Source organism: Janthinobacterium sp. BJB304 (genome assembly GCF_002735765.1).
Classification (GTDB): domain Bacteria; phylum Pseudomonadota; class Gammaproteobacteria; order Burkholderiales; family Burkholderiaceae_D; genus Janthinobacterium.
Map to the genome: position 1 here is coordinate 57,672 of NZ_PDZN01000013.1, position 57,671 is coordinate 115,342.

The 57,671-nt window shown below is 61.9% G+C and carries 46 protein-coding genes (2 of these 46 cut by a window edge); 21 read left to right on the top strand and 25 right to left on the bottom strand.

The features are described 5' to 3' along the window. Nucleotides 1-292, top strand: the end of a protein-coding gene (locus tag CSQ95_RS16435; RefSeq protein WP_180279076.1) for a TonB-dependent receptor. Its footprint begins 2,447 nt before the window's first position; only the last 292 of its 2,739 coding nucleotides appear in the window; its start codon lies beyond the left edge, outside the window; the stop codon is at nucleotides 290-292. 75 nt (nucleotides 293-367) lie between these two features. Here the strand turns inward: CSQ95_RS16435 and aroG are convergent, their stop codons facing one another. Beyond that, the gene (gene aroG / locus CSQ95_RS16440) at nucleotides 368-1,432 is read right to left on the bottom strand and encodes a 3-deoxy-7-phosphoheptulonate synthase AroG (protein WP_099410350.1); all 1,065 of its coding nucleotides are present in this window, start codon (nucleotides 1,430-1,432) and stop codon (nucleotides 368-370) included. 203 nt (nucleotides 1,433-1,635) lie between these two features. Between aroG and CSQ95_RS29180 the strand changes: the two genes are divergently transcribed. Together CSQ95_RS29180 and CSQ95_RS16445 are read left to right on the top strand one after the other, a co-directional pair. Then, a complete protein-coding gene (locus CSQ95_RS29180) occupies nucleotides 1,636-1,821 on the top strand; it encodes a hypothetical protein (RefSeq protein WP_143449991.1) in 186 nt (61 codons plus the stop codon). A gap of 108 nt (nucleotides 1,822-1,929) precedes the next feature. Then, entirely contained in the window at nucleotides 1,930-4,770 is a 2,841-nt protein-coding gene (locus tag CSQ95_RS16445) for a TonB-dependent receptor (protein ID WP_099410276.1), read from the top strand. A 199-nt stretch (nucleotides 4,771-4,969) separates the two neighbouring features. Here CSQ95_RS16445 and tldD read toward each other — a convergent pair whose 3' ends face one another. Genes tldD through CSQ95_RS16460 form a run of 3 tightly spaced genes read right to left on the bottom strand, consistent with a single transcriptional unit; the run spans nucleotide 4,970 to nucleotide 11,467 of the window. After that, entirely contained in the window at nucleotides 4,970-6,430 is a 1,461-nt protein-coding gene (tldD, locus tag CSQ95_RS16450) for a metalloprotease TldD (protein ID WP_099410277.1), read from the bottom strand. 24 nt (nucleotides 6,431-6,454) lie between these two features. Next, the gene (locus CSQ95_RS16455; RefSeq protein ID WP_099410278.1) at nucleotides 6,455-7,255 is read right to left on the bottom strand and encodes a carbon-nitrogen hydrolase family protein; all 801 of its coding nucleotides are present in this window, start codon (nucleotides 7,253-7,255) and stop codon (nucleotides 6,455-6,457) included. Nucleotides 7,256-7,291: 36 nt separating this feature from the next. Next, nucleotides 7,292-11,467: a YhdP family protein gene (locus CSQ95_RS16460; RefSeq protein WP_306532529.1), complete on the bottom strand. Its 4,176-nt coding sequence runs from the start codon at nucleotides 11,465-11,467 to the stop codon at nucleotides 7,292-7,294. Nucleotides 11,468-11,726: 259 nt separating this feature from the next. Between CSQ95_RS16460 and glnE the strand changes: the two genes are divergently transcribed. From glnE to CSQ95_RS16475, 3 genes are all read left to right on the top strand, one after another. Then, complete coding sequence (gene glnE / locus CSQ95_RS16465; protein WP_373632178.1) at nucleotides 11,727-14,483, top strand: bifunctional [glutamate--ammonia ligase]-adenylyl-L-tyrosine phosphorylase/[glutamate--ammonia-ligase] adenylyltransferase; 2,757 nt, start codon at nucleotides 11,727-11,729, stop codon at nucleotides 14,481-14,483. A gap of 96 nt (nucleotides 14,484-14,579) precedes the next feature. Further along, on the top strand, nucleotides 14,580-15,071 hold the full coding sequence (locus CSQ95_RS16470; protein WP_083287269.1) for a cache domain-containing protein: 492 nt from the start codon (nucleotides 14,580-14,582) through the stop codon (nucleotides 15,069-15,071). Between the two features lie 27 nt (nucleotides 15,072-15,098). Further along, nucleotides 15,099-15,863 carry a YoaK family protein gene (locus CSQ95_RS16475; protein WP_099410280.1) on the top strand — a complete coding sequence of 255 codons (765 nt, stop codon included), beginning with the start codon at nucleotides 15,099-15,101 and terminating at the stop codon, nucleotides 15,861-15,863. A 196-nt stretch (nucleotides 15,864-16,059) separates the two neighbouring features. Here CSQ95_RS16475 and gap read toward each other — a convergent pair whose 3' ends face one another. From gap to CSQ95_RS16490, 3 genes are all read right to left on the bottom strand, one after another. Then, nucleotides 16,060-17,070, bottom strand: coding sequence for a type I glyceraldehyde-3-phosphate dehydrogenase (gene gap, locus CSQ95_RS16480; RefSeq protein WP_010395244.1), 1,011 nt, complete (start codon nucleotides 17,068-17,070; stop codon nucleotides 16,060-16,062). A 76-nt stretch (nucleotides 17,071-17,146) separates the two neighbouring features. Next, nucleotides 17,147-19,144, bottom strand: coding sequence for a transketolase (gene tkt, locus CSQ95_RS16485; RefSeq protein WP_099410281.1), 1,998 nt, complete (start codon nucleotides 19,142-19,144; stop codon nucleotides 17,147-17,149). Between the two features lie 243 nt (nucleotides 19,145-19,387). Continuing rightward, on the bottom strand, nucleotides 19,388-22,126 hold the full coding sequence (locus CSQ95_RS16490) for a TonB-dependent receptor (RefSeq protein ID WP_070219250.1): 2,739 nt from the start codon (nucleotides 22,124-22,126) through the stop codon (nucleotides 19,388-19,390). Between the two features lie 527 nt (nucleotides 22,127-22,653). On the opposite strand from CSQ95_RS16490, the gene CSQ95_RS16495 reads away from it, so the two are divergent. The 3 genes from CSQ95_RS16495 (at nucleotide 22,654) to CSQ95_RS16505 (ending at nucleotide 28,788) form a co-directional block, all read left to right on the top strand. After that, nucleotides 22,654-23,379 (top strand): 16S rRNA (uracil(1498)-N(3))-methyltransferase, encoded by a 726-nt coding sequence (locus CSQ95_RS16495; protein WP_099410282.1) that lies wholly within the window; start codon nucleotides 22,654-22,656, stop codon nucleotides 23,377-23,379. Between the two features lie 855 nt (nucleotides 23,380-24,234). Further along, nucleotides 24,235-26,931, top strand: coding sequence for a TonB-dependent receptor (locus tag CSQ95_RS16500; protein WP_257218079.1), 2,697 nt, complete (start codon nucleotides 24,235-24,237; stop codon nucleotides 26,929-26,931). A gap of 228 nt (nucleotides 26,932-27,159) precedes the next feature. Further along, a complete protein-coding gene (locus CSQ95_RS16505; protein ID WP_099410284.1) occupies nucleotides 27,160-28,788 on the top strand; it encodes an NAD(P)/FAD-dependent oxidoreductase in 1,629 nt (542 codons plus the stop codon). 7 nt (nucleotides 28,789-28,795) lie between these two features. Here CSQ95_RS16505 and CSQ95_RS16510 read toward each other — a convergent pair whose 3' ends face one another. The 6 genes from CSQ95_RS16510 to glnA all read right to left on the bottom strand — a co-directional run bounded on the left by CSQ95_RS16510 (nucleotide 28,796) and on the right by glnA (nucleotide 36,112). Next, complete coding sequence (locus CSQ95_RS16510) at nucleotides 28,796-30,169, bottom strand: ATP-binding protein (RefSeq protein ID WP_099410285.1); 1,374 nt, start codon at nucleotides 30,167-30,169, stop codon at nucleotides 28,796-28,798. A gap of 134 nt (nucleotides 30,170-30,303) precedes the next feature. After that, nucleotides 30,304-31,269, bottom strand: a complete 966-nt coding sequence (gene corA, locus CSQ95_RS16515; RefSeq protein WP_034760218.1) for a magnesium/cobalt transporter CorA — start codon at nucleotides 31,267-31,269, stop codon at nucleotides 30,304-30,306. A gap of 138 nt (nucleotides 31,270-31,407) precedes the next feature. Further along, on the bottom strand, nucleotides 31,408-32,898 hold the full coding sequence (gene ntrC, locus CSQ95_RS16520; protein ID WP_099410286.1) for a nitrogen regulation protein NR(I): 1,491 nt from the start codon (nucleotides 32,896-32,898) through the stop codon (nucleotides 31,408-31,410). Between the two features lie 48 nt (nucleotides 32,899-32,946). Then, the gene (glnL, locus tag CSQ95_RS16525) at nucleotides 32,947-34,035 is read right to left on the bottom strand and encodes a nitrogen regulation protein NR(II) (RefSeq protein WP_099410287.1); all 1,089 of its coding nucleotides are present in this window, start codon (nucleotides 34,033-34,035) and stop codon (nucleotides 32,947-32,949) included. Between the two features lie 5 nt (nucleotides 34,036-34,040). Continuing rightward, nucleotides 34,041-34,532, bottom strand: a complete 492-nt coding sequence (locus tag CSQ95_RS16530; protein ID WP_180279080.1) for a DUF4124 domain-containing protein — start codon at nucleotides 34,530-34,532, stop codon at nucleotides 34,041-34,043. Nucleotides 34,533-34,696: 164 nt separating this feature from the next. Then, nucleotides 34,697-36,112 (bottom strand): type I glutamate--ammonia ligase, encoded by a 1,416-nt coding sequence (gene glnA, locus CSQ95_RS16535; RefSeq protein WP_070219258.1) that lies wholly within the window; start codon nucleotides 36,110-36,112, stop codon nucleotides 34,697-34,699. A 386-nt stretch (nucleotides 36,113-36,498) separates the two neighbouring features. Between glnA and CSQ95_RS16540 the strand changes: the two genes are divergently transcribed. The 3 genes from CSQ95_RS16540 to CSQ95_RS16550 all read left to right on the top strand — a co-directional run bounded on the left by CSQ95_RS16540 (nucleotide 36,499) and on the right by CSQ95_RS16550 (nucleotide 37,749). Beyond that, nucleotides 36,499-36,960, top strand: coding sequence for a rhodanese-like domain-containing protein (locus tag CSQ95_RS16540; RefSeq protein WP_099410353.1), 462 nt, complete (start codon nucleotides 36,499-36,501; stop codon nucleotides 36,958-36,960). A 157-nt stretch (nucleotides 36,961-37,117) separates the two neighbouring features. Further along, nucleotides 37,118-37,468: a type II toxin-antitoxin system RelE/ParE family toxin gene (locus CSQ95_RS16545; RefSeq protein WP_099410288.1), complete on the top strand. Its 351-nt coding sequence runs from the start codon at nucleotides 37,118-37,120 to the stop codon at nucleotides 37,466-37,468. Beyond that, a complete protein-coding gene (locus tag CSQ95_RS16550; protein WP_099410289.1) occupies nucleotides 37,465-37,749 on the top strand; it encodes an XRE family transcriptional regulator in 285 nt (94 codons plus the stop codon). The genes CSQ95_RS16545 and CSQ95_RS16550 overlap by 4 nt, the downstream gene beginning before the upstream one ends. A gap of 13 nt (nucleotides 37,750-37,762) precedes the next feature. On the opposite strand, the gene CSQ95_RS16555 is transcribed toward CSQ95_RS16550, so the two are convergent. Next, complete coding sequence (locus CSQ95_RS16555) at nucleotides 37,763-39,109, bottom strand: TAXI family TRAP transporter solute-binding subunit (RefSeq protein WP_099410354.1); 1,347 nt, start codon at nucleotides 39,107-39,109, stop codon at nucleotides 37,763-37,765. Between the two features lie 131 nt (nucleotides 39,110-39,240). On the opposite strand from CSQ95_RS16555, the gene CSQ95_RS16560 reads away from it, so the two are divergent. After that, a complete protein-coding gene (locus tag CSQ95_RS16560) occupies nucleotides 39,241-39,846 on the top strand; it encodes a glutathione S-transferase family protein (protein WP_099410290.1) in 606 nt (201 codons plus the stop codon). Here CSQ95_RS16560 and CSQ95_RS16565 read toward each other — a convergent pair. The 7 genes from CSQ95_RS16565 to CSQ95_RS16595 all read right to left on the bottom strand — a co-directional run bounded on the left by CSQ95_RS16565 (nucleotide 39,843) and on the right by CSQ95_RS16595 (nucleotide 48,266). After that, nucleotides 39,843-40,223 carry a hypothetical protein gene (locus CSQ95_RS16565; RefSeq protein ID WP_143449992.1) on the bottom strand — a complete coding sequence of 127 codons (381 nt, stop codon included), beginning with the start codon at nucleotides 40,221-40,223 and terminating at the stop codon, nucleotides 39,843-39,845. The two genes, CSQ95_RS16560 and CSQ95_RS16565, sit on opposite strands and share 4 nt — an antisense overlap. Before the next feature lie 61 nt (nucleotides 40,224-40,284). Beyond that, a complete protein-coding gene (locus CSQ95_RS16570) occupies nucleotides 40,285-43,401 on the bottom strand; it encodes a transglycosylase domain-containing protein (RefSeq protein WP_099410292.1) in 3,117 nt (1,038 codons plus the stop codon). 364 nt (nucleotides 43,402-43,765) lie between these two features. Continuing rightward, complete coding sequence (locus CSQ95_RS16575; protein WP_099410293.1) at nucleotides 43,766-44,551, bottom strand: molybdopterin-binding protein; 786 nt, start codon at nucleotides 44,549-44,551, stop codon at nucleotides 43,766-43,768. Between the two features lie 31 nt (nucleotides 44,552-44,582). Then, entirely contained in the window at nucleotides 44,583-45,410 is an 828-nt protein-coding gene (locus CSQ95_RS16580; protein WP_070291135.1) for an EI24 domain-containing protein, read from the bottom strand. Then, entirely contained in the window at nucleotides 45,410-46,450 is a 1,041-nt protein-coding gene (locus CSQ95_RS16585) for a sterol desaturase family protein (protein ID WP_373632189.1), read from the bottom strand. Before CSQ95_RS16585 ends, CSQ95_RS16580 begins: the two co-directional genes overlap by 1 nt. Continuing rightward, nucleotides 46,447-47,283 (bottom strand): polysaccharide deacetylase family protein, encoded by an 837-nt coding sequence (locus CSQ95_RS16590; RefSeq protein WP_257218080.1) that lies wholly within the window; start codon nucleotides 47,281-47,283, stop codon nucleotides 46,447-46,449. The genes CSQ95_RS16585 and CSQ95_RS16590 overlap by 4 nt, the downstream gene beginning before the upstream one ends. 11 nt (nucleotides 47,284-47,294) lie before the next feature. Further along, the gene (locus tag CSQ95_RS16595) at nucleotides 47,295-48,266 is read right to left on the bottom strand and encodes a cytochrome D1 domain-containing protein (protein WP_070291134.1); all 972 of its coding nucleotides are present in this window, start codon (nucleotides 48,264-48,266) and stop codon (nucleotides 47,295-47,297) included. Between the two features lie 197 nt (nucleotides 48,267-48,463). Here CSQ95_RS16595 and CSQ95_RS16600 point away from each other — a divergent pair, with 197 nt between their 5' ends. From CSQ95_RS16600 to CSQ95_RS16610, 3 genes are all read left to right on the top strand, one after another. Then, nucleotides 48,464-48,820: an FKBP-type peptidyl-prolyl cis-trans isomerase gene (locus CSQ95_RS16600; protein ID WP_034760263.1), complete on the top strand. Its 357-nt coding sequence runs from the start codon at nucleotides 48,464-48,466 to the stop codon at nucleotides 48,818-48,820. Between the two features lie 200 nt (nucleotides 48,821-49,020). After that, nucleotides 49,021-49,275: an acyl-CoA-binding protein gene (locus CSQ95_RS16605; RefSeq protein WP_070219266.1), complete on the top strand. Its 255-nt coding sequence runs from the start codon at nucleotides 49,021-49,023 to the stop codon at nucleotides 49,273-49,275. 47 nt (nucleotides 49,276-49,322) lie between these two features. Next, entirely contained in the window at nucleotides 49,323-49,784 is a 462-nt protein-coding gene (locus CSQ95_RS16610; RefSeq protein WP_099410294.1) for a GNAT family N-acetyltransferase, read from the top strand. Between the two features lie 91 nt (nucleotides 49,785-49,875). Here CSQ95_RS16610 and proX read toward each other — a convergent pair whose 3' ends face one another. The 3 genes from proX to proV are packed head-to-tail and all read right to left on the bottom strand — an operon-like array spanning nucleotide 49,876 to nucleotide 53,279. Next, on the bottom strand, nucleotides 49,876-50,934 hold the full coding sequence (gene proX / locus CSQ95_RS16615) for a glycine betaine/L-proline ABC transporter substrate-binding protein ProX (RefSeq protein WP_099410295.1): 1,059 nt from the start codon (nucleotides 50,932-50,934) through the stop codon (nucleotides 49,876-49,878). A gap of 12 nt (nucleotides 50,935-50,946) precedes the next feature. After that, entirely contained in the window at nucleotides 50,947-52,050 is a 1,104-nt protein-coding gene (gene proW / locus CSQ95_RS16620) for a glycine betaine/L-proline ABC transporter permease ProW (RefSeq protein ID WP_070219269.1), read from the bottom strand. Then, the gene (proV, locus tag CSQ95_RS16625) at nucleotides 52,047-53,279 is read right to left on the bottom strand and encodes a glycine betaine/L-proline ABC transporter ATP-binding protein ProV (RefSeq protein WP_070219346.1); all 1,233 of its coding nucleotides are present in this window, start codon (nucleotides 53,277-53,279) and stop codon (nucleotides 52,047-52,049) included. Before proV ends, proW begins: the two co-directional genes overlap by 4 nt. A 255-nt stretch (nucleotides 53,280-53,534) precedes the next feature. Between proV and CSQ95_RS29685 the strand changes: the two genes are divergently transcribed. Then, nucleotides 53,535-53,687 (top strand): hypothetical protein, encoded by a 153-nt coding sequence (locus CSQ95_RS29685; RefSeq protein ID WP_180279078.1) that lies wholly within the window; start codon nucleotides 53,535-53,537, stop codon nucleotides 53,685-53,687. 178 nt (nucleotides 53,688-53,865) lie between these two features. Here CSQ95_RS29685 and CSQ95_RS16630 read toward each other — a convergent pair whose 3' ends face one another. Continuing rightward, entirely contained in the window at nucleotides 53,866-54,150 is a 285-nt protein-coding gene (locus CSQ95_RS16630; RefSeq protein WP_034760280.1) for a polyhydroxyalkanoic acid system family protein, read from the bottom strand. Between the two features lie 199 nt (nucleotides 54,151-54,349). Here CSQ95_RS16630 and CSQ95_RS16635 point away from each other — a divergent pair, with 199 nt between their 5' ends. The 4 genes from CSQ95_RS16635 to CSQ95_RS16650 all read left to right on the top strand — a co-directional run. After that, nucleotides 54,350-55,747, top strand: coding sequence for a hypothetical protein (locus CSQ95_RS16635; protein ID WP_099410296.1), 1,398 nt, complete (start codon nucleotides 54,350-54,352; stop codon nucleotides 55,745-55,747). Between the two features lie 103 nt (nucleotides 55,748-55,850). After that, nucleotides 55,851-56,138, top strand: a complete 288-nt coding sequence (locus CSQ95_RS16640; protein WP_099410297.1) for a protealysin inhibitor emfourin — start codon at nucleotides 55,851-55,853, stop codon at nucleotides 56,136-56,138. Nucleotides 56,139-56,469: 331 nt separating this feature from the next. Then, nucleotides 56,470-56,793, top strand: coding sequence for a ferredoxin FdxA (gene fdxA, locus CSQ95_RS16645; protein WP_010395176.1), 324 nt, complete (start codon nucleotides 56,470-56,472; stop codon nucleotides 56,791-56,793). Between the two features lie 278 nt (nucleotides 56,794-57,071). After that, nucleotides 57,072-57,671 carry the 5' portion of a polyhydroxyalkanoate depolymerase gene (locus CSQ95_RS16650; RefSeq protein ID WP_099410298.1) on the top strand. Its footprint extends 621 nt past the window's final position, so the window shows 600 of its 1,221 coding nt (coding positions 1-600); its start codon is at nucleotides 57,072-57,074; the stop codon falls past the right edge of the window.

Sequence of the window (57,671 nt, forward strand, 5' to 3'; positions counted from 1 at the left end):
CGGCTATACGGACAAGGAACAGACGGCTGACGATTGCGCCGTGATCGTGGCCGGCAGCCCTGGCGAATGCTATGGCATCCAGCTGGAAGTGCCGAGCTACACCACCTTCGACTTCCAGACGGCTTACCGTCCGCTGAAGAACGTGGAAATCACGGGCGGCATCCTGAACCTGTTCGACCGCAATCCGCCGTTCACCCTGCGTAACACGGGTTCGCATCAAGTAGGCTACAACCCATCGTACTCGAGCGCCCTGGGCCGCCAGTTCTACCTGAGCGGTTCCTACAAGTTCTAAGCTTCCTGTCAGCTGAAAACTGAAAAAGCCCGGAAAGCTTAGCTTTCCGGGCTTTTTTTCATGCTGCGCGCCATGTTATTCCGCGTCGCCCTGCAAGCGGCGCTGCTTCACGGCCGCCGCCAGGTTTTCCAGCACGGCCACGCTGGCGCTCCAGTCGATGCAGCCGTCCGTGACGGACTGGCCATAGATCAATTCCTTGCCGGGAATCAAATCCTGACGCCCCGCCACCAGATGCGATTCCACCATCACGCCGACGATGCGGCCATCGCCGCCCGCCACCTGGCTGGCGATGTCGGCGCACACGGGGATCTGGTTTTCCGGTTTTTTCGAGCTGTTCGCATGCGAGGCGTCGATCATCAGGCGCGCCGCCAGCCCTTGCGCGGCGATGGCCTTGCACGCCTCGTCCACGCTGGCCGCGTCATAGTTCGGGGTTTTTCCGCCGCGCAAGATGATATGGCAATCCTCGTTGCCGTTGGTCGAGACGATGGCCGAGTGGCCGCCCTTCGTGACGGAAAGAAAATGGTGCGGCTGCGAGGCGGCCTTGATGGCTTCCACGGCGATCTTCACATTGCCGTCCGTGCCATTCTTGAAGCCAACGGGACAGGACAATCCCGACGCCAACTCGCGGTGCACCTGCGACTCCGTCGTGCGCGCGCCTATGGCGCCCCAGCTGATCAGGTCGGCGATGTATTGCGGGCTGATGACGTCGAGGAACTCGGTACCGGCAGGCAAGCCAAGCTCATTGATATCGCGCAACAGTTCGCGCGCCATGCGCAAGCCGTCGTTGATGCGGAAGCTGTTGTCCATGTACGGGTCGTTGATCAGGCCCTTCCAGCCCACCGTGGTGCGCGGTTTCTCGAAGTAGACGCGCATGACGATTTCCAGTTCGCCCGCGAAACGCGCGCGCTCCTTGACCAGCAGGCGCGCATATTCCATCGCCGCCTTGGTATCGTGGATGGAGCAAGGCCCGATCACCACCATCAGGCGGTCGTCCTGGCCGTGCAGGATACGGTGCAGGGCAATGCGGGCGCTGGCGGCGGTCTGTCCGGCTTGCTCCGAGCAGGCGAATTCGCGGATCAGGTGGGACGGCGGGGTCAATTCCTTCATTTCGCGAATTCGCAAATCATCGGTGCGGGGCATCATTTTCTCCAAAATTTAAGGATGGGTAAAACATCTGGGTAAAAAAAAACCGCCATCAGTGGCGGTTTTTTAGAATTTGCTGGGATCTCGTTTTTTGCTGCTACGTGAACCGACCGCTACTCCACCGCCTTTGGGTTGGAATTGCTAAAGTAAAAATAAGCGGTAAAAAAGTGGCGAGCGAACATGCGAGTCATCCGTAAGTGATGAACGACTATAAACCTAAATTGCGCGGGTTGGCAAGCATATTTGTCGGCAAAGCCGCATGCCGCCGCCGTTTTACACTGAAAAATACCTCAAAAAGCATAAAAAGTTGCGCGCTGCCGATGCGCCTCGGCAGGCTGGCAACGCTGTGGCCGCCGTGGCGCGCACGCCACGCCAGCCCGTTTTGACCTTGGGAAGCGACGCACTACTGATGTAGATCGAATCCCCGCCAGGCCGCACGGCCAAGACTGCAAGGTGTACCTCACCTTTTTCTGTCTGACCTTCCGGAGACTCGCATGATCTACAAACAATCTGCCCATCCATTTTCACCGCCACGCATGGGCCTGGCTCTGGCAAGCGCCCTGCTCGCCCTGCCCGTTCTGGCACAGGAAGCGGCTCCCATTGCCCGCGTGGAAATCACCGGCTCGAACATCCGCCGCGCGCAAGCGGAAACGGCGTCGGCCGTGCAAACCCTGAACGCGGCCGACATTGAAAAATCGGGCAAGTCCAGCGTGGCCGAACTGCTGCAGACCCTGGCCGTCGACAATCAGGGCTCCGTGCCCACCACCTTCGGCAACGGCTTTGCCGCCGGCGCTTCCGGCGTATCGCTGCGGGGCTTGGGCACGGCCTCGACCCTGGTGCTGCTGAACGGGCGCCGCGTGGCGCCGTATGGCCTGGCCGACGATGGCCAGAAGGTATTTGCCGACCTGAACATCATTCCCCTGGAAGCAGTGGAACGGGTGGAAATCCTCAAGGATGGCGCCTCGGCCATCTACGGTTCGGACGCCATCGCCGGCGTGGTCAACGTGATCCTGCGGCGCGACTACCAGGGCACGGCCATCAAGGGCAATTACGGCAAAACGAAGGAATGGGACGGGCGCGACGCGCGCGCCGCCATCACGCACGGCTTCGGCGACATCGACAGCGACCGCTACAACGTGCTGCTGAACCTCGAGTACAGCGAAAAGGCCGCCATCTGGAACCGCGACCGGGCCGGACGGGGCGCCGTCGGCCGCAGCGACTTGCGCGACCTGGGCTTCAGCGCGCAGGAAACCCTCAGCGGCGCGGGCGCCATCACCACCAACAACGCGGCCGGCAGCGCCGTCAACGGCAATGTGCGCAATCCCGACACGCTCGACTACTACAACCGCGGCAACCTGGCCGGCGTGGGCTTTACGCGCACCTTTCCCGGCGCCGCATGCGGCAACTTCACCACGCATCCGCAAGGCGACCCGGGCGGCGGCTGCCTGACCGATGCCGCGCAGCAATACGGCCAGATCCAGCCCAAGCAAAAGAACATCAATTTCTTCGGCCGCGCCGCCTGGCAACTGACGCCGGCCTTGCAAACGTATGCCGAATTGAACGTGTATCACAGCGAATCGAACTCGGCCACCACGCCTTCGACGGTCAGCGGTTCGGTCGGCTATCCCGGCGGACCCGTCAGCAATGCCGGCGTGTCGCTCGGTGCTGCGCACCCGGACAACCCGTATTTCGGCACCGCGGCGCGGCTGCGCTACCTGGCGGCCGACGTGGGACCGCGCCTGTCGGAAGTCGACTCCACCTTCACGCGCTTCGTGGCCGGCATCAAGGGTAGCGTGGCGGGCTGGGATATCGACAGCGCCTTGCTTTACTCGCAGAACAAGGTCTCGAACGACTTGAACGGCTATCTGCAGCGCGACGTCGCCTTCGCCCTGCTCAACCCCACGGCCGCCAATGTGGCGGCGGCCAGCCTGAACCCCGCGTATGCGGCCCTGCCGGCGGGCAGCCTGTGGCGCATCGCGGAAAACGCGGGCCTCAATTCGCCCGCGCTGTACGCAGCCCTGTCGCCGCGCATCTCGAACGATGCCAAGACGCATATCGCGCAGATCGACTTCAAGGCCAGCCGCGAGGTGGCCAAGCTCGACGGCGGCGGCCTCGGGGTGGCCGTGGGCGCGGAATTCCGCCACGAAGCGACGGAACTCAAGCCCACCACGGGCACGGAACGGGGCAATATCATTGGCCTCGGCTATTCCGCCTACAAGGGCAGCCGCAACGCCTCGGCCATCTATGCCGAAGTGCTGGCGCCCGTGCTGAAAACCGTGGAGCTGTCAGGCGCCCTGCGCGCCGACCATTTCACGGACGTGGGCAATTCCTACACGCCGAAAGTGGGCGTGAAATGGACGCCCATACGCGAACTGGCCCTGCGCGGCACCTTCGCCAAGGGCTTCCGCGCGCCCAGTGCGGCGGAAAACGGCGTCGGCGGCCTGGCCGCGTTTGCCACCGCCAGCGATCCGCTGCGCTGCGCACTGGGCGTGGAGGCCGCTTGCGATCCGGCTTCCATCGCCGTCATCACCTCGCCCAATCCGAACCTGTCGCCCGAGCGTTCGCGCAGCTATTCCGTGGGCGCCGTGTGGGACCCGCTGCCGCGCAGCAGTATTTCCGTGGACCTGTGGCAAATCCGCCGCAAGAATGAAATCAACCAGGAGCAAACGGATGCGGCCATCGCGGAAGGCCATGTGGCGCGCGACCCGTCCACGGCCACCGGTATTGCCGGCGATCCGGGCGCCATCACGGCCGTGCTGGCCAACTATGTGAATTCGGCGCAGACAACGGTGCGCGGCATCGATATCGACGCCCGCCAGCGCTTCAACCTGGACAACGGCTACGGCAGCCTGACCTTCGACCTGAAGTGGACGCATCTGTACAAATGGCTGCGCACGGAACAGGATGGCACGCAGCGCGATTTTGCCGGTACGCATGGCAATTGCGATGTGTCCAACTGCATGGGTACGCCAGACGACCGCATCAACCTGGGCGCCACCTGGGAACGCCAGAACTGGCGGGTCACGGCCAACGTCAACTACCGCGCGCCACTCGACAACGTGCTGTTCAAGAATGATCCGGACGGCTGCGCCACGCATTTCGCCGACGGCACGGACGCGCCGCGCGGCTGCCGCATCGCCTCGTTCACCACGGTAGACCTGACGGCCCGCTGGCTGGCCACGCCCAAGCTGGAAGTGTTTGCGACGATACAGAACCTGTTCGACAAGATCGCCCCGCTCGACCCGCTGACGTATGGCGCCACGGGCTACAACCCGCTCGACTACGCGGGCGCGGCGGGACGCTTCATCAGTGCGGGAGTGAAATACAAGTTCTGAAAAATCGGGAGCGTAGGTCGGATTAGCGGGGCGCAGCCACGCGTAATCCGACAACCGTGTTGACGCTGCCGGCAGTGGTGTCGGGTTACGCGCCTTGCGCTAACCCGACCTACGCGAGCGCCATGTCAGAGAAAGTAGGTCGGATTAGCCCGGAGGGCGTAATCCGACAACCGTGTTGGCCGCCCCGTGTTCAGAAAAATCAGGCCGTGCCGCCGACCGTGATGCCGTCGAGGCGCAAGGTTGGCTGCCCCACGCCCACGGGCACGCTTTGCCCTTCCTTGCCGCACACGCCCACGCCCGAGTCGAGGCGCATGTCGTTGCCGATCATGGAGACGCGGTTGAGCACGTCCGGACCGTTGCCGATCAGGGTCGCGCCCTTCACCGGGTAGCTGAGCTTGCCGTTTTCGATCATGTACGCTTCGCTGGCCGAGAAGACGAACTTGCCATTCGTGATATCGACCTGGCCGCCGCCGAAGTTGACGGCATACAAGCCGTTTTTCACGGAAGCGAGGATCTCGCCCGGGTCCTTGTCACCACCCAGCATATACGTATTCGTCATGCGCGGCATGGGCAGGTGGGCGAACGATTCGCGGCGCGCGTTGCCCGTCACGGGCATCTTCATCAGGCGCGCGTTCATCGTGTCCTGGATGTAACCCTTCAGGATGCCGTCTTCGATCAGGGTCGTGCACTGCGTGGGATTGCCCTCGTCGTCGATATTGAGCGAACCGCGCCGGCCGGCCAGGGTGCCGTCATCGACCACGGTGACGCCCTTGGCCGCCACGCGTTCGCCGATGCGTCCCGAAAACGCGGACGAACCCTTGCGGTTGAAATCGCCTTCCAGGCCATGGCCGATCGCTTCGTGCAGCAAGATGCCGGGCCAGCCCGGTCCCAGCACGATGGTCATGGGCCCGGCGGGCGCGGGGCGCGCTTCCAGGTTCACCAGCGCCGAATTGACGGCATCGCTGGCATATTGCTCCAGCACGGCATCGCTGAAATAGTCGTAGCTGAAACGCCCGCCGCCACCGGCCGAGCCCGTTTCGCGGCGGCCATTCTGTTCCGCGATCACGGTCAGCGACACGCGCACCAGCGGGCGGATATCGGCCGCCAGCACGCCGTCGCTGCGCAGCACCAGCACCACGTCGTACTCGCCGGCCAGGCCCGCCATCACTTGCACCACTCTGGGGTCTTTCGCCCGCGCCATCTTTTCCACGCGCTCGAGCAGCTGCACCTTGGCCGTGGCATCGAGCGAAGCGAGCGGATCGTTGGGCAGGTACAGCGAGCGTCCGCCCTGCGGCTGCATCCGGCCCGCGATCTTGATTCTGCCGGCGCCCGCGCGCGCAATCGTGCGCGTGGCCGCCGCCGCTTCCAGCAGGGCCCGCTCGGAAATGTCATCGGAGTACGCAAACGCCGTCTTGTCGCCGGACACGGCGCGTACGCCCACGCCCTGGTCGATGGAAAAGCTGCCCGTCTTGACGATGCCCTCTTCCAGGCTCCAGCCTTCGCTCTTGGTCGACTGGAAATACAGGTCGGCATAGTCGACCTTGTGCGTAAACATCGTGCCCAGGGCTTTGAGCAGCTTGTCTTCGTCCAGGCCGAACGGCGTGAGCAGGATATCGCGCGCCACGGCCAGGCTGGACAGATTGGGTTCAAATGGAATCATGGCTATCTTTTCTCAACATTCAATTTACATCGTCCGATGGGTTAGCGCGGGCAGGGACTCGCGCACGCCGGCCAAAAACACCAGGTCGATCTCGCCGCTGACCACGCCCTCGCCTTCCGGCAGCACGGCGATCACTTCGCCCCACGGGTCGATCAGCATGCTGTGGCCCCAGGTGCGGCGGCCGTTCGGATGCAGGCCGCCCTGCGCCGAGGCCAGCACATAGCACTGGTTTTCGATGGCGCGCGCGCGCAGCAGCACTTCCCAGTGGGCGCTGCCCGTCGTATGGGTAAACGCGGCCGGCACGACGATCAGCACGCAATCGCCCATGGCGCGGTACAGTTCGGGAAAGCGCAGGTCATAGCAGATGGACAGGCCAACGCGGCCGAACGGCGTCTCGATAGCGCGTACCTGCGCGCCCGGCACGATGGTGCGCGATTCGTTGTACGACTCGGTGCCGCGCGTAAAACCGAACAGGTGGATCTTGTCGTAGCGGCCGGCCGGCTCGCCTTGCGGGTCGTACACCAGCGTGGTGTTCAGGACCTTGCCCTCCTCGCCGGAAATCAGGGGCAAGGTGCCGCCGATCAGCCAGATGCCGTGCTGGCGCGCCATCTGCGCCATACCATCCTGGATGGGGCCGCTGCCAGGCTGTTCCGCGTGGGCCAGCTTGTCCGTTTCCTGCTTGCCCATGATGGCCCAGTATTCGGGCAGCACCACCAGCTGCGCGCCACCGGCGGCGGCCTGCGCCACCAGGCGCCGCGCCGTGGCCAGGTTGTCTTCCACGGAAGGCGAGGAAATCATTTGTACTGCTGCAACTGTATGCATCATTTCACCTCTTGTACATTCGACCTTGCCGAATGGCATTTATTTCGCCACGGCATCGCTCGCCGCCGCTGCGGGCATGGCGACAGGTTCCAATTTACCACCATCGAGCTTGGTCACGACGGGCGATTTCCACGGGCCGGCGATCTGCATATGGTAGGTGAGTGCCTTCATCACGGGCGCGCGCAGGAACAGTTGCGCCAGGAAACTGCCCAGGCCGATGACGGGATTGACGGCCAGCGCGTACACGAGCGGCCCCGTGCCCAGGTTGAATTCGGGGATCACCACCACGTGCAAATTCGTCGTTTCATTGGCGATATCGGCCGTGCCATCCATCAGCACGGTGGCCGCCACGCCATGCATCTTGAGATTGTCGGTGGTCACCACGCCGCGCTTGATGCTGGCGTTGGCCGTGATGCCGTCGAAGGCCAGGCCTTCGGAAAACACGTCGTGGAAATCGAGTTTCAGCAGGCGGGGCAAGGCTTGCAGGCTGAGTACGCCCAGCAGCTTGGCCGCGCCCGGGTCCTGTTTGAGGAACTGGCCCGATTCCACCTTCATCTCGATCTGTCCCGACAAGGTGGGGATGTCTAGCGAATACGGCAAGCCATTCCAGGCGATATCGCCGCTCAGACGGCCCTTGCCGCGGCGCACCGTGTCGGCAAAACCGAAGCGGTCGAGCAGCTTGCCTGCATCGACGATGTCGAGGCCGAATCGCAGGCTGGTCGTGCTTTGTCCATCCTTGATGACCCATTTTCCACTGCCGCTCAGCGCGCCATCGGCGTTCGACAGTTGCAGCTTACCCACGCGCCACTCGCGCCCGCCCGCCGCCATGGTGTTATAGGCTTGCAACTCCAGCCGACCGATCTTCTTGTTGAACAGTTCAAATTGCTCGGCAACGATATCGAGCGAGGGGATCGACTGGGCGCCACTCTTTCCTTCCAGCAAATTCTTGACGTCGTTGGCGGCCGACTCCGGAATGATCAGCGACGACAGGCGCGCCGTCATCTTGCCCAGGCCGGACGGCGTTTCCAGCCACGTCACATAGCCCGACACTTGTTTTGCGTCGATATTGGCTTGCCACACATCCTTTTGATGCGTGGCGCCGACCACGACGTTTTCCAGCTTGCGCTCGCCCAGCATCAGTTCGCTGGCACGGGCCGCCATCATGTCCGGCACCACATATTGCGCGATATCGGGCGCATCGTCGGCGGCGCCGCTGTCGCCGGACGCCGGGGCGCTGCCGGCGATCTCGCTGCCGACGGCGATCCAGCTGTCCACGTCCAGGGTTTTCATGTTGACGTTAAGCATCATGCCGCTATCGGGCTCGGGCGCCGGCACGTTCACGCCGATGCCGCCGCGCACCAGGCGCCAGGCGTCCTTGCCCTGCTTCTGGCGCTGGTAGCGGGCAGCGATGCCGGAGCCGAGCGCGATACGGATATCATCCGTGCGCAGGCCCGCGCCGTTGGCCGCATTGCCCGTCAGGGTGAATTTCACGGGCAGGCTGTCGCCGGCCGGCTTTTTAAGGGGAGCGGGGAAATCCAGGCCCAGGCCCGTCAGCGGCGACTCGACATTGACCACCACCTGGTGGTCGCGCGCCGTAATCAAGCCGTTGTAGCGCGCGCCGCCATTCAAATGTTTCGCCAGGCGCTGCAGCACGGGCGCCGGATAGGTCTTGCGCAAGCCGTCGATGGTCATGTTGCCGGCGATTTTCACTTGAATCGAACTGTCCGCCTGCGTGCCGCCCGAGATGGCCAGCGGCCCGCCCAGCAGGCTGCCATTCAAGCCATTGAGGTTGACGCCCTTTTCGTTGAACTCGATCTTGCCCTGCGTGCCCAGCACGGGCGGCATGTCGTGGAACAGCACCACGTCGTTGCCCGCCAGCTGCAAGCTGCCCTGCACGGTCGACTCGAGCATGCGCTCGATCGGCAAGTGCAGTTTGAGGGCCAGCCTGGCGTTGCCCGTCGCCGTCGTTTCGTCCGTGAAATGCTCGATCCAGCCCAGCACGGGGCTGGCCGTCACGTACTTGAGGAATTCCTGCATCGGGCCGGCCGCATTGCCTTCAATGTCAAGCAAGGTGTCGAAGACGGTCAGGTCGGGGATCACGGCTTTGACATTCGTCAAGGCCACGCCGCCCGTGGTGGCCGTGTCGCCGCGAATTTCCATGCGCGCCCGCTCGAACACAAAACTGCCCTTGATCTTTTCCGCCTGCGGCCACAGGGGCGCCTTGCCCGCCAGCGGACCGCTTTCCGCAAATTCGCCGGGCGCATAGTTCAGCTTGCCATTCTCGATCTTGCCGGCCACGCGGAAGTCGCCGCGATTGCGCTGGGCGGCATTCCGCTGGGCGGGCGTGTCGGCCTTGAAGGGAAAATGTTCGAGTTCGCCGCGCAGGCGCAGGCTGACATCGTGCGCCATGCCGCCTTCCAGCGCCCCCGTCAGCCAGTGGCGCAGGTGCTCGGGCGTTTGCAGCGGCAGGTAGCGGCCGATGGTGTTGATCTGGAAATTGTCGATCGTGCCCGTCAAATCGACCTGCCCCAGGTTCTTGCCGTCGAGCGGCATCCGGTGCGTGCCTTGCAAGGCGACGCGCAAGCCTTGCTGATTGAAATCGAGCTTGTCCAGCTCGACTCGCAGCATATTGGCCGCTTCAAACGTCCAGCGCGCCTGCATGGCGAATTGTTCGAACGGCAAGGCCGGCTCACTCAAGTACGTGGGCAATTGCAGCACCAGGTCCTGCGCGTCGATGGCAATGGTGCCGCCCTTGTCATTGGCGTCGATGCTGCCGGTGAGCTTATCGAAGCCGGGAATGGCGGGCGCGGCGGCCTGCGCGGGGCTGGTCGCCGTCTTCGCCACGGCCAGGCGCGCCGGCTGCGCATTCAGGCCCAGATCGATGAGCTTGCCGCGCAGACGGTAGCTGGCGGGGGTGGCCATCTCTCCTTCCCATTGCGCTGAAAAATCCTGCAAACGCCCGCGCGGTGCCAAGGCGTCGAGGCGCTGGCGCTGCTGCTCGCCCAGCGGCAGCTTGTCGGCCAGCGCGGCCAGGGTTTGCAAATCGAGCGACTTGGCCGTGATTTCCGTGCGCGCCGGCTTGCGCTTCGTGGCAGCGATGAAACGCTCGGACAAGGTCGTGGGCGGCAGGCTGAGGCCATCGCGGGTTTCCACCGCGAAATTCGTCAACTCCACCTGATGGCCATTCACGCCAAAAGTGGGCTTGCCGTCGGGCACCTGCGCCGACAGCTCTTCTTTGGCCGAAATGCGTCCGCTGACCGACAGCAGGTCGAGCGGCGCGATATGCTCGCCCAGCTGCGCCTGCACCTCGGTCAAGCCCACGTCGGCCGTGAAGCCGGCCAGGCGCGCGTGATCCAGGCTCAGCCAGGCGCGCAGCGCGCCCTTGCCCTGGCTCAGCTCGAACGGGTAATCGAGGTAGCGGCGCCAGGCGGCCAGGTCGGCGTTTTTCAGGTCCGCGTACAGCTCGCCCTTCCACATCGATACATCGGAGATGCGCGTGCTGAAAGGCGGATGCGTGAAGTGAGCGCGCACATCGATGGGCGCGGCCAGGCTGGCGGGCGGCGTGGCCTGCAAACCCAGCCGGTGGCTGCGCCAGCGGTTGCGCAGCAGCAGATTGACCTGGGATAAAGCCAGCTCCGGCGTGCCGCGCGCTTCGTCCGTCCAGCGCACCTTGCCGTCGCGAATGATGATGTCATGCTGCGACAGCAGCCAGTCGGCGCCCTTGCCATCGCTGCCTTGCGTGCTGTCGATCAACACCCCGGCCACATACAGCTTGCCATCCTTGCTGCGCCGTACGTCCAGGTCGGGCCGCGTGATTTCCAGGGTAGTGAAGCGCACGGAACCGAGCACGCTCCACCACGACACGGTGGCCGATATGCTCGGCAGGCTCAGCGCCTGGCGGCCCGCCTGGTCGCGCAGGGTCACGTCGCCGAAGAAGAGATTGGGCCGCACGCCATGCCAGGAGGCATAAATACGCGCAATACTGACAGGGTTGCCCAGCGCGCGGCTGGCCGCCCGCTCGATATCGCCTTTGTAATAATCGATATTCGGCAGGATCGCGTAGCGCAGGAATAAAAACAGCACGGCGAAGGCGAAATACGCGAGCAGCACCAGTTTGATGGTAAAACCCAGCACATGGTGGGTGGCCAGGTTGGCCAGGCGATAGGCGGCACGCAGCCGCTGCCAGCGCAGGGCCAAGGGCACATGCTCTGTCACGCTTGCTTCTGGCGGTTTTTGCATCAATAAGCTAATAAACTGGCCCGGCGTCAAATAATGGCAAAAATCGTCTGCATTCGTGGTGCGCGCCTGCATCCTTGCGCTTGCGTCTGAGCAAAGCCTCCCTTACCATCGTTCGGAAGAGCACGCACTACCGGCGGTATTGGGCCGGCGGCACAATTTTACCGCATCCCCCGCCGTTCGCCGCCAAGTTAAACAAGAACATGCACGCAGCATCCACGAGACCCTTACCGATACCATGAGCACACAGCCTTTGATCTCCGCCTCCCGTTTCTACCAGCGCTGGCTGGACGCCGCCCCCGAGCGCGCCGCGCAGGTAGCGCAACTGGTGCGCGCACCATTGGACGGGCTCGACTTTGCCGCCGCGCTGGCCGAGCAATCGAACGCCGCCACGCCGCCGCTGCCGCCCGAGCGGGCCATGCGCCGCCTGCGCAATCTGCTCGTCTGCAGCCTGATCGCGCGCGATCTTGGCGGCCAGGCCGACTTGCATGAAGTCGTCACGGCCATGACGGGCTTTGCCGATTTCGCCATCCGCACGCATGTGGACGCCATCATGGACGAAATGGTGGCCCTGCACGGCATGCCCGTCGGCGAGGAATCAGGCGAGGAACAGGCCTTGATGGTGCTGGCGATGGGCAAGCAGGGCGGCGGCGAACTCAACGTCTCGTCGGATATCGACCTGATCTTTGTGTATCCGGAAGATGGCGACACGCAAGCGACCCAGCCGGGCCAGCGCAGCCTGTCCAACCACGAGTTTTTCATTCGCATGGGCAAGAAACTGATCGCCGCCCTGGCCGAGATCACGCAAGACGGTTTTACGTTCCGCGTGGACATGGCCTTGCGCCCGAACGGCAATTCGGGTCCGCTGGCCGCCAGCCTGGGCATGGTGGAGCAATACCTGATCGTGCAGGGCCGCGAATGGGAGCGCTACGCCTGGGTCAAGGCGCGCGCCGTGACGGGCAAGCCCGAGGACATCGCCGCGCTCGACGCCATCGTGCGGCCCTTCGTCTTTCGCCGCTACCTCGATTTCGGCGTCATCGACGCCATCCGCACCATGCACGGCCAGATCCGTGCCGAGGTCAACCGCCAGGAGCGGCTGCACCCGGACCGCAGCAACAACGTCAAGCTGGGCCGCGGCGGCATCCGCGAAATCGAATTCCTCGCGCAAGTGTTTCAATTGATACGCGGCGGGCGCGACGCCGAGCTGCGCGAACGTTCCACGCGCGCCACCCTGCGCACGGTGGCAGACAAGGGCTTGCTGGAACCGGCCATCGTGGAACAACTGCTCGCTTCCTACACTTTCCTGCGCAACCTCGAACACCGGCTGCAGTATCTTGACGATGCGCAAACCCACACCCTGCCCGCCAACGAGGCCGACCGTCTCACCGTGGCGCAGATGATGGGCTTGCCCGACACGCCCACCCTGCTGGCCCAGCTGGAAGCGCACCGCGTGTTTGTCGCCGGTCAATTCGACGAAATGTTCAGCGACAAGAGCAGCGGCACGCCGCCGGCCGACACGGGCATCGACCCGCAAACGTCGAACGACTGCGCCGCCTCGGACCAGCAGGAAGCCATCGAGGCGCGCTTTGCCGCCCTGGGTTTCCATGAACCCACCGCCTGCGCGCGCCGTTTGCTGGCCACGTGGCAGGCGCCGCGTTTGCAGTCCCTGCCCGAGGCGAGCCGCACGCGCCTGGTGGCCCTCGTCAATTCCGCCCTGCCCCTGATCACCGATTGCTCCGTGTCCAACGGCAATGCCAGCCAGCTGGCCACCTTGGGCCGGCTGCTCGATTTCCTGGAAGCCATCGCGCGCCGCTCGGCCTATCTGTCATTGCTGACAGAGTACCCGCACACGCTCGAGCGCGTGGTGCGCATGGTGTGCGCCAGCGGCTGGGCCGCCACCTTCCTCACGCAGCACCCGATCCTGCTCGACGAGCTGCTCGATGAACGCATCCGCAACACGGTGCCCGATCCGGCCGCGCTGGCGCTGGACCTGCAGCGCCAGCTCGACGACGCCCCCGGCGACACGGAGCGGCAGATGGATATCCTGCGCGAAATGCACCACGCGCAGCTGTTCCAGTGCCTGGCGCAAGACCTGGCGGGCGACCTGAGCGTGGAAAAGCTGGCCGATTACCTGTCGCAGCTGGCCGACATCATCGTCGCCGCCACCGTGCAAGCCGTCTGGCAAACGTTACCTGCGCGCCACCGCGAGGTGCCGAAATTCGCCGTCATCGCATATGGCAAGCTGGGCGGCAAGGAACTGGGCTATGTCTCGGACCTCGACGTCATTTTCCTCTTCGACGACGACGACCAGGAAGCGCCCGGCCTGTACGCCAAGCTGGCGCAGCGCTTCATTACCTGGATGACCTCGCACACCTCGGCCGGCATTTTGTTCGACATCGACATCGCCCTGCGCCCCGACGGCGCCTCGGGCATGCTGGTCTCCAGCGTGCAGGCCTTCGAGCGCTACCAGAGCAGCGCGGCCTGGGTGTGGGAACACCAGGCGCTCACGCGCGCGCGCTTTTGCGCCGGCGACGTCAGCATCGGCAAGCATTTCGAGCGCATCCGCGACACGATCCTGCGCAAGGAACGCCCGGAAAACGGTCCGCTCAAGGGCGAAGTGGTGGCCATGCGCAAGAAGATGCTCGATGCGCATCCGCCCCGTCCCGGCAGCTTTGATCTGAAACAGGATCCGGGCGGCATGATCGACATCGAGTTCATGGTGCAATACCTGGTGCTGCAGCATGCGGCGCAGTATCCGCAGCTGACGGCCAACTCGGGCAATATCGCCCTGCTGCGCCTGTGCGGCGAGCTGGGCCTGATCGACGCCAGCCTGGCCGCTTCGGTCGCCGACGCCTACCGCGCGCTGCGCAAGCTGCAGCACCAGCTGCGCCTGCAAGGGCAGGATCTGGCCCGGGTGGAACCGGAGCGGGTGCGCGTGCATGCGGACAACGTGATGCGCCTGTGGCACACGATCTTTCCCGCGACGATTGCATAAGCCCGGCGCCGGCGTATGATACGTACAGGCAACTCCACTTCCCAGTGGTGCCGTACAACAGGCCGCGCCGGGGTTGCCCATACCAGGAGACAGCGTATGAAGACAAGTGTAAAAACGGCAAGTGTAAAAACGGGCATCCACGCCCTCGTTGCCAGTTTCATCCTCTGCGCCATGCCGGCAACGGCATGGGCCGCCCCCAGAGGCAGCGCGGATGAAGCCATCGCCATGACCAAGCGCGCCGTGGCCATGATCAAGGCCGACGGCAAGGAAAAGGCCTTTGCCGCCATTGCCGATCCCGCCAACACCAGCTTCCATGACCGCGACCTGTACATTTATGTGTACGACATGAATGGCGTCACCCTGGCGCACGGCAACAATCCCAAGATGGTCGGCAAGAACCTGATCGACCTGAAGGACAATGAAGGCAAGGCCGTCATCAAGTCGCTGATCGCCACGGCCAGCACGCCGGCCGGACGCGGCTGGGTAGACTTCAAGTGGCCCAATCCCCTGACCAAGGTGGTCGAACAAAAATCCGGCTACATCGAACGGGTCGACAATATGATCGTCGGTTCCGGCATCTATAAATAAGCCACGGCAAGAGGAAAACGCGCCCGCATGCCGCTCCATTACCTGTCCCGTCTGAGCGGATCGGCGCGCGATACGCAAGCCAACCTGCAGCTGGGCTGCGTGCTGGCGCTGGTGGCGGGCGCCGTCAACGCGGGCGGCTTTCTTGCCATCGGCGGTTATACCTCGCACATGACGGGCATCGTCTCGGGCATGGCGGACGACCTGGCGCTGGGCAACGTAACAGTGGCGCTGGCCGCGCTGGGCGCCTGGCTGGCCTTCGTCAGCGGCGCGGCCGTCACGGCCATCATGGTGAACTGGGGCAAGCGGCGCCGCCTGCACAGCCAGTTTGCCGCCAGCCTGCTGCTGGAAGCGGCGCTGTTGCTGCTGTTCGGCCTGACGGGCAATTACCTGGCCGCCATGCCCGACGTGCTGGGCCCCGTCACCATCTTGCTGCTGTGCTTTGTCATGGGCTTGCAGAACGCCATCATCACCAAGATTTCGGGCGCCGTCATCCGCACCACGCATGTGACGGGGCTGTCGACCGATATCGGTATCGAACTGGGCAAGATGGCGTATTACAACCGCAGGGAGTTGCCGGACCGTGTGGTCAAGGTCAACCGGGGCAAGCTCAGGACACACAGCCTGCTGATCAGCTGCTTCTTCATCGGCGGCGTCAGCGGCGCCCTGGCCTTCAAGCACATCGGTTTTCCCGCCGCCACCATCATCCTCGCCGGCGTGCTGACTTTACTGTCGGGCGTGCCCGTGCTGCGCGACCTGCGCGTATTGTGGCGCTTCTACCGGCGCCGCCTGTAGGTACACCTAACAAAACCTACTGCGCGTCGCGCTTTGCGGCCGGCGATGCTCACCGGCTCGGCGCCCCCGTACTAAAGTACGGTTGCGCTTCTCGGCCACAAATCACTGCCGCTCGCTACGGTTTTGTTAGGCGTCGCAAATTCACGAATGAAAAAAAAACGCCCCGAAGGGCGTTTTTTCTTATGCGGTCAAAAAATTACTTGGCCGACATCAGTGCGACGGTGGTGTCGAGCATGCGGTTCGAGAAACCCCATTCGTTGTCGTACCACGACGATACTTTCACCAGACGGCCCGACACCTTGGTCAGGGTCGAATCGAAGTTCGACGAAGCCGGGTTGTGGTTGAAGTCGATCGAGACCAGCGGTTCGGTCTGGTACGTCAGGATGCCTTCCAGGGCGCCTTCCGACGCGGCTTTCATCAGCGCGTTGACTTCTTCCACGGTGGTGTCGCGCTTGGCGATGAAGGACAGGTCGACCAGCGACACGTTGATGGTCGGCACGCGGATGGCGAAGCCGTCCAGCTTGCCATTCAGCTCAGGCAGCACCAGGCCCACGGCGGCGGCGGCGCCCGTCTTGGTCGGGATCATGCTCATGGTGGCCGAACGGGCGCGGCGCAGATCTTCATGCATCACGTCGGACAGCACCTGGTCGTTGGTGTAGGCGTGCACGGTGGTCATCAGGCCCGTTTCGATGCCGATGGCGTCGTTCAATGGCTTGACCAGCGGTGCCAGGCAGTTGGTGGTGCACGAAGCGTTCGAGATGACGGTGTCGGTCGATTTCAGCACCGAGTGGTTCACGCCGAACACGACGGTTGCATCGACGTCCTTGCCGCCGGGTGCCGAGATGATGACTTTTTTCGCGCCGCCCTTCAAGTGAGCCGAAGCCTTCTCTTTGGTGGTGAAGAAGCCCGTGCATTCCAGCACGACGTCCACGCCCAGCTCGCCCCATGGGATTTCAGCAGGGTTGCGCTGTGCGAACACGCGGATCGGATCGCCATTGACGATCATGTTGTCGCCTTCGACGGTGACCGTGCCCGGGAACTTGCCGTGCGCAGTGTCGTAGCGGGTCAGGTGGGCGTTCGATTTGGCATCGCCCAGATCGTTGATGGCAACGATCTGGATATCCTGTTTCTTGCCGCCTTCGTAGAAAGCGCGCAACACATTACGGCCGATGCGGCCGTAGCCATTGATTGCAACTTTGATCGTCATACTCTGCTCCTGATTAAAAAAGAAGGTACATGCACGCCCCCGGCGACAATATCGCCAGGACCGTTAAAAATCAATATTAGCCAGCGATAACGGCTTTCACCTTGGCGACGACGTTCTCGACCGTGAAGCCGAAGTGCTTGAACAGCACGCCAGCCGGCGCCGATTCGCCGAACGTGTCGATACCGACCACGGCGCCTTCCAGGCCCACGTATTTGTACCAGAAGCTGGTCACGCCCGCTTCGATGGCCACGCGCGGCACACCTTTCGTCAGCACGCTGGCCTTGTAGACGGCGTCCTGGCGGTCGTAGACGTCGGTCGACGGCATCGACACGACGCGCACGTTGATGCCTTCCGAGGCCAGCGCGCTGGCGGCTGCGACGGCCAGTTCCACTTCGGAACCGGTGGCGATCAGGATCGCCTTGGCATCGGCCACGTCGTTAAGCACATAGCCGCCGCGGAAGATGTTCTCGATCTGTTCGGCGCTACGTTCCTGGTACGGCAGGTTCTGGCGCGAGAAGATCAGGGTCGACGGACCGTCCTTGCGGCGCACGGCGGCGCCCCAGGCGGCAGCCGACTCGACGGTGTCGCATGGACGCCAGTTGTCCAGGTTCGGGATCAGGCGCATCGACGAGACGTGCTCGACCGATTGGTGCGTCGGGCCGTCTTCGCCCAGGCCGATCGAATCGTGGGTAAACACGAAGATCGAACGCAGTTTCATCAGGGCGGCCATGCGCAGCGCATTGCGGCTGTAGTCGGAGAACGTCAGGAACGTGGCGCCGAACGGGATGTAGCCGCCGTGCAGGGTAATGCCGTTCATGATGGCGCTCATGCCGAATTCGCGCACGCCGTAGTTGATGTGGTTGCCAGGCTGGCCCGAACGCACGGCCACGCACTCTTTCCAGTTGGTCAGGTTCGAACCGGTCAGGTCGGCCGAGCCGCCGAGGAATTCCGGCAGCGACGAAGCCAGTGCCTGGATGGCGTTCTGGCTGGCCTTGCGGGTAGCGATGTTTTCTTTCTTTTCCACGCAGGACGCGATGGCGGCGCTCAGGGCCGCTTCGAATGCCTGTGGCAGTTCGCCTTGCATGCGGCGGGTCAGTTCAGCGGCTTGCTGCGGGAATTCGCGGCCGTAGGCGACGAAACGCTCGTTCCAGTCCGCTTCCAGCAGGGCGCCCTGCTTCTTGGCGTCCCACGCGGCGTACACGTCGGCCGGCATTTCGAACGGTGCAGCATCCCAGCCGATGTATTCGCGCACGGCAGCGATTTCCTTGTCGCCCAGCGCGGCGCCGTGGACCTTGTCGCCACCTTGCAGGTTCGGCGAACCCTTGCCGATGATGGTCTTGCAGCAGATCAGGGTTGGCTTCGATGCGGTCTTGGCGGCGGCGATGGCGGCAGCGACGGCGGCCACATCGTGACCGTCGACGGCGCGGATGACGTTCCAGCCATACGCTTCGAAGCGGGCCGGGGTATCGTCCGTGAACCAGCCTTCGACCTTGCCGTCGATGGAAATGCCGTTGTCATCGTACAGGGCGATCAGTTTATTCAGGCCCAGGGTGCCGGCCAGCGCGCACACTTCGTGCGAAATACCTTCCATCAGGCAGCCATCACCGACGAAAGCGTAGGTGTAGTGGTTGACGATGTCGTGGCCAGGCTTGTTGAATTCAGCGGCCAGCAATTGCTCTGACAGGGCCATGCCGACGGCGTTGGCGATGCCCTGGCCCAGCGGGCCGGTGGTCGTTTCCACGCCCGGCGTGATATCGACTTCCGGGTGGCCCGGGGTTTTCGAATGCATCTGGCGGAAGGCCTTGATGTCATCCATCGACAGGTCGTAGCCCGTCAGGTGCAGCAGCGCGTAGTGCAGCATCGAGCCGTGGCCGTTCGACAACAGGAAACGGTCGCGGTTTTGCCATTTCGGGTTCGCGGGATTGTGGCGATAGTGACCACTCCACAGGGCAACTGCGATCTCGGCCATGCCCATCGGCATGCCTGGATGGCCGGAATTGGCCTTTTGTACAGCGTCCATTGCCAGTGCGCGGATCGCATTGGCCATTTTGGTAGTCGGGAGCGTAGTTGTCATGATGGTGTGGGTCAGTCGCGGAGTTTAAATTCGTTTGCAGCGCAGCTGGGCGCAGTCAGAGCTATGTATTTTACCAGACCAACAAGGGGAAAAATCAAACCGCGCAACGCCGCCGCCGCAGCTTGTGCCACTTGCGCCCGGCAGGGGCGAAAAAAAACCGGGCCAGGCCCGGTTTTTCGCGACGTACGCCGCTGCGGGGCGCGCCGCAAATCGGCCCGCCCCACCCGTCAGTCCACCCTCACGTCATTTGAAGGAGTACGACGCCGACATGTAGATGTAGCGGCCACGCGGATTGCCGTAGGCGGTGTCGTAGCCGATGTTCGACGATGGATCGAATGCCGGCGCACGGTCGAACACGTTATTGACGCCACCACGCAGCACCAGGTTCTTGAAGCCGCTGTAGGACAGCGAGGCGTCAACCAGGGTCGCGCTCGGGATCATCAGGCCGTTCGCGTACTCGTCGTAGTAAAGGTTGATCGTCGCCGACGGTGTCCGGTCCACGTGGTAATGCGAAGTGAAGTTAGCGCTCGTCGTCGCCGCCCAAGCACCGCGGTCCCAGTTGACACCCAGCTTGGCCAGCAGCTTAGGATAGCCGTATTCACCGGCCTCGCAAGCCGTGTTGTTGGGGCAATTGATCGCCGGATCATCAGGCAGCAGCGTGCGGTTGTAGGACAGCGTGTAGCTCGCCTCGCCGAACACCTTGAAACGCCCCATCTCGGCCGTGCGCAGCGTGTACGACGCTTCGACATCCAGACCGTCGGTGACGACCTTGCTGCGATTGATCAGGCCAACCTGCAGCTGCTTCAGGCGACCTACCAACGGACCCAGCGTCGCGCGCTGGGCGGCGCTCAGCGCGTTATACTTCTCTTGGTCTTCCGCCGTGACGGCATAGCGCGTGACGGCGTCCTTGTACTGACCATCCTCGCCCGCCAACACGGTTTCGTTGTCAAGATTCTCGACGCGATCGTTCCACTTGATATTCCAGTAGGTTAAACCCAGCGTCAGGTTCTTGATCGGTTCGGCGACCACGCCCAGGTTGAACTGCTTCGATTTTTCGGGCTTCAAATCCTTCGTGCCGGACAGCAGAGACAGCGCCGAACCGCTGCAAGCGGTGTCAAAATACGCGTCACCCACGATGCAACGCTTCGGATCCTTGGTCGCGACAAAACCGCCGCGGCCTTCGTTAAAGCGCTGCGACAACGTCGGCGCGCGGAAACCGGTGCTGTAGCTGGTGCGGAACATCAAGGTCGGCAAGGCGGTCCAGCGCAGGCCAAGCTTCGGGTTGGTGGTACCGCCAGCCAACTGGTAGCGATCATAGCGGACGGCCGCCTGCGCTTCCAGGTTTTTCAGCAGCGGCAGGGCCAACTCGCCGAACACGGCGCCGAGCGACTCAGAGCCGTCGATGCCGCGCAGGGTCGAGTAGATGCCGATCGCGCCATCGCGCCAAGCCTGCGACGGATCGTAGCTGAGCTTCTCGCGCTTGTACTCGGCACCGACGGCCACACCGATCTTGCCGCCGGGCAGTTGGCCAAATTCGCTGGAAGCAGTCACCTTGGCAAAGTCCGTCGAGGACTTGGTCTTGGTGTACTGGTCGGCCGTCAGTTCGTTGATGATCTGCTCCGAATTATGGTTGCCGCCGAAGGGGTTGAACTTGCCCTGCGCCAGGTAACTCTGCAATTTATCGTGCATGAAGGAGCCGTACACGCGCGTTTCGCCCTTCTCTTGGCTGTGGCCCACAGACACGGTCCAATCCCAGTTGGCTACGCGGCCGGTGGCGCCGCCAACCAGCCAGGTGGTGTCTACATTGGTGCCCGTACCACCCTCGGCGGCAGGGAAGAGGCGGCGGATATTGACCGGCACGCCGTAGGTATTGAAGGGGTTGTTCGCCGCCACACGCAGCACGCCGGAGCGGTCGGCATTTTGAATCCAGGCCGGCGAACCTTGGACGCGCGTGTCGAAGTGGTTGTAAAACAGATTGGCGAACAGCGATACATCCGGCGTCAAATCCCAGTTCGCCGTGACCGCCCCGCCGTACCGTGTGGACGGGCGCACCAAGTCTATCGACTCAGCGGCGGAATACATGCAGGAGCTGCGATTCGGCGCAGCCACCCATTCCGGCGCATCCGGATAGGGCTTGCTGTGGGCCGCGTCGCACTCCGGATCGGGCATGCGCTGCGAACCGCCCAGCGATATGGTGCCGGGATCGCGGCCCTTGGCGCCGTACACGCCACCCTGATACAGGCCGCCATTGTGGCCGGTGAAATCGGTACTGTTCGCCCAATCGCGGTCGACGCCGTGGATAGCCTTGGTTTTTTCGTACGAGGCCGAATAAGTCACGTTGAATTTCTGTGCGTCACGGTCGCCGAAACCGCCGGACACGGACACCTTATGGTTTTGCCCGTCGCCATAGGTGGTCGAACCGGTGCTGGCGTCGAGAGTCAAGCCCTGGTAATCCTTGCGCAGGATGAAGTTGATGACGCCGCCGACGGCATCAGTGCCGTAGATGGCCGAGGCGCCGTCCTTGAGCACATCGATGCGCTCGATGGCCGACAGCGGAATGGCGTTCAGATCGACCGAGGTCTGGCCGCTATAATCGTCCGAACCGGACGCCGGCAGGCGATAGCCGTTCAACAGAATCAGGGTCGGCAGACCGCGCAGCGAGACGCTGGTGGCGCCGTTTCGGAAGGAACTCGATGTCGCCAGCTCACCGCCGTTACCGCCTGCAGAAGTCAGGTTGCGCATCAGATCCAGCACCGACGTCGCGCCAGAACGGGCAATCGATTCGCGCGTCATCACGGTGATCGGGGAAATACCTTCGGCTTCGATGCGTTTGATACTCGAACCGGTGATTTCGACGCGCTGCACCTTAGGCACCGGCGCATCGATCGCTTCCTGCGCATGCACGCTCATCGTTGCGACTCCGGCGAACGCAGCCAACGCCAATCTCACCACCTGCACACTCTTTTTTTCGCGAAACATCATAATAACTTATTCCTTTTCATGATCCCTGATATCACTTGATAAGCGATTAGTTTGTATTTTTATAATCACTTAAATCTCTCATGGTCTTGCGAAAAACTGCAAGGCCCCTCCCGCTACAATGGCATGCTTGTCCAACCAATTTAAGCTGGCCGCAACGCGCCCGGGGTCATAGGCCCGGGCATTGAAACGTGCGGCGTCTCCCCATGCCATACCGAATCACATCACGGACGACATTGCTGGAAACAATTGATGTCGTTCAACACAACTTGTATAGTCATCAAACCACGCCAAAAGTATCACTGTCAATAATGCAATGATTTATGAAATCAAAAAACAACATTTCGTTTTAGTCAGCTTGTTATCTCCACGCAATTTCCCGTCCCGGATGCGCTACGCAGGCCCAGCGGCAAGAATTTCACCCGGCCGCGCGCAGCGGCACTAAAATTGCACTTTCGAGTCGCAGCCGCGCGCGCCCCACCCGCGCGCGGCGCGGCACCTCCCATTGTTTCTCTCCGCCAGGATGTTGCATGCCGCGTTTTTTCTGTCCCCAGCCACTCGCCATAGGCGCCACCATCGCTCTGCCCGACGCCGTCGCCCACCACGTCCATGTGGTGCGCCTTATGCCGGGCGAGGCCATCACCGTCTTCAACGGCGAGGGCGGCGAGTACACGGCTGTCTTGTGCAACGTCGAGAAAAAACGCGCCAGCGCCGAACTGAGGTCTCACACGGCGCGCGAAGCGGAACTGCCCTACGCCGTGACCCTGGCACAAGCGCTGCCGGAAGCGTCCAAAATGGACTGGATCATCGAAAAAGCCATCGAACTGGGCGCGGCCGGCATCGTGCCGCTGGCGGCGCAACGCTGCGTCGTGCGCCTGTCCGCCGAGCGGGCGGAGAAAAAACTGGCCCATTGGCAAGCGATCATCGTGTCCGCATCGGAGCAATGCGGGCGCAACCGCCTGGCGCAGCTGGCGCCATTGCAGGATTTTAATAGCTGGAGCAGCCAGCAGGATTTACATAAACGCATCATCCTGACGCCGCGTGCGGAGCAGTCGCTGGCCGACTGGGCGCGTCACCAGCCGCCGCAGGCGATCACCGTGATGGTGGGGCCGGAAGGGGGATTTTCGGAAGCGGAAGAAAAGGCGGCCCTGGCCGCCGGCGCCATCGGCCTGGCTATGGGGCCGCGCATCCTGCGCACGGAAACGGCGGGCCTGACGGCGCTGGCCACCTTGGGCGCCTTGTGGGGCGGGAAGTAAACATGGCAACCGTACCGGCGCTATCCGCAATTCTCATCTAGATTCTCATCTAAACAGGCGGCCGGGGAACATGGGCGCCGCCAGCAAGGCCTGCCATGGGCATGGCGCAAAGCCATGCCGCAAGCGCCATTCCAGTGTCCTCCGGCTACCTCCCGACGGATTGCCGCGCTGCAATTCAACTCTGATAAGGCCGACCACGCCACAAAGAGGAATATCACGTACCTTCCTTATTGCGCAAGCATCGCGACTAAAAAAGATAAACAACAAAGATAATCCGCGCATTCAAGGAATGGCGGACACGCTATTATCTTTTCAAGTATAGAAATAAATAAAACACCTAAGCAGGCGGCAATTAAGCACCAATATAGTACGACGCCGCACTTCTTTGATGCATAAACCCAATATTGCACCATGATGGCGCTTACGTCTATCGTTCTCCGATTTAGTACAAAAAAACAACACTTTTCGCGCCACCGTCTCCGCACGCATCCTTCCTGCAAGCCAGCCTACATGCGGCTTGGATACCCCTCATGGCGCCACCACCGCAGCAAGGGGAAAACACCGAACTGTGCCTTGTGTTGTTTTTTTATATGCGTTGCCGCTATAAAAATTGACAGCCAAGTCATTGCGATGGTTTCATTAACATCTTGAAATTTTGAATACTCAAAAGTTTCAAAGACACCGTCCATGAGACGATTGATAAAATAATAGATATATATATGGCCGATCTTGCCAATACAAGGCGACGTCAAGCCACATATTCATAAAGTGAGGAGTTTTGCAATGATGGTGGAAACAGGATTATCGCGGTCTATCCGTTTGATGTTTATCGGCAGCCTTGCGTTTGGCATGCAAATGGCTAACGCACAGACCTCTGGCGAAAGCATTCAAAAGGTCGAAGTGACCGGTTCGAGCATCAAGCGCGCGGAAGCCGAAACCATTTCGGTCATTCAGACACTGACCCGCAAGGACATCGAACAAACCGGTAAAGCTTCGATCGCCGACGTCGTACGCAGCATCTCGGCCGACAACAACGGCAGTATCAGCGGCTCCTTCACCAACGGTTTCGCCGGCAGCGCCTCGGGCGTTTCGCTGCGCGGTTTGAGCGTCAGCTCGACCCTCGTGCTGATCAATGGCCGCCGCACGGCGCCATACGGCTTCGGCGATGACGGCCAGCGCAGCTTCGTCGACTTGAACTCGATTCCCCTCGACGCCGTGGACCGCATCGACATCCTGAAAGACGGCGCTTCCGCCATTTACGGCTCCGACGCGATCGCCGGCGTGGTCAACATCATCTTGCGCCAGAACTATGTCGGCAAGACCATCTCCGCTAACGTCGGCCAGAGCGGCCACGGCGACGGCACCGTCACCAGCATCTCCGGCGCCATCGGCTTCGGCGACATGGACACAGACAAATTCAACGTCTTCGCCACCATCGATGCGAAAAAATCGGGCGAAATCAAGCAAACCAACCGCGACAAGTGGATCGGCCAGGCCGATGCCCGTCCATGGGGTGGCCGCGACCAGCGCGCCGGCTTTACCACTGCCGGCAATGCAGGCGGCAGCTCCTTCCTGGGCACCCTGCGTCCAGTCAACGCCGCTGGCGCTCCTGCCGGCAACGTGACCAATTTGCCTGGTTCATGCGACCCGATCAACCTCGATCCGACCGGCGGCAATTCGAACGACAACTCGCGCGGCGGCTGCATGTGGGATCCGATCCAGTTCGCGACCATCCAGCCAAAGACCGAAAACGTCAACCTGTTCATGCGCGGCACCCTGGCGCTGGGCGCGAATGCGCAAGGCTACACGGAAGTGGGCATCTTCAAGTCGAAGGCCGACACCTACACCACCCCGTCCGGCCTGACCGGCGCCGGCTTTGACCTGGTCAATGCCCGTGTCAACAACACCAGCACCGGTCCGGATCAGCTGCTGATGCCGGCAAACCACCCGGACAACATCCTGGGCGTCGCCGCCCGTCCACGCTGGGTCGACGAATCGCGTCCACGCGTGTCGAACCTCGAAACGACCGTCACCCGTGTCCTGGCTGGCGTCAAGGGTACGTATGCCAACTGGGATTATGATACCGGCCTGATGTACGCAGAAAGCAAAACCGACCGCACGCAAACTGGCTACTACCGTTCCAGCGCCCTGCGCACGGCGCTGAACAACGGCACCTTCCGCATCGGCAAAGGCGTAATCAACAGCCCTGAAGTACTGGCACTGGTATCGCCTACGCTGAACAACTCGGGCACGACGAAGAGCACCTCGCTGGACTTCAAGGCTTCGCGCGAACTGTTCCAATTGCCAGGTGGCATGATGGGCCTCGCTCTGGGTGCCGAATACCGCAAGGAAGAAACGAACAGCCAATCGACGCCATATACCGACATCAACGATATCGTTGGCCTGGGCTATTCCGCTTCGCAAGGTTCGCGCAACGTCAAGGCCTTGTACGCCGAGCTCGCCGCGCCAGTCATGAAAGAGCTGGAACTGCAATTCGCGCTGCGCAGCGATGATTACTCAGACTACGGCCGCTCGACCACGCCAAAAGTCGGCTTCAAGTTCACGCCAGCATCGGCTGTGGCTTTCCGCGGTACCTATGCGGAAGGTTTCCGCGCGCCTAGCGCCGCAGAAAACGGCAACAGCGCCGTGGCAGCGTTCACCAGCATCGCCAGCGATCCAGTGCGTTGCGCTGTGACGAAATTGCCTATCGATTGCTCGTCGCAACAAGTTGGCGCGATCACCATCGGTAACAAAAACATCAAACCAGAAACGTCGAAGAGCTACAGCCTGGGTATGGTGCTTGAGCCGATCAAGAACATCAGCCTGTCGATCGACTGGTGGAAAATCGTCCGTGACGGCGAAATCAACGGCTCCGATCCTGGCGCAGTGGTTGCCAATCCAGCTGGCTACCCAGATGCGGAAATCGTTCGTGGCGAACCGACGAGCAACTTCCCGGGTCTAGCTGGTCCTATCCTGATGGTCAAAGCACCTTACCTGAACGCAGGCAAGACCAAGACCTCGGGTATCGATCTGGATCTGCGCGGCAAGTACAACGCCGGCGAATACGGCCGCTTCAACTCGGGCGTGACGGTCACGTACATGAAAGAGTTCACCCGTACCAACGCCGATGGCACGGTACTGGAATTTGCCGGCACCCACGGTGACGTCAACCTGTCCGGTAACGGCGGTACGCCGAAAACCAAAGTCCGCCTGACCCTGGGCTGGGATCAAGGTCCGGTCAACATCACGGCCAACATGAACTACGTCAGCAGCATCAGCAACAAGAACGATGTCAAGGGCGATTGCCTGGACGTCGATGCCAACGACGTGCCGTACAAAAACTGCCGTATCGCTTCGTTCACGACCACGGATCTGTTTGCCAAGTGGAATGTCACGAAACAATGGGAACTCACCGCGTCGATCACCAACCTGTTCGACAAGATGGCACCACTGGACGTGCAAACCTATGGCCGTATCAACTACAACCCATCGCTGCACCAATCGGGCGCAGTGGGCCGTTACTTCACGCTGGGCGGCCGCTACACGTTCTAATCGCCAGGCAAGAAATAACAGCTAGTTAGCAAAAAATCCGGTGGCCATGCAGTTGGCCGCCGGATTTTTTCTTTTAACCCCTCTTTCCTGCGCCGCGAGTTCCCCTCGCGATACCCTGCAGATGGCCCGATACTGGACATGCGGGTAAAATAGCGCCCGGATGCCGTCACGCGGCACCACACACTCTCCGCTAAATACGGAGCCCGGCAATTTTTAAAAATACACACCATGTTGCGACTCAACGAAGTAAAACTCCCCCTCGAACACGACGAAGCGGCCCTGCCCGCCGCCATTCTGGCGCGCCTCGGCATTGCCGCGGATGAGCTGCTCGGCTTTACCGTCTTCAAGCGCAGCTATGACGCGCGCAAGCGCAGTGCCGTGGTGTTGATTTACTCGCTGCACGTGGACGTCAAGAATGAAGCGGCCGTGCTGGCGCGCCTGGGCCACGATATCCACCTGATGCCCGCGCCCGACACCGACTATAAATTCGTCGCCGGCGGCGAACAGCTGGCCGGCCACAGCAATGAACCGCGCCCCATCGTCATCGGCACGGGCCCCTGCGGCCTGTTCGTGGCGCTGATCCTGGCACAGATGGGCTTGCGCCCCCTCATCCTGGAACGGGGCAAGCAGGTGCGCGAGCGCACGGTCGACACCTTCGGTTTCTGGCGCAAGCGCGAACTGAACCCGGAATCGAACGTGCAGTTCGGCGAAGGCGGCGCCGGCACCTTCTCTGACGGCAAGCTGTACAGCCAGATCAAGGATCCCAAGCACTACGGCCGCAAGGTGCTGACGGAATTCGTCAAGGCCGGCGCGCCCGAAGAAATCATGTACGTGAGCAAGCCGCACATCGGCACTTTCCGCCTGGTCAAGATGGTGGAAGAAATGCGCGCGAATATCGAACAGCTGGGCGGCGAATACCGTTTCAGCAGCAAAGTGGTCGATCTCGACATCGAGCCGGGCAGCGATGGCGGCCAGGTGCGCGGCGTGGTGCTGGACAATGGCGAAACCATCGCCAGCAACCACGTCGTGCTGGCCATCGGCCACAGCGCGCGCGACACCTTCGAGATGCTGCACCGCCGCGGCGTGTACATCGAAGCGAAACCGTTCTCGATCGGCTTCCGCGTGGAACACCCGCAATCGTTGATCGACAGCTGCCGCTTCGGCCCCAGCGCCGGCCACCCTATCCTGGGCGCGGCCGACTACAAGCTCGTGCATCACGCCAGCAATGGCCGCTCCGTCTACAGCTTCTGCATGTGCCCGGGCGGCACGGTGGTGGCTGCCGCCTCGGAACCGGGCCGCCTGGTGACGAACGGCATGAGCCAGTATTCGCGCAACGAACGCAACGCCAACAGCGCCATCGTCGTCGGCATCACGCCGGCCGATTACCCGGGCGACCCGCTGGCCGGCATCGCCCTGCAGCGCGAGTTGGAGGAGCGCGCATTCGCCTTGGGCGGCGGCAACTACGATGCTCCAGGACAATTGGTCGGCGACTTCGTGGCTGGCCGCGCCTCGACGGAATTCGGCAGCGTGGTACCGTCGTACAAGCCGGCCGTGCATCTGACGGACCTGGCGCCCTCCTTGCCCGAATACGCGATCACGGCCCTGCGCGAAGCGTTTCCGGCGTTCAACAAACAGATCAAGGGTTACTACAAGGCCGACGCCGTGCTAACGGGCGTGGAAACGCGCACCTCGTCGCCGATCCGCATCAAGCGCCGCGACGATGACCTGCAAAGCCTGAATACACGGGGACTGTTCCCCGCCGGCGAAGGCGCCGGCTATGCGGGCGGCATCCTGTCGGCGGCCGTCGACGGCATCAAGGTGGCCGAGGCGGTGGCCCTGTCGATGGCCGCGCGCTAAGCCAGCGTCAGGCTGCCAGCGGCAGCCTGATTTGTATATGACAGCCGGGAGTGCAGTCGATCGCGCACACCTGGCCGCCCAGTTGCTGCACGATGGTGTAGACGATGTGCATGCCCAGGCCGGAGCCGCCCTGGCCCCGCTTGGTGGTGAAGAACGGTTCAAACATGTGTTCGCGCACAGCCGGTGCCAGGCCGATACCGTCATCGGAGAAGTCCAGCAGCAGCCAGCGCAAGGCCGCGTCATCCTCGTCCGCCTCGATGCGCGCGCGGATCGTGATGCGCCCCGGGCCACCTTGCGGATAGCCATGGCGGGCGCTGTTCATCAGCAGGTTCGACAGGATTTGCGACAGCTTGCCGGCCGCCAGGCGCACCTGGCAATCCGGGGCGATATCGAGCTCCACACCGAGCGCCGCCTTGCGCAGTTCCGGGCTGTGCGCCGACACCAGGCCGTGCACATAATCGTGCAGCGCCAGGTCCGCCACGTATTCGCTGACCTGATCCACGGCCAGCTGCTTGAAATTGCCGATCAGGTCGGCGGCACGCGCCAGGTTGCGCTCGATCAATGCCGCCGCCCCTTTCAGGGATTCGGCAATGTCGATCAGTTCGGTGCGGCTGACCTTGGCACCGCCCAGCAGCTGCACCAGCTGGTCGGCATAGCTACCCATGCTCGACGCGGCCGTCAGCGCCACGCCGATGGGCGTGTTGACTTCATGCGACACGCCCGCCACCAGCGAACCGAGGGCCGCCATCTGTTCCTGCTCGATCAGGTTGGCCTGCGCCGCCAGCAGCGACTCGGTGCGCACACGCACGATTTCTTCCAACTGCTGGGTGCGCTCCTGGTGCTGCAGCTCGGCCGCGCCGCGCGCCGAGAAGATCGACAACAGCAACAGCGCCAGCAAGCGCTTGTTTTCATCGATGGGACGCGTGTCGATGGCCGACAGGATGCCCAGGGTCTTGCCATCGGTATCGATCAGCGGCATGCCGACATAGCTTTCCGCATGCATGTCGACCAGGAGAGTATCGAGTGGAAAGCGACGCTGGATATCGCTGCCGTGAAAACACATGCTCTGGCAAGTCACGTCCTGGCAAGGCGTGTGCTGCAGGCTGTATTCGATATTCGGCTGGTAGCCATCGCCGCCCCACAGGGCCAGGGTGCGGATGCCTTCGCTGCCATCGTCCATGCGCACCAGCCGCCCGGCGATCACATAGTGCACGTCAAGCGCTTCGGCCAGGTCCTTGACGAGGATGCGCAGGAAGTCGTCGCCACGGGCGTGCGCCGTCGAGGCGGTGATCGAGCGCAGGGCCGCTTCCGCCAGGGTGCGCCGCTGCTCGGGATCGAACAGGGGTTCTTGCGAATTCACATCGAACAACGGAATACTCATGAATGCTCCTGCGCGGCACGGAAAGCGCAGGCAAAGCTGCCGGCGCGGCGATCCTCAGCAAAGGTCCTGGTCAGGGGACTTGCCGCGATTGTACCCCTGGCTATTGTTTAATAATACAGATACGCAGGAATTTTTTATAACCAGCCGGAACGCTTGAACAAGTAATACATATAACCGCAGACACAGCTCATCACTGCCACGGCGGCCGGATAGCCATAATGCCAGTCCAGTTCCGGCATGAACTTGAAGTTCATGCCCCAGATGCCGGCAAATGCGGTAAACACGGCAAAGATAGCCGCCCAGGCCGCCAATTGCTTGTTCACTTCGCTCTCGTCGATGGCCACCATCGACAGATTCACCTGGATGGCCGTGCTGATCGTATCGCGGATGGTATCGAGCGTGCCGTTGATGCGCGCCAGGTGATCGTGCACGTCGCGGAAATACTCCTGGGTATCGTGGCACAGCGGCGGCACCCGCCCACCGTGCAGCTTGCCTACCGCTTCCATCAGGGGCGCCACCACGTGGCGCAAGACCATGACCTTGCGCTTCAACTGATACAGACGTTCGATATTGTCGCGCTCGGTACCACGGTCAAAGATGCGGTCCTCGATCAGTTCCAGCTCCGATTCGAGCGCGTCGAGCACGGGAAAGTAACGGTCGACGACCGCGTCCATCAGCGCGTACAGCACGAAAGCCGAGCCCTGGCGCAGCAGATGCGGTTCGCGCTCGGCACGCGCGCGCACACCGAGGAAACCTTGCGAGCTGTTGCTGCGCGACGAAAGCACGTAATTGGCACCGACAAAGATATCGACTTCGCCCAGCACCAGTTCATTCTCGACCATTTCCACGGTTTTCACCACGGCAAACAGGGAATCGCCATATTCCTCGATCTTCGGGCGCTGGTGGCCCCGCTGCGCATCCTCGACAGCCAGTTCGTGCAGGCAAAACTCGTGCTGCATCTGTTTCAGCTCGTCCGGCGTAGCGTCGAGCAGGGCCACCCAGACGAAGCAATCGGGGCGCTCGACGTAATCGCTAATATCGTCGATCGGCAAGTCGGCCAGTTTTTTGCCATCCTGGTAGGCCACGCAGTTTATGAGCATACAGTTCCACAATCAAATGAAGACCGGACGAAACAGTCCGGCAGGCGTCAGCTTACCTTATCGCCTGCTGTGGGTGTTGTGGCGTGCAAGGAACACCGCAAGAAAAAACGGACGGGGGAGCCCCCGTCCGGCAATACGTCAATCGTCCTTGGCGCCGTCGATGCCCAGTTCCGAGATCTTGCGGGTGATGGTGTTGCGGCCGATGCCCAGGCGCACGGCGGCGTCGTTCTTGCGCCCGTGCGTATGCTTGAGCGCCGTCTTGATCAGGGCCGACTCGAATTGCCGCCCCAGCACGGCCATGACTTCCTGCTGTCCCGCGCCCAGCATGCCGGCCGCCTGCAATTCCAGCAAGCCGATCCAGCCCGGCGGCGCGCCGTTGGCGGGCGCGGCCGCTTCGAAGACCTGACCTCCCTGCTGGTGAGCAACAGCTGGCGACGCAGCCTCGCCCGCCGCGGCGGTGGCGGCGCCATCGCCCTGCCCCTGCGTCAATTCCAGCGGCAAGTCCTTGATTTCCACCGTCTGGCCCGGCGCCATGACGGTGATCCAGTTGCACAGGTTTTCCAGCTGGCGCACATTGCCGGGCAAGTCGAGGCTGCTGAGGAACTGCATCGTCGGTTCGCTCATGCGTTTGGCTTCCACGCCCAACTGGCGCGCACTCTGCACCAGGAAGTGGCGCACCAGGATGGGGATATCCTCGCGCCGCTCCCGCAAACTGGGCAGGCGCAGGCGGATCACGTTCAGCCGGTGATACAAGTCTTCGCGGAACAGGCCGTCGCGCACGCGCTGCTCGAGGTTCTGGTGCGTGGCCGTAATGACGCGCACGTTCGCCTTCATCGGCTGGTGGCCGCCGACGCGATAAAAATGCCCGTCGGACAGCACGCGCAGCAAGCGCGTCTGCAAATCGAACGGCATGTCGCCGATTTCATCGAGGAACAAAGTGCCATTCTCGGCCTGCTCGAAGCGGCCCCGGCGGGTCGTCTGCGCGCCCGTAAACGCCCCCCGTTCATGGCCGAACAATTCGGACTCGAGCAAATCCTTGGGGATCGCCGCCGTGTTCAGGGCGATGAACGGCTGCACAGCGCGCGGGCTGTGCTTGTGCAGCGCGCGCGCCACAAGTTCCTTGCCGGAACCAGATTCGCCCGTGATGAGCACCGTCACATTCGATTGCGACAGGCGGCCGATGGCGCGGAAGACTTCCTGCATGGCCGGCGCCTGGCCGAGGATTTCCGGCGTTTCCGACGGCCCCGATTCGACGCTGGTCTCGCGCAGGCTTTCTTCCAGCGCGCGGCGGATCAGCTCGACGGCCTTGTCGATGTCAAACGGTTTGGCCAGGTATTCGAAGGCGCCGCCCTGGAAGGCCGCGACGGCCGAATCGAGGTCGGAAAATGCCGTGATGATGATGACCGGCAAGCCGGGAAAGCGCGACTTGACCGTCTGCAACAATTCCAGGCCGGACGCGCCCGGCATGCGGATATCGGACACGAGCACTTGCGGCGTGTCAAATTCCAGTGCGGCGATGGCGTCGCGCGCATTGGCAAAACTCTTGGTGGCGAGATTTTCCCGCGCCAGGGCTTTTTCCAGCACCCAGCGGATTGATTCGTCGTCGTCAACTATCCAGATTGGCTTCATTAGTGTGTGCGTCCCGCAATGGATTTCATGGGTGGGATACTTCCTCGCTTATGGCAAGGGGAGAACGATCCTGAAATCGGTGTATCCAGGCCGGCTTTCGCACTCGATCACGCCTAGGTGCTGTTGCACGAAGGTTTGCGCCAAGGTCAGTCCCAGCCCGCTGCCGCCTTCCCTGCCCGACACCAGCGGGTAGAAAATCCGGTCGCGGATCTGGGGTGCGATGCCCGGTCCATTGTCAATGATATGCAAGTCTAATGCCAGGTTGTAGCGGACCTTGGCCAGGGTCACCTGGCGCGCCACGCGCGTCTTGAAAATCAGCTCGGCGTCGCCCGCTTCGATGCGCTCGGCCAGCGCTTGCGCCGCGTTATGCGCGATATTGAGCACGGTCTGTATCAATTGCTCCTTGTCGCCGCGAAACTCGGGGATCGAGGCGTCGTAATCGCGCGAAATGGTCAGCCCGCTGGGAAACTCGGCCAGGATCAGGCTGCGCACCCGTTCGCACACTTCGTGGATATTCACGTCGCCCACGATGTGCGGGCGGCGGTGCGGCGCCAGCAGGCGGTCGACCAGCGTCTGCAGGCGGTCCGCTTCCTTGATGATGACTTGCGTGTATTCGCGCAATTCGCTCAGGTGCAAGGCCGGCAATTCCAGCTCCAGCAGCTGGGCCGCGCCGCGGATGCCGCCCAGCGGGTTCTTGATTTCATGCGCCAGGTTGCGGATCAGCTCCTTGTTGACCTGGCTCTGGTCGAGGATGCGCTCCTCGCGGTCGAGTTTTAATTGCTGCACATTTTCGCGCAGTTCGATCAGCACGCCGTCGCTAGGCGCGTCGAGCGCGCTGACGATGCTGTGCACGCGCAGCGGCTCGCGCCCCAGGCGTTCCAGGCTCAGGTCCTGGCGCAAATCGGAAAATTTATGTTCGAGCGCCTGCGCGCAGATGCCGGCCAGTTCCTCGGGGTTGAGGAATAGCGCCGTCAGTTTTTGCCGCGACAGAGCCTTTAATGAGCTTTCCAGCAGGTTTTCCGCCGCCGCGTTGGCATAGCTGATGCGGCCGTCGCCGTCGAGCAGGATCACGGCCGAAGCGAGCAAATCAAGGCCGGCCAGATGGGCCGGGCGGCTGGAATGGTTGTCTAGTGTCATGTGCTTTACCGAATATTCGCGATCTCGCGTTTCAGGGCCTCGACGTTCTGCTGTGTCCGGCTGATGTTGTCCTTCAACTGCGCCACCCGCTCCTGGTATTTCGCATAGTTGCGCTCATTGCCCTGGCGCTCGGGTTGTCCGCCGTTAAATTCCAGGCGCTGCGCCGCCAGTTTCTGCTCTTCGCTGCGCAATTCGTCCTGCAGGATCTGGCGCCGGTCCAGGTCGCGCGCGCGCTGCTCGGCGCCATCGACCTTGGGAAACGCGCCGGCGGCAGGCGCCGCCGTGGCCGCCACCTGTGTGGCGGGCCGGGCAGGCGCGCCTGCCAGCGGCGCCGTCTTGCGTGGCGGCTCCGTCAGGGCGCCCGGCAAATCGAGCAGCTGGCAATGCGCGCCAGCCCGCCTGTCCGTGTACGTCTTGTGTCCTTGCGCATCGGCGCACACATACAACTGCCCGTGCGCCTGTGCCGCCGCGCCCAGCAATCCTGCCACCAGCGCCATTCTGTAATGCTTGGTCAATCTCTACTCCTGTCGGCACATGCCGCATCGTTCCTGGGCCGACTATACAACAACGCACTGTGGCGCCATAACAAAAAACGCGGGCAAGACCATCGCCTCACCCGCGTTTTTTTATTCACTACCGGCACGTTGCCGGCGTGGCGCCATTACAGCGAGTAGTACATGTCGAACTCGGCAGGATGCGTGGTCATGCGCATGCGCTGCACGTCCTGCATTTTCAATTCCAGGTAAGCGTCGATCATCGAATCGCTGAACACGCCGCCGCGGGTCAGGAACTCGCGGTCCTTGTCCAGGGCTTCCAGTGCTTCTTCCAGCGAAGCGCACACGGTAGGGATCAGTGCGTCTTCTTCCGGCGGCAGATGGTACAGATCTTTCGAGGCGGCTTCGCCCGGATGGATCTTGTTGGCAACGCCGTCCAGGCCGGCCATCAGCAGTGCGGCGAAGCACAGGTACGGGTTCGCCAGCGGATCCGGGAAGCGCGCTTCGACGCGGCGGCCTTTTGGATTGGCCACGTGCGGGATACGGATCGAGGCGGAACGATTTTTCGCCGAGTACGCCAGTTTCACCGGCGCTTCGTAACCTGGTACCAGACGCTTGTACGAGTTGGTGCCCGGGTTGGTGATCGCGTTCAGCGCCTTGGCGTGCTTGATGATGCCGCCGATGTAGTACAGGGCGAAATCGGACAGGCCGGCATAGCCGTCGCCAGCGAACAGGTTTTTGCCATCTTTCCATACGGATTGATGCACGTGCATGCCCGAACCGTTGTCGCCAACGATAGGTTTCGGCATGAAGGTGGCGGTCTTGCCATAGCTGTGCGCCACATTCCACACCACGTATTTCAGGTTTTGCGTCCAGTCGGCGCGCTCGACCAGGGTCGAGAACTTGGTGCCGATTTCATTCTGGCCGGCGCCGGCGACTTCGTGATGATGTACCTCAACCGGGATGCCCAGCGATTCGAGAATCAGGCACATTTCCGAACGCATGTCCTGGAAGCTGTCCACTGGTGGCACGGGGAAGTAGCCGCCCTTGACGGTAGGACGGTGGCCGCTGTTGCCGCCTTCGATATCCTTGCCGGTCGACCACGAACCTTCGTCCGAACCGATCTTGACGAAGCAGCCCGACATGTCGATCTTCCAGCGCACGCTGTCGAAGATGAAGAATTCCGGCTCAGGGCCGAAGTAGGCGGTGTCGCCCATGCCCGACGATTTCAGGTAGGCTTCGGCGCGTTTCGCGATCGAGCGCGGGTCGCGGTCGTAGCCCTTGCCGTCCGACGGTTCGATCACGTCGCACTGCATGAACAAGGTCGTTTCTTCCATGAACGGGTCGATATTGGCCGTGTTTGGATCCGGCAGCAAGATCATGTCGGACGCTTCGATACCTTTCCAGCCAGCGATCGAAGAACCGTCAAAGGCGTGGCCCGACTCGAATTTGTCCATGTCGAAGTGCGACACGGGAACCGTCACGTGCTGCTCTTTACCACGGGTATCAGCAAAGCGGAAATCAACGAATTTGACTTCGTTTTCTTCTACCATCTTCAAGACTTCTGCGGCTGTCATTGCCATGCGTATCTCCTAAATGAATGTGGGGTGAGCCGACCTTAGTGCGTCTGGGCTGATGAAGCGAAGCAAACATTGCGTGCCACCAAAACTCATAAGGATCATAGCAGATTCCATGCCAGCTCCAGAAGAGACCTGGCCGCCAGAGGCAAAACCCGGCTATCCCAATGAAAGTTTTCCCGCCCGCGATTTTCCTGCTGAGTTTGCGTCAAATCAAGAATGCACTATGCAAGTGCAAAAAACGAATAACGCACCATTATCGTGCATTTTGTGCGGATTTCTGAAAAATGCCTCGTTGTGGTGCATTGAGCGTGCAGCATGGCATTCCCGTTTGCGGGACGCGGATGGCGCACTATAATCGACCATACCTGCCCACTTTCATCGAGGACGCCATGACTACCGCCGCCGACATCCTGACCACCGCCCGCAGCCGGGCCAATGAAGGTACGCCGTATGCCGGCGCCGTGACGCCGCAGGAAGCGTACGAGCTGCTGCAACTGGACGCAGCTGCCAAGCTCATCGACGTGCGCACGAACGCCGAGCGCGACTGGGTCGGCCGGGTCGACATCGCCGATACCCAGCATGGTGCGGTGCAGTGGGCCACCTACCCGGGCGGCGTGCCGAATCCCGATTTCCTCGCGCAGCTGGCGGCCCAGGCCGGCAAAGACGAGGTGCTGCTGTTCCTGTGCCGCTCGGGCGTGCGTTCGCGCCATGCCGCCAAGCTGGCCACCGAGCACGGCTATATCAATTGCTTCGACATCCTTGAAGGGTTTGAAGGCGACAAGGATGCGGATGGCCACCGCAAACAGATCGGCGGCTGGTGCAAGGCCGGGCTGCCGTGGCTGGGCGCCTGACGCTGGCCGCCTGACTATCTCAACAGTGTTTGATCTGGCGGGCCACGCGATGGCCCGTCATCGACTACAACCATCCATGCGCGCCCGATTTTTTCAACTGCGGCGCAAATTCTCCTTGAAGAAATGTACCTTATATAGTACAACGTAGAGGTGCGTCATGGATGCTTCCGGCTTGCGGCAGATTACCCTGCTGTTCTACGCGAATGGCAATGGCGGCGAACCCGTGCGCGACTGGCTCAAGTCGCTCCCCATCAAGGAACGCCATATGATCGGGCAAGACTTGATGCATGCGCAATGGCGCTGGCCCGTGGGCATGCCGCTGTGCCGGCATCTCGGGCACGGCTTGTCGGAGGTGCGCAGCAGCTTGCCCGGCAACCGCATTGCGCGCGTGCTGATCTGCCATCATGGCGATTGCCTGGTGGCGCTGCACGGCTTTATCAAGAAAACCCGGACGACGCCGGAAGACGACCTGGCGCTGGCCCGCAAACGCTACAAGGAACTGACATGAACGCCACCGCTCCCCATCTCGGCAGCAGCCTCGACGACTTTTTAAAAGAGGAAGGCATCTTCGAGCAAACGCAAACCCGCGCCATCAAGGAAGTGATCGCCTGGCAACTGGCGCAGGCGATGCAGGAGCAATCGCTGTCGAAGACGCGCATGGCGGCCCTGTTGCAGACGAGCCGCTCGCAGCTCGACCGCCTGCTCGACCCCGGCAGCGATGTGACGCTCTCCACGCTGGAGCGGGCCGCCGCGCTACTTGGGCGCAAGCTGTCGGTCACCCTCGTTTAAGCGAGTTAAGCGTTCAGGCCGCTTCGCCTGCCTCTGGATGCTCGCCCATCAGGGTCAATATGCGCTTGCGCACGAAATTGATATGGCTGCGCAAGCCATACAGGCCATCGGCAAACGACAGGGGAATCGATATCTGGTTGACCATGTCCTCGATCTGGTCCAGCCGCTTCAATTGCTCCGCATACACGTGCGCGCGCTGCGCTTGCGGCACGTCTTCCAGCGCCTGCTCCACCGTGCGCAACTGGCCGTACCAGCGGTACACGCGCGAGCGGATGCGCCACACGTACAGGGGCGGCACCACGCGCGACAGGGGCAATATCAAGGCACCGAGCGCCACCACCAGCACCCACATGCGATCAAAAAAATTGGCCAGCCAGAAACTCATATAGCGCTGCAGCACGGGCGCGCCATCCTTGTAGAATTTCAGCGCTTCGGGCGCCACGGGAATTTCCGTGTAGCGCGCGGACGGGAATTGCCCCTGCTGCTGGAACCAGCCCGTGCCGCCATGGATGCCTGCCGCCGCCTGCACGAACAGGTCGACCAGGGCCGGATGCAAGTCTTCGCGCGCGACCAGGGTGGCGGTCGGCGCGATCAGGTGATAATCCTGCGCCGGGATGTTTTTGCCCAGGTCGACTATGCCGCGCGGCAAGACCACATGCGTGAGGAAAGGCAGGCGCCGCGTGTACGCCTCCGCTTGCGAAAAATCAAACAACTTGATGCCCGGCGTCTGCAGCAGCATCTGGATCAGCGGCGCTTCCGGCGCCGAACTGAACACCAGACCGTCGATGTGCCCTTCCAGCAGCTCCACCGTGGCGGGCGTGTTTTGCAAGGCACTCACCGTCAGCTCGTTCGCTTCCACGCCATTCACGGACAGCAACTGCCGGAACAGGCTGGGCACGCCCGTGCCTTCCGGCCCCAGGTTGATCTTCATGCCCTTCAATTGCGTCAATTCCGTCACCGCCTTGTCTTCGCGCAAGAACAGCCAGACGGGCTCCGTAAACAGGCTGCCCAGGGAGATGAGGCCATGGCGCTCGGCATCGGCGTGTTCCGTCGAGCCGCTTTGCACGAAGGCGATATCGGTCTTGCCCGCGTTCAGGCGCTGCAGGTTTTCCTGCGAACCCAGCGACGGCTGCAAGGTCACCTTGATGCCGTGCTTGGCCAGGGTGGCCGCGTATTTCTTGCCGAACTCCTCATACGCGCTATTGTCCTGTCCCGTCGACAGGCTCACCTGGCGCGGCGGCGCCGGGTCGACCAGCCAGTAAGCGAGCGCGCAGAATGCGCCGACGAGCAGCAAGGTGGGACCGGCGGTGGCGAGGAAATCGCGCACGGAAAAGCGGCTGAACGCGAGGATTTTGGACATGTGGTGGCGCATAGGTTTCATGGGTGGCTACGATGCCAAGAAAACCTCAACTATGCAAGGCACTTTCACATGCGCGGCGTGGCCAAATCCGCTACAGTGACAGATCGACCACCTGCCCTCTGGAGCCCCGCATGCTGAAAATTCTTGGAAAAGCCGCCTCGATCAATGTCCGCAAAGTCCTGTGGACGTGCGACGAACTCGACCTGCCGTACGAACGCGAAGACTGGGGCAGCGGCTTTCGCAGTACCGACGACCCGGCTTTCCTGGCCCTGAACCCGAACGCCATGGTGCCCGTGCTGCTCGATGGCGACCTGGTGCTGTGGGAATCGAACACGATCTGCCGCTACCTGTGCGCCCAGGCGGGCCGCGACGACTTGCTTCCAAGCACGCCACGCGCCCGCGCGGAAGTGGAAAAATGGATGGATTGGCAGATGGGCGATTTGAACAACAGCTGGCGCTACGCCTTCATGTCGCTGGTGCGCCACAGCCCGGCCCACCAGGATGCGGCGCAGCTGGCGGCCTGTATTGCCGGGTGGAACAAGATGATGGGCGTGCTGGAACAGCAGCTGCAGCGCACGGGCGCATTCGTCTGCGGCGAAGCGTTCACCCTGGCCGATATCGTGCTGGGCCTGTCCGTCAAGCGCTGGCTGATGGCCCCGATGCAACGTCCAGCGTATCCGGCCATTGCCGCCTATCACGCGCGCCTGGAAGATAAAACGGCCATGTTTGCCGGCTAATCGAGTTCGATGACCTCGACCGTGCCGCCGATGACATAGCAATCGCCATCGCGGCGCACCTCGTCCAGGGTCGCCGGATCGTCGCGCGTATAGGTGCCGTCAATGTCGACGCACCAGGCGTCGCCGAAACGCAGCAACTTCACGCCGCAGCAGATGCGGTTGATGAAGTTGCCCGGCATCCGGACCTGCACTTCCCGTACCTCGCCCACCGTGATGGCGACGTTGCGCCAGACATTGCCATCGAGCACATGATTTCTTGCGTATAACACGATGCGCACGGCCTGCACGCCCCCGGGCTGATACCGCTGTTCGATGGACACGAGCGCGCCATCGTCAAAGCGGTGATATTGCTGAAAAATCTGCTGGGTCTTTTCCAATGGCACTCCCTCAAAAAAAAAAACCGGCCCGTGAAGGCCGGCTTTCAGGTGCAAAAACACCTTAATTCGTGCACTGTTTCGCCACGCCCTCGGCTGGCGCAGGCGGCTCGATCAGCGGCATCAAGCTCGGCGCCAGCGACACCAGCAGTTGCACGGGCAAGGCGCTGGTGAAATCATAGTTCTTCGATTCCGGTCCGCGCACATACGCCGTCATGCTGCCATAGAAGCGCTCGCCGATATTGAATACGAACGTGGCCGAGCGGTTCACATAGCGCGACTCGATCAGGCGGCCGCCGGCGCCATACACGTCGAAGCGCTGGTCGCCCGTGCCCGTCTTGCCGCCCATCGGGATCGGCACGCCGTCGGCGCCGACAAACGCCGTCTTCGCCCGCTTCGCCGTGCCGTCGGACACGACTTCGCGGATGGCCTTGGCCACGGCCTTGGCCACGTCCGGCGACAGCACTTGCTCCGCTTCCACCTTGCTGCCCCGCTTGACCATGGTGTCGTACGGTGTGTTGGCGGCGAAATGCATGGAATCGATGCGCACGCTCGGCTTGCGCACGCCATCGTTGATGATGATGCCCATCAATTCGGCCAGCGCAGCGGGCCGGTCGGCCGACGCGCCCAGGGTAGTCGCATACGACGGCACCAGCGAATCGAAGGGGTAGCCCATCTTTTTCCACTGGCGGTGGATTTCCAGGAACCCTTCCACTTCCAGCAAGTTGGCGATGCGGCGGTCCTGCGCATGCTTGCGGTGCGTGTTGAACAGCCATTTGTAGACTTCCTGGCGTTCCTTTTCGCTGGCCGCCACCATCTGCGTCAGGGTGGAACCTTCATGCTGGCGCAGATACGCCACCATCCACAGTTCCAGCGGATGCACATTGGCCAGATAGCCGCGGTCGGCCAAGGACCAGTTTTCCATCGCGTACTGCTGGTACATCTTGGCGACGCGCTCGGGCGGCACTTCGTTTTGCGACGGCAGGTTGGCGTTGAGGAAATCGCCGAATTCCGCCACCGTGCCCTTCGGATTGACGGTGCGGAAGATATTCGCCAGGCGCACGGGCGTCGGGCGGATGCTGGCCAATAAAATCTTTTCCTGCTCGTCAACGCTCTTGCCGCGGTACTTCTGGTAGAAGCGGTGCAGGAATTCGCGCCCTTCCTTGTCGGCAAAGCGGCTCAGGTACTGGGCGCGGCGCGGATCGTCCGCGTCCGCCAGCAGCGAGGCCGAAGAATCGGGGCGCGAGAACATGTAGTAGCGGGCCACGTCGCGCATCAGGCGCACGAACACCAGGTTGGTCGACTGGCGCAGCGCCTGCTGCACCGTCATGATGCGGCTGTCGTCGAGCTTGGAGAAGTTGCCGAAATGGTGCAAGCCGCCGCCCGTGAAGAAGCCTTCGCCCGGGTTGCCCGAATATTTGCGTTCCATGGCGGCCGCCAGCATGGCTGGCAGGTTGCGCGCTTCGCCGATAGGCAACGGCTTCAGATAGGCAATCGCCCACTGCGACAGCATGTCCTTGGGATCGACGGCGATTTTGCCCAGTTCGGCGGCGCCCACCCCGCTGTAGCGCTGGTGCAACTGGTCGATGATGTCCAGGTACGTGACCAGGGTGCGCAGCTTGGCCGTGGAACCGAGGTCCAGCTTGGCGCCTTCGTTGATGTCGAGCGGCTGGTCAAAGTTATCCGTTTGCACGCGCAGCAAGTTGGCCTGCTCGCCCTTTTGCAGCAAGGTAAAACTGTAGACCACGTTGGCGGGGTCGCCATTGCCCAGCATGCCTTTGCCCGTCAGGCCCGCCGCTTTCGCCACTTCCGGGTCGCGCAGCTCGCGCAAGACCTTGGTGACGGCGTTTTGCGCCTGCGCGTCGAGCGTGCTGACCACTTTCAGGTCGAGGCGGTCGAGGTTGTACAAGCGCGGATCGCCGAGCATGGTGGCCAGGTGGTTGCGCACGGCATTCGAGGCCTTGCGCGTAACGAACGAGGTCGACGCTTCCGATTGCACGCCGGACGCCGTCGACGGACGCAGCTTCTCGGCGATGGCCGCATCGCGCAGCTGCGGCGAAATCACGCCCGCCTGCGCCAGCAAACGCAGATGGCTGTTGGTCAATTCTTCCAGGTCGGCGCCGCCGGCCACCAGATAATGGGAAGGACGCCGCTGCGCGATCAGCAGGCTCAGCGCCTGCTTGTAGGCCAGCGCGCTGCCCGGCTGGTCCATTTTTCCACTAAGCAAGGTTTTCACTTCGGCAAACGGACGGCCATACCAGACCCACATGCCGTCGCCGATGCCGTTGACTTCGCCAAAGCCGCTCTTTGCCGACAGCGGCACGGTATTGAGGTAATTGACGACGATCTTGCGCCGCGCTTCCATGGTGTTTTCGCCATCCTGGTACGAGCGCAGGCTGGCCGAGATCATCTGCAGCAGCTTGTCCTGCATGGAACTGGTGCGCCCGTCTTCCGAATGCCGGTATTTTTCGATCTGCGTGGCCAGCGTGCTGCCGCCGCCACCGCGGTGGCCGCCGAACAGGTTCAGCGCCTTATCGAGGATCGCCTTGCTCAGACGGTCCCATTCCACGGCGGGATTGCGCTCGGGCGTGCCCGGGTCGAGCAACTCGCGGTTTTCGATGAACAGCAGGCTTTGCACGAGCGCCGGCGGTGCTTCGGCAAAGCCGTCGAACATGCGCTCGGGATAGCTGGCCGCGAACAGCGGTGCGGCGCGGCAATCGAGGATGGTCAGGCCCGCGCGGTTTTTCTCGTGATAGGTGGCAAAGATGCCACGGTCGACCAGTTGCACCATTTTTGGCGACATGCGCGCCTGCGCCGTGACGGCGTAGTCGCGCGCATTGAGTTTGGTGATGAAGTCGGGCAAGCTGGCATAGCCGAGCCGCTCGTCATACGGGCCGTGCTGCGGATAGCGGATGGCGCCCGCCGGTGCAGGGCCAGGCTCGACCTTGAACGCCAGCTGGCGGTCCAGGCGCGTGAAAAACTCTGCCTGCAGGGCCGACGTGCGCACTTCGCGCATGACGAACCACACCACGCCGGCGATCAGCGCCAGCAAGATGATGGCAAAGATCGGCCAGATGCGCGAACGACGCTTCTTCGGCGGGCTCGCCGGCGGCGGCGCCTCGGGAGCTGGATCAGAGGGGGGCCGCTCTTGCGCGGCCAGATTGACGCCTGTGTCTTTCATGGGATGCTGGGGTAAGGTTGGGTTTGGACGGCGCGGAAAAGGCGACAGCGATGCCGCTCCGCGCAGGATAAGACGAGGGCCAGCCAAGGCCGGTCACAACAAAACTTGCTTAACATGATGTCCATACCGGTGAATCAAAAAAACACGCTACTGCACAGGCAGGCGACCGCGCGTTCGACACGCAAGGCCCCTGTTCACCATTCCACCACATCGGCATGAAAACGACTGACGAGCGCGCACAAAAATCTTGCTTCATTGAAGATTTTCGCAAAAAAACAACGTCTTGGAACGTACGCTGGCGTACATAGATGCATGGCGGGCTGGACGCCAGCGAAAAAGCCGCCGGCGCCGGGCTGGCGGCATCTCAGATGGTGGTGTATTCCGCGTGCAAGGTATCGAGCGCGGCGCACATCTCGGCAAAGGCGGCCGCCGCTTGCGCGGGCTCGCCCTTGACGCCCAGTTCGATATGCCGGCGCGTCTGCGCATCGCCCACGCTGGGCAGGCTGAACACCTTAATCAGCGGAAACTCCGCTTCCAGGCGCACCATCAGCGGCGTGAGCAAGGATTCGGCCGTTTCATACACGAGCAAGGCATGTTCCGCGTGCGGCACCTGGTTGAACAGGTGGGCGTAATGCGTGTCGAGCACCCATTCGATCATGGGCCAGGACATGACGGGAAAGCCCGGCACGAAATAATGTTCGCGCACGGCAAAACCGGCAATCTTGTTGTACGGATTCGGAATCAGCTCGGCGCCCTGCACGAATTCCGCCATTTTCAGGCGGTGCAGGTTTTCCGGCGAGTTCAAATCGGCCGGCACGCCCGCCTCCTCGCCCATTTCCGTGATCCGCTGCTGGATATTGAGCTTGCCCTGCGGATGCAGCACCAGCGGCAAGCCCAGCGCATCGGCCGCTGCCTGGCGCGTGTGGTCGTCCGGCGTGGCGCCGATGCCGCCAAAGCTGAAGACGATGTCGCCGCTGGCAAAGCTGCGCTGGAGCAAGGCGACCAGGCGGGCCGGCTCGTCACCCACGTATTCCGCCCAGCTCAGCTGCAAGCCGCGTGCCTTGAGCATGCTCACGACTTTCGGGAAATGCTGGTCCGTGCGCTTGCCCGACAGGATTTCGTCGCCGATGATGATCAATCCGATAGCCATGAAGCTCCCTCGTAGAATTCGATGAAAATACTCAAGCGTCCGCCGGCGCCACGTCGGTCATGCCGCGTACGCCCCGCAAACGCGCCAGTGCTTCCAGGCAGTAATACTGGAACCACAGACCCGTAAAGATAAAGATCAGCACGTACAGCCAGATGGCGAACGCCGCCAGGAAGGGGAAGAACACCACCGACATCACGCCGCCCATCCACAGCATGCCGGGCACGGCGCCGGCCGCGCCGGAGACCATGCCGATGGCCAGCAGCGGCCAGCGCTGCGTGCGCATGATGGCGTGGCGCTCTTCCACGCTGGCGTAATCGGCCATGGCGTCATACGCCATCACGCGGTAGGTCAGCCAGCCCCACAGCACGGCTTGCCCCACCAGCGCGGCCGGCGGAAACGCGTACAGGGGCAGCATGAGCACCCAGACGATGATGAACAGCAGGAACGTCGCCAGCGAAGTGCCGACGCTGCCCAGCAGGCTGCCGCCATGCTTCTTTTCCAACTGCGGAAAGTGCCGCCCGCCGATATGCCGGCCGATGGCCGGCATGGCGAACAGGCCCATGAAGATCAGCGCCGTCAAGATCATCAGCGGCAACAGCATGAACATGGCGATCAACGGCACGATCACCGCTTTCAGCATGCCCAGGCCAAAGGTGGCCAACACCTGGCCGCTGGTGCGGAAGAAGTCATATTGCGTAAACAGCGCATGCAGGCTGTCGATCAGCGGCTGCAAGCCCACATACAACAGGGCGCCCCACAGGATCAGCGACAGGATGAACGGTGCGATGCTCAACAGCAATATCCTGCCGTGCAATTGCGACAGGAAAGCACGGCCATACGAATTCAACACATTGCGCATCAACGGCGTCCTTTTCGTTTGATTCTTGCAAATTCCACCATGCGGCGCAGGCCCAGCCATTGCTGCTGCCAGAAGCCGCGGCCATAGTTGCGCCCGGGCCGGCCCACGCCATGGCTGTCGATGCGGGCCAGCTGGTCGCGCACGCCCGTGCGCGCATAGCCGGCCGAGAAATTCGCGGTGCCCAGCAGCATATCCCAAATCGGCAGCACCACGCCGAAGTTGCAGCCCCCCATGCTGCCTTTGCCTTTCGACTCGTGCCCCACGCCGATCGCATGGTGCGTGCGGTGGAAACGGGGCGAGATCAGCAGCCGCTCGCCGATGCGGCCGAAGTGTATCCTCACATTCGCATGCTGCAAGCTTTGCAAAATACGCGAAATCGACACCAGCAGCACATATTGCCCTGGCGGCACGCCGATACCGAGCGCCACCAGCGCCATCACCACGTCGCGCAGGAAGTCGTCGAGCAGGTGGTTGCGGTCATCGCTCCACAAATTCATGTTTTGCTGGCTGTGATGCAGGCTGTGCAAGCCCCACCACCAGCCGAAATGGTGCGAGGCACGGTGGTAGCAATAGTCGACGAAGTCCAGTATCACAAAATAAATGATAAAACTGACTAAGGGACTGATGCCGGGCAACAGCGACTCCAGATTCAATGGATGGATATTGTCGAAACGCAAAGCACCCGCCAATGCATCCATCAGCGGATCGAGCGTAAAGAACACCACGACAGAAAACAGGCCGATGCGGTGCAGCACCGTGTAAATAAAATCGTTCCAGCGGGCGCGCGGGTCGGTGATCTTTTGCGCGGGTATCCAGGCTTCGAGCGGGCGCAGCACGAGAAACAGCAGCACCAGTTCGCACAGGCCGATCAGCAGCCACTCCGTGCCCTCGAACGCCTCTTCCGTAAATTCGCCAAAGCCCAGGTGATACACGAGGGGATTCACCACAGTCTGGAACAGCCAGCCTTGCGCCACGCCAAACGCATCGACCACGGCATCGATGACGGGCGTGACGAAGCTGACGATGTCGGCGGCCATCATGGCTGGCCCTTCTTCCGCGCGTAGGCAGGATGCTCGCGCAGGGTGGCAAAACAGAAACCCTTGTCTTGCAGGCCGGAAATCAAGGCATCGAGGTTGGCCGGCGCCCATGCATCCTTGCGCGACCAGATGCCCATGTGCGCAATGAAAATGTCGCCGCTGCGCAAGTTCGCCAGCGCTTTCTTCAGCAGCATGGCGTTTGGATACTTATCGCTAGGCAATTCATCGCCGGAATACCCCGCCGGCGCCCAGCCCGCATGCTGGTAGCCGCAGGCGCTGCCGGCCGCCAGGGTGCGCGGCGACGTGTAGCCGCCCGGCGCACGCCAGAACGGGTCGAGCTTGCGGCCCGTCAGTTCCTGGAAGCGCGTATCGACGCGGTGCAATTCCTCGCAGAACTGCTGATCCGTAAACGATGCCAACTTGCCGCCATCCTTGCCGAACTGGGGCTTGACCTGGATCAAGCCGTTGGCCAGATCCTTCTTCCAGTACACATGGTCGAACGTATGCGTGCCGAACGCATGGCCTTCGGCGACCCGGGCTTTCCAGTACGGCGCCCACGACGGGTCGAGCGAATAATCGCCGCGCGTGGTCTTTTCGTTGGCCAGGAAGAACGTGGCTTTGATCTGGCGCTTGTTCAGCACGTCGGCGATCAATTGCGCTTGCGACTGGCTGCCCGTGTCGAACGTCATGTAGATCATGCCCTTGCAGGCGGCCGGCGCTGAAGCTGCGGCTGATACAGCGGCGGCAGGTGCGGCGGCATGCGCGGGCGACAGCATGGCACTGGCGCACAGCAGCACGGCGGGCACGCGGCCCGCGGAAATCAGGCGTTTCATCATCACACCCGTCATCACATGCGCGGCGAGTGCGTGGCGAAATACACGCCATGGGGCGAACGGCCCACGGGGATCGTCTTGATCACCTTGCGCGTGGTCAAATCGATCACAGCCACTTTCTTGATCCAGCGCAGGGTGACCCACATGGTCTTGCCATCGGGCGTGATTTCCATGCAGTCCGGGCCACCGGGCACGTTGATGGTGCCCACGTTTTCCAGGGTTTGCTGGTCGATGATGTTGATCGTGTTCGACACGCGATTCGACACGAACGTCATGCGGTTGTCACCGAGCGCGCGGAAATTATGCGTGCCGGCGCCCGCCTTGATGCGCTTGACGGTCTTTTGCGTGCGCCAGTCGATCACTTCCACGTAATCGCTGCCCATGATGCCAACCAGCAAATATTTACCGTCGGGCGTCATCGTGATGCCGGCCGGCGCGGGGCCGACGGGCATGGTCCATTTCACCGTCTGTGTGGCCAGGTCGATGGCGCTGACCTGGTTGCTGCCCTGCTGCGTGATAAAAGCCATGGTGCTGTCGGCCGTGAAGGCCATGTGGCTGGGCAGCTTCGGCAGCGCGATGCGCTTGGCCAGGGTCAGGTTCTTGCCGTCGTAGCGGTACAGGTCGATGCGGTCCAGGCGCAGCGAGTTCGAGATGAACCACTTCTGGTCCGGCGAAAAGCCGATCTGGTAGGGATCGAGGATGTTGCTGATGCGGCGCTGGATCTGGCCCGACACGGGGTCGAGGAAGATCAGTTCGTTGCCGACGGAGCTGGCGACGATCAGCGACTTGCCGTCCGGCGTCTCCATCAGGTGGTGCGGTTCCTTGCCGACGGCAAAGGTGGACAGGGGGGCGTAGGTTTTCTGGTCCAGCAGTTGCACCGTAGCATCACGGGAATTGAGTACCACCACCACTTCGGCTTGCGCCGTCGATATTGCGGAAACCAGGCACAGCGAGGAAAAAACAAGGCGGCGTAGACTGCGGAACATGGAAGAAATCACTGTTAAATACAAAACATGCATTTTACGTGGAACACCGTATTTATTGTGTGAAATCCCCCCTTAAATACAAGCCGTCGCCAAACCTCGTCGTAACTTCCCCATTTTCCCTGCAGCGGGCCTGGAATGGCGCTTTGCAACTCATTGCTCTACAATCTGAAGCTTTCATCGCCTACACAAGGATTATCATGACCACCACCACTACCGCTTCCGGCCTGCAATACATCGATACCGTCGTCGGCGAAGGCGCTGAAGCGCAAGCCGGCAACAATGTTGTCGTACATTACACGGGCTGGCTGCAGAACGACGACGGCAGCGCCGGTTCGAAATTTGATTCGAGCAAGGACCGCAACGACCCATTCGAATTCCCGCTGGGCGCCGGCCGCGTCATCCAGGGCTGGGACGAAGGCGTGCAAGGCATGAAAGTGGGCGGCAAGCGCCAGCTGATCATCCCGGCAGCACTGGGCTATGGCGCCCGCGGCGCCGGCGGCGTGATTCCACCGAACGCCACCCTGATTTTCGACGTCGAACTGCTGGGCGTATAAGCACCGACTCCGCAGCGCTCGAGCGACTGTCCCTGGCGCCGCCCCTGTTCATTCAGCGGCGGCGCTTTTGTTTTGAGTGTGTCCTCTAATGCACGGCGCGCTTTTTTCACTATGATGTCAGGCACTGCAGCACGCACGGTGGCCACTCCGCCGCGCCTGCCGCACTTTTCCAGCGATTCCATCAGCACACAGGAGCCATCATGAGTTTACAAGAGCAATTCGACCAAGCGCAGCTCGATTCCAAGACCCTGTCCGAGCGTCCGGACAATATGACCTTGCTGAAAATCTATGCCTTGTTCAAGCAAGCATCGAGCGGCGACGCCACGGGCGAGCGCCCTGGCATGACCGACTTCGTCAACCGCGCCAAGTTCGACGCCTGGGCGGCCCTGGCCGGCACGTCGAAGGAAGATGCGCAGCAGCAATACATCGACCTGATCGAAGACTTGAAGGACTGATCATCCCCCTGCCCCGGCACAGCCCGGGGCAATGTTATTATTTCCGCATGACACCATCACCGATTTCCCTGGCCCATGCCGCCGACCTGCCCCGTTTGTTCGACGTCTGGCACCTGTCCGTACGCGCCACCCACGATTTCCTCGCCGACAGCGATATCGCTTTCCTCATGCCCTTCGTTCGCGATGAGCTGGCCAGAGTGACGGCCGAACGCCTGCTGCACGTGCTGCGCGATGCCGATGGCAGCGCTTACGCCTTCCTGTGCGTCGAGCACGCCAAGATCAAGATGCTGTTCGTGCATCCCGATCAACGGGGCAACGGCGCCGGCCGCACGCTGGTCCAGCACGCCATCGCCAGCCTGCAAGCCACGGCCGTCGACGTCAACGCGCACAACACGCAGGGCCATGGCTTTTACCGCCACCTGGGATTTATCGAGGAAAGCCGCTCGGAATGCGACCCCTTTGGCAAGCCTTTCCCCATTTTGCACCTGAAACTGGCCGAAAACGGCTGAAAACTCACCAAAAACCACCAAAACAGGCCGTTAACGCAAAAGTGGCTACCAAACCGGTAGCCACTTTTTTTACGCCTGCATCAGCCGTAATTTACTTTTTTGCCGCCGCCAGCGCCTGCGCGATCCAGCCGTCAAACGTTTGCTGGTGGTACTTGATCCAGCCGGCCGTATGGCGCGCGATATCGGCTTGCGTACTTTCACCGCGGCGCATGCGCTCGTTCTGCGCATTGATGTCGGCCACGGGCAATTGCATCACTTCGAACAGCTTGGCCGCGGCCGGATTCTTCTCCGCCCAGGCCTTGTTCGATACGATGCGCGCCGTGTTGACGGCAAAACCGTAATCGCTGCCATCGTCGAGGCGGGTGTTCACCTTGTCCGGATTGGCCGAGAACGGCACTTTCAGCCAGACCACATCCTTGCCCGGCACCAGCACGCCGCTGACCCAGTACGGCGTCCACGTGTAGTACAGGATCGGTTCGCCGCGCTTGTAACGGCCCAGGGTATCGGCGATCAGAGCCGCATAGCTGCCCTGCACGTGCGTTACCGTTTCGCGCAATTTGTACGCATCCATGTGGTTCTCGATCAGCGCTTCGCAGCCCCAGCCGGGGTTACAACCCGTCAAGTCGGCCTTGCCATCGCCATCGTGGTCGAACAGCTTGGCCAGGGTGGGATCGCGCAACTGGTCGATATTCGTGATGTTGTACTTCACAGCCGTCGCCTTGTCGATCAAATAACCTTGCGCGGCAGGCCCCGCATACTGGCCCGTGCGCGACAGCTTGGCGTCGCCGCCCGCATTGTTATAGAAATCCTTGTGCATCGGGTCCCAGTGCACGGCCATGAAGGTGGCGTCGCCATTGGCGATGGCGATATGCGCGGTCGGATATTCCACTTCCTTGATCGGCTGCACTTCGTAGCCGAGCTTTTCCAGCGCCTTGTCGACCAGCATGGTCTGGAAGGTTTCTTCCGCGATCGAGCTTTGCAGCGGCTGCACCTTGACGCCCTTGCCGGGCAGCGCATCGGCAGCTGCGGCCGGCGTCTGCGCCATGGCCAGGCTGGTGGTCAGGGCCATGGCGGCGATGGCCAGGGCGGAAAACAGCTGGAACTTGCGTTGCGATTTTTGCGTCACTTTAAAATTGTCAATTTGATGCATGTAAATCCTTTCTTATTGTGCGTTGGCCAGCGTTGCTTGCTGTTCAACATTATTTTTCTCCGTGTTGCCGCGCACCAGGCGCAGCACGAAACCGGCGGGACCCGTCTGGTACCAGTGGCGCACGCCGCGGCGTGGCTGGCCCATCGCTTGCGTCAGGCGGTCCAGGGTGATGGCCAGCAGCACGATGCCGAGGCCACCAACCGTTGCCAGACCCATGTCCAGGCGGCCGATGCCGCGCAATACCATCTGGCCCAGACCACCGACGGCGATCATCGAGGCGATCACGACCATCGACAGCGACAGCATCAGCGACTGGTTGATACCGGCCATGATGGACGGCATGGCCAGCGGAAACTGCACGCGGGTCAGTAACTGCCACGGCGAGGCACCGTAGGCGCGAGCCGCTTCGATCAGGTCGGGACGCACCTGGCGGATGCCGAGGTTGGTCAAACGCACCAGCGGCGGCAGGGCAAAGATGATCGTGACGATCACGCCCGGCGCATTACCGATACCGAACAGCATCACCACCGGCACCAGGTAAACGAAGGCGGGCGTCGTCTGCATGGCATCGAGCAGGGGGCGCAGGATATTCTGTGCGCGGTCGCTGCTGGCAAGGAAAATACCGAGCGGCAAGCCGATGGCCAGGCAGAAGGCCAGCGATGTCAACACCAGCGACAGGGTCGTCATGGCTTCCGGCCAGATGCCCAGCATCGACACGAGCAGCAGCGCCAGCACGGTGCCGATGGCCAGGGTGCGGCTCGTAAATTGCCAAGCCAGCAAGCCGATGATGGCGATCACCGTCAGCGACGGGGCCGCCAGCAGCACGCCTTCCACGCCGGACAGCACGCTGTCGATGGGCGCGCGCACGGCCTGGAAGAAGGGGCGGAAATGGGCCACGACCCAGCCCAGGCCCTGGTTGATCCAGCTTTCCAGCGGCAGCGAACCGTCGAAAATCTGCGTCAGATGAAAGCCGGCCGCATGTTCCGGCTGCACGGCGGGTGCGGCGGCGTCGAGCCAGGCGGTGCTGGCGTCGGTGGGCGGCGTCAGCGCCCAGGGATTGATCTGGGCGGCCTGTTCAACAACAGGTTCTACTGTGGAAACGGTGCTTGGGTTCATGCTTGTCCTTTCTGTTGTTGTTCGGCTATGGCTGGCGTGTCGCGGTCGAGGAACTTCAGCAAGGTCGTCTTGCTGATGGCGCCGCGGAAGCTGCCGTCATTGGCCACCACAGGGACGGCGTAAGGCAGTTGCGCCACCTGGCCGAACAGGCCGGCGACGGGCTCGTCTGCATCGATGGTCTGCACGTCGGGCAGATAGGCATGGGCCAGGCCCAGCGGACCCACATGGCCGTCGAGCGCACTGCGCAGCGAATCGGCCGAGACGACGCCGAGGAACTTGCGCTGTGGATTGACGACGTAGGCAAACGCGCGATCCTGCTCTTCCAGCATCGACAGCGCGGCGCGCGAACCGCGGCTCGGCGATTCCGACACGACGATCTGGCTCTTGCGGGCAATATCGCTGGCCTTGAAGACGGCCGCCGCATCGACGCCGCGCACGAAGTTGCGCACATAATCGTTGGCCGGTTTGCGCAGGATTTCTTCCGGCGTGCCCACTTGCACCACGTGACCGTCTTTCATGATGGCAACGCGGTCGCCGATGCGCATGGCTTCGTCGAGGTCATGCGAAATGAAGACGATGGTGCGGCGCTTGATTTGCTGCAAACGCAGCAGTTCCGATTGCATTTCCGTACGGATAATCGGATCGAGCGCGGAAAACGCTTCATCCATCAGCAAAATCGATGGATCGCACGCCAGCGCACGGGCCAGGCCCACGCGCTGCTGCATGCCGCCCGACAATTCGTCGGGATAGCTGGCGCCGTAGCCGTCCAGGCCCACTTGCTCCAGCGCTTGCTGGGCCAGCGCATGGCGCTCGGCTTTCGGCATGCCGGCCAGTTCCATGCCGAAGGCAGTGTTGTCGAGCACGGTAATTTGCGGCAGCAGCGCGAACGACTGGAACACCATGCTGATGTCCTTGCGGCGCAGGGCGCGCAGCTGAGCGTCCGGCAAGGTATTGATGTCGTTGCCGTCGATCAGGATGCGGCCGGCGGTCGGCTCGATCAGGCGGTTCAGCATGCGCACCAGGGTCGACTTGCCCGAACCGGACAGGCCCATGATGACGAAAATCTCGCCCGCTTCAATGGTAAAGGTGGCGTCGAAGACGCCGATGGTGCAGTCGGTCTTGGCCAGGATGTCCTGCTTGCTGGCACCCTGACGGACGAGTTCAAGTGCTTCTTCTGGCTTGTCGCCGAACACTTTGAACACATGGTCGATAATAATTTGTTTTGCCACGATGTGGTTCTCCCTCGATTTGACGAATGGATTGAAACCCAGCAAGCCTGCTAGCTTGCGGCGGGAATCAGCAAACCCTGTTGCGTCGGCTACGCCACGGCGCACAATGCGCACGGGAGCGACAGGAAACAGGGGGTGACACGCGTGTGACCAGCGGATGGCCAAAGCCGGTGCCGGGGTGCCGTGTGCGTGCTAAAAGAGGCTGTGGTTCAGGACTTTTAACAACGCTAGCGCCATGCAAATACATGGCACCAAATGTATTTGACCGAAAAAAAAATCGACCAAGCTACTTTTAAACTGGATGCGGGTGTAAAACCCGAAGAATTATTCACCACTCAGCGAGCGGAGAGTACTGCGAAGCAGAAGGTGAAACGCGGTGTAGCTGTTGTAAATATGACTCAAGTATAACGCAAAAAGCCATCAAAGTCCAATGGCTTTCCAAATAGAAATGTGCTAGCAATGTTCGCCAGCGTACAGTCGGACGTAAAAAAGGCGAAAAGCGACATGTTTTCATCGTCTTTTCGCCCATCGCCGCGACACGCTCCCTAGCACCAAACCGGGCGCCAGGCAAGCGGGTGAAACGCCATCAAGCCGGCTCGGTAAACACCTTGCGCATCTTCTCGGCGATCTTGCCTTCAATCGTGGAGGCGAAGGCGCTGAGCATGAAACCCAGCTTGATTTGCAGTTGCGCCTGTTCTTTTTCCAGGGTCAGCGAACCATCGACACCGCTGCGCTCGAAGCGCAGCACATCGCCATCCCAGGCGCACGCCAGGTCATATTCCTGGGCCAGCTTGTCGGCCACTTGCTGCGCTGCTTCGCGCGCCTTTGCTGCTGTCAGCTTATGTTGCTGAACTATATTTATATCCGCCATCAAACGATCCTTTTATTATAAAAACGGGGCAATACGGCCAGCATCATACCAGCCGCCATGCGGCAGGCACGGCCGCAGCGGGCGCCTGACGGCCCAAAAAGCCCGTCCTTCCCGCGCATCGTTTGCGCGGAATCAAACAGGACGCGCCGAAGCGGGACGACTATTCCAGTTCCAGTTGCGCGTGTCTAGGAGAACTACCATGGACCAGAAAGTCATCGTGCCGGTCGAAGCCGTCCTGACCAAATGCGTGTCCCTGCCCGTCGGCTATGTCCCTACCCCCTCGGCGCCCTACCGCCAGCACCGCAAGAATGCGCAACTGACCCTGCAGCCGGGCCCGCCACGCCTGACGGAGGCAACGGTGCGCAACCTGGCCGCCGTGCCCGTCGGTTCACGCGTGCTGATCTGGAAGCAAGATCCGTCCGTCAGCGACCTGGGCACCCGTAAAGCCTTTTTGCCCGGACTGATCCTGCAAGGCCCGCGCGACGCGCGCATCACGTTTGGCGAACCGGGCATCGCGCAGGTCAGCCCGAACGCCTTCGGCGACTTCATCGTCTCGCCCAACACCGACCAGTTCGACGCCGTGCACACGTTTGCCATCGTGCGCATGACACTCACCATGTACCAGCGCGCGCTGGCCAGCAACGACACGGCGCCGCCCCTGCCCTGGCAATGGAACAGCGCCAGCAATACGGCACCGCTGCGCGTGTTCCCGCATGGCTTGCCCAACGTCATGAATGCGTATTACAGTCGCAGCGACAAGGCGCTCAAGTTCGGCGACTTCATCCCCAGCGGCGCCACCGAGCGCGTCTACACCTGCCGCTCGCTCGACATCGTCTCGCATGAAACGGGGCACGCCGTGCTCGATGGCCTCAAGCCGAATTGGCTGCTCAGCAATAATCCGCCGCAAACGGGCGGCTTGCACGAATCGTTCGGCGACCTGACGGCCATCTTCCTGGCCCTGTCGCAGCTGGACCAGGTGGAAGCGGTGATCGCGCAAACGAAATCCGACCTGCATGACAAGACCTTCCTGGCCGACCTGGCCGAGCAGTTCGGCCTGGCCCTGGGCCGGCCGAATGGCTTGCGCAATGCCGACAATGACATCAAATTGTCCGAAGCGGGCACGGAAGTGCACGCCATTTCGCAAGTGTTTACGGGCGCCATCTACGACATCCTGGCCGACATCTTTGCCCACGAACGCCAGCCCCAGCTGGAAGACGATGCGGCCGTGCTGCACCGCTGCGGCGACTACCTGCGCAGCCTGGTCCTGCGCGCGCTGGTGGCATCGCCCGACCAGGCCGCCACCTATGCCGACGTGGCCGGCCACATGCTGACCATCGCCCAGGCCGACGGCAATGGCGCCTACCTGGACTTTATCCGCAACAGCTTTACCGTGCGCGAAGTGCTCAAGGCCAATGCCATGACGGAGGATGGGCAAATGACGTTTGCCCCCGATATCGTCGACGAAGACGGCGCCGTGCAAGACCGGCGCGCCTGCTGCGGTACCATGAACCATGCGGAATACAGCGAATCGGACCAGTTGCTCGAAGCGGAGCGCGAAGCGCTGGCCGCCTGGTGCCGCAGTTACGGTCCCCGGTAAACAGTCCCATGCAAGGCAGCGCACCAGCGCGTCCGCTTCAGGCCAGCCGCAGCAGCGGCAGGCCATGGCGCGGCCCACACCACCCACAACAGCAAGGAGCAGCATGAAAATTTCAGCCCGCAGCAGCGGCGGCTTTGCCGGCCTGAGCGAACAGTATGAGATCGATACGCAAGCCCATCCCGCTGGCCCCAGGCTGGAAGCGGCACTGGCCAGCAGTGGCTTTTTCACGCAGCCGCAGGCCACGGGTAAACAGGTGGGCGCCGATATTCCCCGCTGGCAGATCACCGTCGATGCGCCCACCGCGCGCCGCACCATCACGTTTGCCGAGGATGGCAGCGCTGAAAACGCACGATGGCAGCAATTGCTGGCGCAAATACGCGCCAGCGCCTGAGTGTTCCGGCACTTATTTGTGCCGATCTTGATTTGAGTAAAACAAAAACACCACACGGCAAGCCAGCACATCCCCCGCCCTGCCCCCTGCAGCATCGGGCGACTGTCGCGTTCTTGCCGCGTTCTTCATGGCAACGTCCCGGATAGTCGCTGAATTGCCCGCTCTGCGCGGCAATGACACTGCCAAAAAATGAATTTGCTTATATGTATTGTATATAAGCGGGATTTGTGAGAAATAGCGAATTGCCTTAAAATACAATGCTTTGCTTTAGTATGCGCCGCCGAGGTTCCTGCAGGCGCTACAGCACCTCCCCCAAATTGATAGGACTGTTATGACCCACGTTGTCACCGAATCCTGCATCGCCTGTCGCTATACCGACTGCGTCGATGTCTGCCCGGTAGATTGTTTCCGGGAAGGCCCGAACTTCCTGGCAATCGATCCGGACGAATGTATTGACTGCGCCGTCTGCGTGGCAGAGTGCCCGGTGAACGCGATTTTCGCGGAAGAGGACGTGCCGGGCGACCAGCAAGCCTTCATCAAGATCAACGTCGATCTGGCCCGTAACTGGCCTTCGATCACCAAGACGAAAGCTGCCTTGCCGGAAGCGGAGCAATACAAGGACGTCAAGGACAAGCTCGACATGCTGGTGCGCTAAGCGCACGGCAGCTGCGGCGGCAATTCCGGCGGGGATGGATATTCTTCCCCGCAGGGGCGTGGCGGCAAAAAACAGACAAAAAGCAGCGGAAACGCTGCTTTTTTTGCTTTTAAAGCATCGTTGCAGCTCTATCCACGTAACTGTGGCGCGCTGTCACAACTATGCGCAAACAGTGGACCTATGCGCGGTAAAGCACATTTTGTCCTCAACAAATATCGTAAAATTGGATTATGATATTTGAGCCGATATTGGCGCTTGGAATCAAACAAGGACTCTATATGCTTTACCAACTGCACGAACTGCAACGCTCTTTCCTCACTCCGGTGATGCAATGGGCAGACATGTCCTCCAAGTTATTTACCAACCCGGTTTCCCCTCTGGCCCACACCCCGTTTTCGCAACGCATCGCAGCCGGCTACGAGCTGATGTACCGCCTTGGCAAAGACTACGAAAAACCGCAATTCGATATCAAATCCGTTCTCGTCCAGGGCGAGAGCGTCGACATCCGCGAACACGTTGTCGTGACAAAACCGTTTTGCCGCCTGATTCACTTCAAAAAAGAAGCTTCTGGCTTGCAACAGCCCAAAGTTTTGCTGGTTGCCCCCCTGTCCGGTCACCACTCGACCCTGCTGCGCGATACCGTGCGCGGCTTGCTGGCCGAGCACGATGTCTACATTACCGACTGGACGGACGCGCGCATGGTACCGCTGACGGAAGGCCCGTTCCACCTCGATGACTACATTTATTATGTGCAAGAATTCATCCGCCTGCTGGCGCCTGATTTGCACGTGATTTCCGTCTGTCAACCAACCGTGCCCGTGCTGGCCGCCATCTCGCTGATGGCGACGGCAAAAGATCCGCACATGCCGAAAACCATG

What these genes read in the sequence shown, in the direction of transcription:
- aroG (WP_099410350.1), bottom strand. Translation starts at nt 1,432, where the DNA reads ATGCCCCGCACCGATGATTTGCGAATTCGCGAAATGAAGGAATTGACC.
- CSQ95_RS29180 (WP_143449991.1), top strand. Translation starts at nt 1,636, where the DNA reads ATGAACGACTATAAACCTAAATTGCGCGGGTTGGCAAGCATATTTGTC.
- CSQ95_RS16445 (WP_099410276.1), top strand. Translation starts at nt 1,930, where the DNA reads ATGATCTACAAACAATCTGCCCATCCATTTTCACCGCCACGCATGGGC.
- tldD (WP_099410277.1), bottom strand. Translation starts at nt 6,430, where the DNA reads ATGATTCCATTTGAACCCAATCTGTCCAGCCTGGCCGTGGCGCGCGAT.
- CSQ95_RS16455 (WP_099410278.1), bottom strand. Translation starts at nt 7,255, where the DNA reads ATGATGCATACAGTTGCAGCAGTACAAATGATTTCCTCGCCTTCCGTG.
- glnE (WP_373632178.1), top strand. Translation starts at nt 11,727, where the DNA reads ATGAGCACACAGCCTTTGATCTCCGCCTCCCGTTTCTACCAGCGCTGG.
- CSQ95_RS16470 (WP_083287269.1), top strand. Translation starts at nt 14,580, where the DNA reads ATGAAGACAAGTGTAAAAACGGCAAGTGTAAAAACGGGCATCCACGCC.
- CSQ95_RS16475 (WP_099410280.1), top strand. Translation starts at nt 15,099, where the DNA reads ATGCCGCTCCATTACCTGTCCCGTCTGAGCGGATCGGCGCGCGATACG.
- gap (WP_010395244.1), bottom strand. Translation starts at nt 17,070, where the DNA reads ATGACGATCAAAGTTGCAATCAATGGCTACGGCCGCATCGGCCGTAAT.
- tkt (WP_099410281.1), bottom strand. Translation starts at nt 19,144, where the DNA reads ATGACAACTACGCTCCCGACTACCAAAATGGCCAATGCGATCCGCGCA.
- CSQ95_RS16490 (WP_070219250.1), bottom strand. Translation starts at nt 22,126, where the DNA reads ATGATGTTTCGCGAAAAAAAGAGTGTGCAGGTGGTGAGATTGGCGTTG.
- CSQ95_RS16495 (WP_099410282.1), top strand. Translation starts at nt 22,654, where the DNA reads ATGCCGCGTTTTTTCTGTCCCCAGCCACTCGCCATAGGCGCCACCATC.
- CSQ95_RS16500 (WP_257218079.1), top strand. Translation starts at nt 24,235, where the DNA reads ATGGCTAACGCACAGACCTCTGGCGAAAGCATTCAAAAGGTCGAAGTG.
- CSQ95_RS16505 (WP_099410284.1), top strand. Translation starts at nt 27,160, where the DNA reads ATGTTGCGACTCAACGAAGTAAAACTCCCCCTCGAACACGACGAAGCG.
- CSQ95_RS16510 (WP_099410285.1), bottom strand. Translation starts at nt 30,169, where the DNA reads ATGAGTATTCCGTTGTTCGATGTGAATTCGCAAGAACCCCTGTTCGAT.
- corA (WP_034760218.1), bottom strand. Translation starts at nt 31,269, where the DNA reads ATGCTCATAAACTGCGTGGCCTACCAGGATGGCAAAAAACTGGCCGAC.
- ntrC (WP_099410286.1), bottom strand. Translation starts at nt 32,898, where the DNA reads ATGAAGCCAATCTGGATAGTTGACGACGACGAATCAATCCGCTGGGTG.
- glnL (WP_099410287.1), bottom strand. Translation starts at nt 34,035, where the DNA reads ATGACACTAGACAACCATTCCAGCCGCCCGGCCCATCTGGCCGGCCTT.
- CSQ95_RS16530 (WP_180279080.1), bottom strand. Translation starts at nt 34,532, where the DNA reads ATGGCGCTGGTGGCAGGATTGCTGGGCGCGGCGGCACAGGCGCACGGG.
- glnA (WP_070219258.1), bottom strand. Translation starts at nt 36,112, where the DNA reads ATGGCAATGACAGCCGCAGAAGTCTTGAAGATGGTAGAAGAAAACGAA.
- CSQ95_RS16540 (WP_099410353.1), top strand. Translation starts at nt 36,499, where the DNA reads ATGACTACCGCCGCCGACATCCTGACCACCGCCCGCAGCCGGGCCAAT.
- CSQ95_RS16545 (WP_099410288.1), top strand. Translation starts at nt 37,118, where the DNA reads ATGGATGCTTCCGGCTTGCGGCAGATTACCCTGCTGTTCTACGCGAAT.
- CSQ95_RS16550 (WP_099410289.1), top strand. Translation starts at nt 37,465, where the DNA reads ATGAACGCCACCGCTCCCCATCTCGGCAGCAGCCTCGACGACTTTTTA.
- CSQ95_RS16555 (WP_099410354.1), bottom strand. Translation starts at nt 39,109, where the DNA reads ATGTCCAAAATCCTCGCGTTCAGCCGCTTTTCCGTGCGCGATTTCCTC.
- CSQ95_RS16560 (WP_099410290.1), top strand. Translation starts at nt 39,241, where the DNA reads ATGCTGAAAATTCTTGGAAAAGCCGCCTCGATCAATGTCCGCAAAGTC.
- CSQ95_RS16570 (WP_099410292.1), bottom strand. Translation starts at nt 43,401, where the DNA reads ATGAAAGACACAGGCGTCAATCTGGCCGCGCAAGAGCGGCCCCCCTCT.
- CSQ95_RS16575 (WP_099410293.1), bottom strand. Translation starts at nt 44,551, where the DNA reads ATGGCTATCGGATTGATCATCATCGGCGACGAAATCCTGTCGGGCAAG.
- CSQ95_RS16580 (WP_070291135.1), bottom strand. Translation starts at nt 45,410, where the DNA reads ATGCGCAATGTGTTGAATTCGTATGGCCGTGCTTTCCTGTCGCAATTG.
- CSQ95_RS16585 (WP_373632189.1), bottom strand. Translation starts at nt 46,450, where the DNA reads ATGATGGCCGCCGACATCGTCAGCTTCGTCACGCCCGTCATCGATGCC.
- CSQ95_RS16590 (WP_257218080.1), bottom strand. Translation starts at nt 47,283, where the DNA reads ATGATGAAACGCCTGATTTCCGCGGGCCGCGTGCCCGCCGTGCTGCTG.
- CSQ95_RS16595 (WP_070291134.1), bottom strand. Translation starts at nt 48,266, where the DNA reads ATGTTCCGCAGTCTACGCCGCCTTGTTTTTTCCTCGCTGTGCCTGGTT.
- CSQ95_RS16600 (WP_034760263.1), top strand. Translation starts at nt 48,464, where the DNA reads ATGACCACCACCACTACCGCTTCCGGCCTGCAATACATCGATACCGTC.
- CSQ95_RS16605 (WP_070219266.1), top strand. Translation starts at nt 49,021, where the DNA reads ATGAGTTTACAAGAGCAATTCGACCAAGCGCAGCTCGATTCCAAGACC.
- CSQ95_RS16610 (WP_099410294.1), top strand. Translation starts at nt 49,323, where the DNA reads ATGACACCATCACCGATTTCCCTGGCCCATGCCGCCGACCTGCCCCGT.
- proX (WP_099410295.1), bottom strand. Translation starts at nt 50,934, where the DNA reads ATGCATCAAATTGACAATTTTAAAGTGACGCAAAAATCGCAACGCAAG.
- proW (WP_070219269.1), bottom strand. Translation starts at nt 52,050, where the DNA reads ATGAACCCAAGCACCGTTTCCACAGTAGAACCTGTTGTTGAACAGGCC.
- CSQ95_RS29685 (WP_180279078.1), top strand. Translation starts at nt 53,535, where the DNA reads ATGTATTTGACCGAAAAAAAAATCGACCAAGCTACTTTTAAACTGGAT.
- CSQ95_RS16630 (WP_034760280.1), bottom strand. Translation starts at nt 54,150, where the DNA reads ATGGCGGATATAAATATAGTTCAGCAACATAAGCTGACAGCAGCAAAG.
- CSQ95_RS16635 (WP_099410296.1), top strand. Translation starts at nt 54,350, where the DNA reads ATGGACCAGAAAGTCATCGTGCCGGTCGAAGCCGTCCTGACCAAATGC.
- CSQ95_RS16640 (WP_099410297.1), top strand. Translation starts at nt 55,851, where the DNA reads ATGAAAATTTCAGCCCGCAGCAGCGGCGGCTTTGCCGGCCTGAGCGAA.
- fdxA (WP_010395176.1), top strand. Translation starts at nt 56,470, where the DNA reads ATGACCCACGTTGTCACCGAATCCTGCATCGCCTGTCGCTATACCGAC.